Raw genomic sequence first — 57,671 nt, forward strand, 5'->3', positions numbered from 1 at the left:
AATGTCGCGCCAGGCCGGGAACATGCGATGGAAATTATCAAGCAAGTCCTGTTTGCCCGCGGCAAAGGCGGCCTCGGTCGCGGTAATGCCGCCACGTCCGCCAAACAGGAACCGGTTATCAGGCAGCTTGCGGAAATAATGCAGCAGAATGCGGCTGTCAAAAGCCATCAGATCACTTGTCCAGCCCTGTGCGGCGAGTTCCGCATCGCTTAGGGGCCGGGTGACAAGAATGCCCGAAAATACCGGCATCAGGCGCCCGCCAAGCCAGTCAGGAAGGTTTTCGGCACTGTATCCGTTTGTTGCAATGACAATCTTGCCTGCGGTGATCTGGCTGTCGCCGGCATAAAGACGATAGTTTTCACCATCTTCAACAAAGCGGTCGATGCGGGCCTGTTCAAATATCCGAACACCTGCCGCAACGCATTTTTCATGCAAACCCGCCAGATATTTCATGGGGTTAAGGCCAAAACCTTCTTTGACGTGCAAGCCGCCATAGGTATCCCCGGCATTCAGCCCGCGTTCGATCAGGGCATCCTTGTCAAGAAATTCGGTCTGAATGCTGGTGAAATGGGCGATCTCGTCAGCTTCGTGATGAAGGTCGCGCACGCGGTTGGGTTTGTGGGCCAGAACAACTTCGCCATCCGAATGACGATCGGCATCAATGTTCCAGTCGCGCAGGCGCTGATCAACCAGATTGATGGCATCGCGCTGAATGCGGGCAAAGTGACGCACGGCATCGTCGCCAAACCGTTTGGCAAGCTCACCAAATCCCTTGCCGCTGCCGCCCATGCAGCAGAAACCACCATTGCGTCCCGAAGCCCCCCAACCACTGCGACCGGCATCAAAAACCGCGACATCTGCCCCGTTTTTGGCAAGTTCAAGTGCCGCCGACAGGCCACAATATCCGCCCCCGATAATCGCAACATCGGCCTTGATCGCGGCATTACGCGGCAATTGTTGGCAATCGGGAAGGGGGGATGCGCTTTGTACCCAGAAGCTGTCAGGCAGGGTGTGCGTCTGATAGGCGGCTGGTTGATAGATGCGTTTGAGCATGGGGCGTCTCATGGTGGCGTAAGGTAAAAGTTGGGGCAAAAGTCAGGGCAAAAGTCAGGTCGAAAGAACGGGGCGGACAGTCACGTGATAGAGGTGGTCGAACGGCGGTCAAAAATTGGTCAAAAGTTGATCAGAGGCCGGGGTGGCATATCCGTCAGATGGTCGGGGCTTGGTGCGACGGCCGTAAAATGAAAATACCCGGCGATGATAATGCATGCCGGGTATTTCGTTAAGGTCCTGAAATCGATCAGAAATTACATTTTACCGATTTTCTTTGCCGTCTCGTCAAAGGCGGCGCGGGCGCGTTTGACCAGTTCGTCAATTTCTTCCTTGGTGATGCAAAGCGGCGGGGAAAGTACCATGCGATCACCACAGGCACGCATGATCACGCCATTTGCAACACAGGCATCACGGCAGATAGTGCCAACCGTGCCCGGCTTGTCGAACATCTTGCGGGTTTTCTTGTCGTCAACCAGCGGCATGCCGGCAATCAGGCCAACCGTTTCAACCGCACCGACCAGCGGATGGTCTTCAAGGGTTTTTAGGGCCTTGGCGAAATAGGGGCCGATGTCATCCTTGACGCGTTCAACCATCTTTTCGTCGCGCAGAATGCGAATGTTTTCAAGGGCCACTGCCGCACATGCCGGATGACCGGAATAGGTGAAGCCATGGGTGAATTCACCACATTCATTGATCAGCACATCCGCCACGCGATCACCGACCATAACGGCTGAAATCGGCAGATAACCCGATGACATGCCTTTTGCCATCGGCATCAGGTCCGGCTTGATGTCAAAGGTATCGGAACCGAACCATGCACCGGTCCGGCCAAAGCCGCAGATAACTTCATCAGCGATCAGAAGAATGTCGTATTTCTTGCAGATGCGCTGGATTTCCGGCCAATAGGTTGACGGCGGAATGATGACGCCGCCAGCACCCTGGATCGGTTCACCGATAAAGGCACCAACGCGATCCGCACCAAGTTCCTCGATCTTTTCTTCGAGTTTGCGCGCCGCAATCAGGCCGAATTCTTCCGGGGTGTGATCGCCGCCTTCGCCGTACCAGTATGGCTGATCAATATGAACCACATCCGGCAGAAGCGGGCCGCCCTGGGCGTGCATGCCGGCCATCCCGCCAAGCGAAGAACCGGCAACGGTCGACCCGTGATAGGCGTTCTTGCGGCTGATGATCACCGAACGTTCCGGGGTACCTTTGAGTTTCCAGTACTGGCGCACCATACGGACAACCGTGTCGTTCGCCTCCGAACCGGAATTGGCATAGAATACGTGGTTCAGGCCATCTGGCGTGATTTCGGCAAGAACTTTGGAAAGCTCGATCGCCGGGGTATTCGCGCACTGGAAGAAGTTGTTGTAATAGGGCAGTTCAAGCATCTGCTTGTAAGCGACTTCAGCCAGTTCCTTACGGCCATAGCCGACATTGACGCACCACAGACCGGCCATGCCATCAAGATAGCGTTTGCCGTTCGAGTCCTCGATAAACACGCCTTCGGCACGGGTGATCACCCGGGTGCCACGGTTATTCAGATCCGCTGTATCGGTGAACGGATGAATATGGTGTGCCTGGTCGATGTCCTGCCAATAGGCGGTTTTGTCGAAATTATTCATAACGTCTCCTGACAGCGCAGTTTGTCTGCTTTTGTGCGATATGTTGAACATCTGCAATCAGTGTTCGTTTTTTTGAACACCTTTGCAAGAGGATTTTTCGACAAAATTTTTTGGCTATCCAACTCGGTTTTTGTTATCCAGTGGTTGGTTCGGGACGGCCATTGTTAAAGAGTTGTTTCGACCGGGGAATTCTTTTGCACTGCATGATTTGCACGATATATCGAACGAAGGGGCTTGACCGGGGCATTCCGGCGCGGCACGATGGAACACAGGCACAATTCCTTTAATAAAAGGCCTTTTCTGGGAGTATAAGACGATGAACAAGTCGTTCGTCGAAGACAGTAGGGCGGAAGCCCAACGATTCTTTGAAGAAAACCCTGATGTCGAACTTGTTGAGTTGCTCATTCCCGACATTAACGGCGTGTTTCGCGGCAAGCGAATCAGCAAGCAGAAGTTTCTCAAAAGTTTTACCGAAGGTGTGACTTTGCCGGGCTCCATGTGCCTGGTCGATATTACCGGTGACACCCCGGAAGGAACGGGGCTTCTTTGGTCGAGCGGTGACCAGGACAATCTGGCAAAACCGATCCCGGGAACCCTGTGTCTTGTTCCGTATGGCGAATTGCCCTTGGCGCAGGTCATGATGAGCCTGCATAACCTGGATGGTACCAAGTTCTTTGCCGATCCGCGCAATGTGTTGCAGGGCGTTGTTGATCGCATGGCGGCAGATGGTCTGTATCCGACCGTCGCCCTTGAACTTGAATTCTATCTGGCAGATCAGAACGAAAAGACCGCGGAACCGCTTCCACCCCAGCCGCTTGGCGGCGGGATCGCATCGGACGGTGTGCAGGTTTACGGCCTTCAGCAGATCGAAGACTTTGAAAAGGTCCTTCATGACGCGGTTGCCGAACTGAACCGTCAGGGCATTCCGGCCGACACCATCGTTGCCGAAGCCGGGCCCGGTCAGTTTGAAATCAACCTTGGTCATGTGACTGACCCGATGCTGGCAGCAGACCATGCAATGCAGCTTAAACGCGTGGTCAAGGGCATTGCCTGGGATCATGGTGTGACCGCGACTTTCATGGCCAAACCCTATTCCGATCAGGCGGGCAACGGTTTGCATGTTCATGTGTCCTTGCGTGACAAGGATGACAATAACGTGCTGTCCCCGGTCGCGGGCGAGGAAGTTTCCGAGAACCTGCGCTTTGCGATTGGCGGTTTGCAGGAAGCGATGTTTGAAAGCATGGCGGTATTCGCGCCGAACCCGAATTCATATCGCCGGTTCCAGAACAAGGCCTATGCGCCGATGTCGCCGAACTGGGGTTTGAACAACCGCACGGTCGCGTTGCGTATTCCGGCTGGCAGCCCCAAGGCCGCCCGTGTCGAACATCGTGTGTCGGGTGCGGATGCCAACCCGTATCTGGTGCTGGCCTGTGTTCTGGCCGGGATGCATTACGGCATGAAAAACAAGCTCGATCCGGGCGAGCCGACCGTTGGTAACGGTTATGAACAGCATGGCGGGCGGATTGTCCCGCGCAGCATGATTTCTGCTCTTGATCGTTTCGTGGATGGCAAGATCGTCAAGGAATATCTTGGTGAACGCTTCGTCGAGGTCTTTGATATCTGCCGTCGGGCCGAATATGACGAATTCTTTGCCGAGGTCACCCAGCTTGAATATCGCTGGTACCTTGATGCGGTCTGACCGCAGGTAAAAATAAAAACATTCAATAGGGAATAACCGGGAATGTCACAAAAGGTCGGGGATCGTCTGAAAGCTGTGCGCAGCATGTACGGGCTGTCGCAGCGTGAACTGGCACGACGTGCCGGTGTCACGAACAGTACGATTTCAACGATTGAACAAAATCGTGTCAGCCCGTCTGTTGACAGTCTTGCCAAAGTGCTGGCAGGCATCCCGATGAGCCTGATTGATTTCTTCACCATTGATCTCGACAATGGTGAAGAAATTTTCTTTAAAAAAGAAGAGCTTGTCGAACTTTCCGACGGGACGATGTCAATGCGTCTTGTCGGGGCATCGCGCAAGGATCGCAAACTGCGCGTGCTGCATGAAACCTATCCGGCGGGTGGCGATACCGGTGACAATCTTATCGTTCAAAAGGGCGAGGAAGCCGGTGTCATTATCCGAGGGAAACTTGAAGTGACCGTGGGCGAGCGGGTCAAGGTTCTTGGCCCTGGTGATGCCTATTACTTCAATGCAGAAATTCCGCACCGTTTCCGCAATGTCGGGGACGGGGAATGCGAAGTCGTCAGTGCTGCCACACCGCCGTCATACTGATCGCGTAAAGTATCGGGCATATGACCCGACCTGAATTCCGATATTGAACAAGGCCCCAAAAGCGCCATCCGTCAGGAGACTTCCGATGACCAATCCGTTGAATTTTGAACAACTGACCGCACAGGCCGCCGCCCTTGATATTCGCAACAAGGCGTTCATCAACGGTGCCTATGTTGATGCCGCATCGGGCAAGACATTCGATTGCATCAGCCCGCGCGACGGGTCGGTTCTGACCAAGGTTGCCGAATGTGATGTCGAAGACGTCAACCGTGCGGTGGCATCGGCCCGCGCCGTCTTTGAAAAAGGCAGCTGGTCCGAAGCGGCACCTGCCAAGCGCAAGGCGATCCTGATTCATTTCGCGGACCTTCTTGAAAAGAATGCAGCCGAGCTGGCATTGCTTGAAAGTCTTGATATGGGCAAGCCGATCACGCTTGCTGCCCGCGATGACATTCCGCTGTCTTACAAATGCATCCGCTGGTATGCCGAGGCGATTGACAAGATTTATGATGAAATCTCGCCGTCGGGCACCAATGAAATCGGCATGATCACCCGTGAGCCGCTTGGCGTGGTTGCCGCTGTTGTGCCGTGGAACTTCCCGCTGATGATGGCGGTCTGGAAGCTTGGCCCGGCCTTGGCGATGGGCAATTCGATCATCCTGAAACCCGCAGAACAATCACCGCTGACCGCCCTTCGTGTGGCGGAAATCGCGGTTGAGGCCGGTATTCCCGAAGGTGTTCTGAACGTTGTGCCGGGCTTTGGTCCGACGGCGGGCAAGGCGCTTGGCCTGCATGAAGATGTCGATTGCGTGACCTTTACCGGCTCGGGCGAGGTCGGCAAGCTGTTCTTGCAATATTCGGGTCAGTCGAACATGAAGCGCGTCTGGCTTGAATGTGGTGGCAAAAGCCCGAACATTGTTCTGGCCGATTGCCCGGATATGGATGCCGCAGCCGCGGCCGCAGCCGGTGGTATTTTCTATAACCAGGGCGAGGTCTGTACGGCCGGTTCGCGTCTGATTGTCGAAGAAAGCATCAAGGATGAATTCATCGAAAAGGTCATCGCAGCGGGTGCCAAAATGCAGCCGGGTGATCCGCTTGATCCGAAAAGCCAGATGGGCGCGATTGTCGATGAAAACCAGATGAACCGCGTTCTGGGCTATATCGAAAAAGGTTCTGCCGAAGGTGGCGTTCTGCGCACCGGTGGCAAACGCGCACGCACCGAGTCCGGTGGCTATTATGTCGAACCGACCGTGTTTGATGGCATCAAAAACGATATGACAATCGCCAAGGAAGAAATCTTTGGCCCGGTTCTGTCGGTTATTTCGGTCAAGGACTGGAAAGAGGCTGTTCAGACGGCAAATGATACGCCATATGGTCTCGCAGCAGCGGTTTGGACGCGCGACATCAACAAGGCACACATGACCGCAAAGAAACTGCGTTCGGGTCTTGTCTGGGTCAATTGCTGGGACGGTGGATCAATCACCATGCCGTTTGGTGGTTACAAGCAGTCCGGCACCGGTCGCGATCGTTCGCTGCATGCGCTCGATAAATATTGTGAAATCAAGTCGACCTGGATTGCGCTGGGCGACGCCTGATTACAAGCAGGTTCTCATTCGGAGATAAGGGAAGAAAAATGAGCAGCACTGGCGTCATTGACACCAAGGGCGGTGATAACGCCTTTACGGCGAAATCTGTGCATCAGAATACCAGCGAGCCGATGTATTCCGGTGCGCTGTCATTCATGCGCCGCCGCTATTCGCGTGATCTTAACGGTATCGACATTGCCGTGACGGGCATTCCGTATGACCTTGCGACATCAAGCCGTCCGGGCACGCGCCTTGGCCCGCAGGGGGTGCGTCGTGCATCGACCAATCTTGCATGGGCACCGCATTTTCCGTCCGGGCGTGATATCTTTGCCGAACTGGCGGTGATTGATTACGGCGATATGGTGATCGATCCGGGCCATCCGGAAAAACTGCCCGACATGATCGAAGATCACGCACGCGATATCGTGCAGTCGGGTGCGAAGATGCTGACGATTGGTGGCGATCACTTCATCACCTATCCGATCCTGAAAGCCCATGCCGAGAAATACGGTGATGGTATTTCCCTGATCCAGTTTGATGCCCATTCCGATACCTGGGAAGATGATGGCGACCGTATCGATCACGGCACCATGTTCTGGCACGCGGCGAAAAAGGGCATCGTCAATCCGTCGAAATCCATTCAGGTCGGTATTCGGACCCACAATGAATCGACGCACGGCTATAACATCATCTACGGCCCGGAAGTTCAGTCGATGTCGATTGATGCCATTGTCGAACAGATCAAGGCAACGGTTGGCAACAACCCGGCCTATATCACTTTTGACATTGATGGTCTTGACCCGTGCTATGCGCCGGGAACCGGTACGCCGGTTCTGGGCGGTTTGACCAGCCATCAGGCAGTGTCGATCCTGCGCGGTCTTGCCGGTCATGTGAACCTGATTGGCAGTGACGTGGTTGAAGTTTCCCCGCCATTTGATGTTTCAGACATCACATCCCTTGCCGGGGCGACCATGGCGTGGGAAATGCTGAATATTCATGCGGTAAACCGCGCGAAATAACGGTTCTGGTCATAGGCCAGGGCGACGCAGTCTGGAAATATTCAAGGGCTGGTGCTTTTAACAGGCGCCGGCCCTTGTTTTTTCATTTTCTTGTGCTCTGATAGGGCCGAATAAGAAATGTAACATGACAGGAAATGAAAAATGAAACCGATCGCGATTACCCGTTTGACCATCTGTGGCATTGATGAATTGCCAACCCATCGTAATCACGGGGTTTCCCATATCCTGTCAGTTCTTGATCCTGATCGGGAAGATCCGTCCATCTTTGGCGATTTTGCCCCGCATGAACGCACCGTTTTGCGGTTTCATGACGTGATTGACGACAAGGAAGGCCGTCCGGCACCGACCCGTCAGGATGTCGAAGCCATTCTGGCCTTTGGCGAGGCCCTGAAGGCCAGCCACGCAGATCGCCGTGATGGTCACTTGCTGGTGCATTGTCATATGGGGGTGTCGCGCTCAACCGCAGCCATGATTACCCTGATGGCGCAAATCGAACCGGATCGTGACGAAGACAGCATTTTCACCACCATTCGCGAAATGCGCCCGATTGCCTGGCCGAATTCGGTCATGATTGCGTTTGCCGATGACATGCTGGGGCGCGAAGGGCGTTTGACCGCCGCCCTGCATCGTCACTATGCCATTCAGCTGGAACGTGATGACATGTTTGAACGCTGGATGACCGAACTTGAACGTGCGCGCGAGATCGAATTTGGCCGTGCACTGGCCCGCCAAAAGGCATCCACACAGTGATGTGTTATCATTCGTTCCGATTTTGGTTTGCACGTCAAATTGAATCGATTTAAAAAGCCCGTCGGTCCCACAGATCGCAACATGAATTTGATAACGGGTCCGCATTTGTTTGCGGACAATCCGAACGGAGAAACGTCATGACAGCCAAAGCTGTTTGTCTTGGGGAACTGCTGATTGATTTTGTTCCGACTGTGACCGGTACCGGCCTTGCCGATGCGCCTGCCTTTGCCAAGGCAGCGGGGGGCGCACCGGGAAATGCGGCTGTGGGATTGAAACGTCTGGGTATTGATACCGGCTTTATCGGCAAACTTGGCGATGATGCCTTTGGGCATTTCCTTGTGGATACGCTTAAGGCCGATAATGTTGATACATCGGGTATTGTTCTGACCAAGGAAGCGCTGACCGGATTGGCATTCGTGTCGCTTCGTGCCGATGGCGAACGCGAATTTTCATTCTATCGAAGCCCGTCGGCGGACATGTTGCTGTGCCCGGCCGATCTTGATCGGGATATGCTGACATCAACTGATCTGTTCCATTACGGAACCCTGTGCATGATCGATGATGATCCGCGCGCCGCCACCCTTGAGGCCATCCGTATCGCGCGTGAAAACGGGGCGATCATTTCATGTGACCCGAACCTGCGCCTGCCGCTTTGGCCGAGTGTGGAAAAGGCGCGTGAAATCCTGCGTCTTGCGATCAGTCAGGCCGATGTCGTCAAGATGTCGGATGAAGAAATCATCTTTGTATCGGGCAAGGAAGACCTGGAAGACGGCATCAAGGATCTTTGGTGTGACCAGTGGCGTGCACTTGTCGTGACCTATGGCCCCAAAGGATCGCGCTTTATCACGCCGGAATTTGACGGTTTCGTTCCGTCGTTTGACGTAACGGCGGTGGATGCCACAGGTGCCGGGGACGGATGCACGGCGGGCTTCCTGTCGCGTTTGCTGAAAGACCCCGAACTTCTAGGCTCCGAGGAAAAGCTGATTGCGGCATGTCGCTTTGCCAATGCGGTGGGGGCGATTACCGCCACCAAACGCGGGGCCATCAATGCGCTTCCGACCGAAAAGGAAGTCGAAGACTTTCTTTCAGCGCGCTAAGGCGCCAGCAACAGGAATGTCGTGGTATCCGCATAATCTTGCCACGACATTCTGCAAACTGTCCCACACATCGTTTGAACAAGATGCTAGTCTGCGGGATCGCGACTGCACTGTTTTGGTGTGTAATACGTTGAACAAGGCCGAGGGTGGTGATGTCCGCTGACAAACTGACTGCAAACTGGGAAGAACTGGATCAATTGGGCGCGGAGGTTTCCGGGAAACTGAACCTGCGCCAGGCATTTGCCGATGATCCGGCACGGTTCGAACGTTATAGCGCCGCGCTTAATGACCTGTTTGTCGATTATTCGAAAAACCTGATCACCGATGATGTGATGGCCGCCCTTGTGCGCCTGGCCAAGGCTGCGAATGTCGAAGAATGGCGCGACCGGATGTTTGCCGGTGACAGGATCAATATCACCGAAAACCGTGCTGTTTTGCACACGGCCCTTCGCAATCTGGATGGTGGCCCAGTCAAGGTTGACGGCGAAGACGTCATGCCCGCCGTCAAGGAAGTGCTGGCACGGCTTAAGGCATTTGCCGCACGTGTTCATTCCGGAGAATGGAAGGGCCATACAGGCAAGAAAATATCCGATGTGGTCAATATCGGTATTGGCGGGTCCGACCTTGGCCCGGTGATGGTCAACGAGGCGCTTCGCCCGTTCCATATTGATGGCATTCGCTGCCATTTCGTTTCAAATGTCGATGGCGCGCATATTGTCGATACGCTCAAGGATCTTGATGCGGAAACGACCCTTTTCATCATTGCGTCCAAGACCTTTACGACTGATGAGACGCTGACCAATGCCTATTCCGCCCGTGACTGGCTGGTAAAGGCGCTGGGGGATCAAAGCGCGGTCGCCAAGCATTTCGTGGCGGTTTCAACCGCCCTTGATAAGGTCGCGGCGTTCGGAATTGATACCGATAATGCATTCGGGTTCTGGGACTGGGTCGGCGGGCGTTACAGCCTGTGGTCGGCGATTGGTTTGCCGATCATTCTGGCAGTCGGCTATGACAAGTTCGAAGACCTTCTGCGCGGTGCGCAATCAATGGATAACCATTTCAAAACCGCACCGGTGGAAACCAACATTCCAATGATCCTGGCCCTGATCGGGGTGTGGTATCGCAATGTTCTGGGCGCATCGAGCCAGGCCATCCTGCCCTATGACCAGCATCTTTCGCGACTGCCGGCCTATTTGCAGCAGGCTGATATGGAAAGCAACGGCAAATCGGTCACCCGCGATGGCAAGGCGATTGCCTATGAAACCGGTCCGATCATCTGGGGCGAGCCCGGCACCAATGGGCAGCATGCGTTTTATCAGCTGATCCATCAGGGCACCGAACTGATCCCGGTTGATTTCATTGTTGCAGCCAATGCGCTCCATCCGCTTGGCGACCATCACGACAAGCTGGTGTCAAACTGTCTGGCGCAGGCCGAAGCATTGATGCGTGGCAAGACAGAGGATGAAGTGCGGGCCGAACTGGCGGGCAGTGACCTTCCCCCGGCCGAGATTGATGTTCTTGCCCCGCAAAAGGTATTTGCCGGGAATAAGCCCAGCACCATGATCCTGTATAAGCAGCTTGATCCATTCACCCTTGGCCGGTTGGTGGCGATGTATGAACATAAAATCTTTGTTCAGGGCATCATCTGGAACGTCAATTCCTATGACCAGTGGGGCGTCGAGCTTGGCAAGCAGCTTGCCAAGGAGTTGCTGCCGATGGTCGAAGGCAAGGAAGACGCAGGTGCGCGTGACGCATCAACAGCAGGTCTGATCAAGCGTCTGCATGCTTTGCGCGGGTGATTGCTAGTCCCCGTCATCGGGGACCAGACAAAGTCGATAGGCACCGGAAGGGCGGTTTTGGCCATGGCTGATACCGCCCTTTTGATATTCAAGCAGCCGTTCGGCGCAGAGCTGTTCGGCCACCTGATGAATGCGCGGCATCAGATCGGTCCAGCTTTTGCCAAATGATCGGGCGACCTCGGACGGGCAGAAGGATTTGTCCGCACCGCGCCGGGCGGCAAGTGACAGCATTCTTTGGCGCAAAACCGCATAGGTTGGCCGGGTTTCCTCGACATCATCAACCATCATGACCCTGCACCATCATGTGCAGGTGATCTTTTGTGAGAACGGCTGTTGCGGCATCGGTCGGAACAGTATTTGACGTCCTCCCAACAGGTTTTCCATTTGCGTCGCCACGAAAATGGCCGGCCGCAGGATAGGCATGTCTTTGACGGCAAATGCGCCTTGGCGCGGAATGATCCATTGGCATTGCGGGGCATGGCATTACCGGGTCGTATTTATCCGATCAGGGTTTCAATCATCGCATGGGCGGCAGACTGACCGCTGCGCCATGCGGCTTCGACCCGGGCACCAAGACACCAGTCCCCGGCGGCGATCACGCGCCCGTTCATACCGTTCAGATGGCTTGAACCCAGTGGCCGTTCGGTGCGCGCATAGCGCCAGCGATGGGCCTGCACCGAATGCAATTGCGGCAGTTTGACGCCACTCACATCGCGCAGGGCAGCCAGAAGGTTTTCAATCACCCGGTCCTTGTCATCTTCAAGATGGTCGCGCGACCATTGCGGACTGGCATGAAGAACCCATGGGTCGGGACAGCGCCGGTGGAACAGATCATCTGACTGTGTGCTGCGCGCTGCCCAACTGATTGCCGGGGATGGATGCAGCATGGCATCAAATGCTGTCGGAAGTGGCTGTTCAAAGGCCGCCATCACCGCCCAGCATGGTGCGGTAACCACGTCACCAATCGCGTCATAACGCGGTGAAAGTGGCCGCAACAATTCAGCCGTCTGCGGGGCAGGAGCCGTTACGATAACCCCGTCAAACGGGCCGAATTCGCCGTCGAGATCGTCATGAAGGACAAAGCTTTTGCGATCAAGCTGTTCAATCCTGGTGATGCGGTGCTGTTTGTGAATGGCAAAGGCATCGACAAGAGGGCTGATCAGTTTGTTCATTTGCGGCGCGCCCTGATACCAGTGATCAAGCGCAAGGTTCCCGGCACTTTGCATGGCGGGAATGTCGCCATGATGCAGGTTCGGTTTCCAGTTCTGGGCGGCGTTATGCGATGCGGCCTGTTCCAGATAGGCGGCAAAACCGGGATGACGAGCGGTAACATATTGCGCACCGTGATTGAAATGACCAAAATCGGTTCGCCGTGATGCCAGTCGCCCGCCCAGACCACGGCTTTTTTCAAAGACGGTGACGTCCATTCCGACCTTGTGCAAAGTGCTTGCAGCTTTCAGTCCGGTCATGCCTGCGCCGATGATGGCGATGCGGATTGATTTCATCTGACAGCCCCGATGATGTGGTGTTGCGACAATTCAGCGGTTTGATTCTGATACGCAAGACGGGGCGGGTTGGAGCAGTCACTGCCACAAGATATTTATGAAACTGTCACGCCCGGGTCATCAAACCGTTACAGCAAATCAGCAGGTTGTCTGATCTGTCGAACCATTTACCAAGGGGGAATTATGCGTTCTTCATTGATGGCAACTGCTGCTATTTCCGTACTTTTGACGGCCTGTGCCGGTACTACACCAGATCACGCGATGATGACCAACAGTGTTACCAACGCGGGCGCACACCCGATCACGATTGTGCCGATGGGCGAATATCGCACCGGCATGCTCGATGAGGGTGCCGCAGAAATCCCGGCATTTGACCCGTTGTCCAAACGCATCTTTGTCGTCAATGGCGCGGACAAGGCGATTGATATCCTTGATATGTCAAACCCCGACAAGCTTTCCAAGCTTGGCGCACTTGAACTTGCGACCTGGGGCAAGGGCGCAAACAGTGTTGCGGTGAAAAACGGGATCGTTGCCGTCGCGGTCGAGAATGAAGACAAGCAGGCCCCGGGCAAGGCGGTGTTTTTTGATACCGAAGGCAACTTTATCGCATCGGTAACAGTCGGTGCATTGCCCGACATGATCAAGTTTTCACCCGATGGCAAATATGTCCTTGTTGCCAATGAAGGCGAACCCAATGACGCATTCACCAACGACCCGGAAGGCAGCGTTTCAATCATTTCGATTGCCGGTGGTGTCGATGGTTTGAGCGATGCCGATGTGCGCACGGTTGGCTTCAAGTTCCTGAATGATGCGGAACTGCCATACGGCATGCGGACATCCAACCCGGGTACGTCAAGCGTCGCCCAGGATATCGAGCCGGAATACATTGCTGTTTCAGGCGACAGCAAGACCGCCTATGTGTCGCTTCAGGAAAACAATGCCGTCGCCATCATCGATATCGAAACCGCGACGGTCAAACATGTGGCCGGTCTTGGTTTCAAGGACCATTCGGTGCATGCCTTTGATGCCAGTGACAAGGACGGCAAGATCAATATCCGCACCTGGCCGGTGATGGGCATGTATATGCCCGATACCATTGATGCGATTGAAATTGGCGGCAAGGACTGGATCCTGATCGCCAACGAAGGCGATTCCCGTGACTATGACGGTTACAGCGAAGAAACCCGGGTTGGCAAACTGACCCTTGACCCGGTGGCCTTCCCGAATGCCGACACTCTTCAGAAAGACGAAAATCTTGGCCGGTTGAAAACGACCACCGCACAGGGTGACACCGATGGTGACGGGGATGTTGACGTTATTTACAGCTATGGCGCGCGGTCATTCTCGGTTCTGAATGCCAGCGGCGAGATGGTCTTTGATAGTGGCGATGCGTTCGAGCAGGTGCTGGCGGCGAAATACGCCAATGTCTTTAATTCCTCTGACACCGAAAATTACAGCCGTGACAATCGTTCCGACGACAAAGGCCCGGAACCTGAAGGCATTGCTGCGGGGTATGTCAACGGCGTTCCCTATGCCTTTATCGGACTGGAACGGCAGGGCGGATTTATGGTCTATGACCTGAGCAATCCGGCCAACCCGCAATTTGTCACCTATCACAGTGATCGCCGTTTCTCGGGCAATCCCGAAGCAGACACCGCAGGCGAACTGGCACCCGAAGGCATGCAGTTCGTTGATGCCAAGGACAGCCCGACCGGGAATGCCATGCTGGTGATTGCATCCGAAGTATCGGGCAGCACCAAGGTCTATGACCTGAAATAAAATCCGGTGTGACGCATCGGGCAGATACAGGGAAAGCCGGGTTCAGCCCGGCTTTTTCTTTTATGATCAGGTCATGGTAAAATGTTTCAATCCGAAGGCAATATGGACTAAACTCCGCGCACGGTCAGGAACATGACCGATTGATAAAGGGGAGTTCGGGACTCTGACTACGCGACGTGAACCTCATATTCTGGTTGTCGATGATGATCAGGAAATCCAGAAGCTTTTGAAAAAGTTCCTGCTGCAGCATGGTTTTCGCATCACGACCGTTTCGGACGGCAACGAGATGCACCGTGCCTTGCGCGACTGGAAGATTGATCTGGTCATTCTGGACATCATGCTGCCGGGCGAAGACGGGTTTGCGTTATGCCGGGATGTCCGGCGCACATCCAAGGTGCCGATCGTGATGCTGACAGCGGTGGGTGAGGATACCGACCGTATTCTGGGACTTGAACTTGGTGCGGATGACTATTTGACCAAACCGTTCAATCCCCGCGAACTTCTGGCCCGTATCCGGGCGGTGTTTCGCCGGTTTGAAACCGGTGCCGTCGGGCCGACCGACAATGAAGTCGCCCCGACCCAGCGTATTATTTTCGGTGAATGGACATTGGATATCGGATCGCGTGAATTGCGCGATGCCGACAATGTGGCGGTGCATCTGTCGACCGGTGAATTTTCATTGTTGCTGGCACTGGTGAAAAACAACAAGCGGGCGCTGTCGCGTGAACAGCTTGTTGATATTGTCCGCGGGCAAAGTTCACTGCCATTTGATCGCAGCATCGACATCCAGATCAGCCGTCTGCGGCGCAAGATCGAAAAAGATGCGAAAAATCCCAAACTGATCAAAACCGTTCGCGGGATCGGGTATCAGTTCTGCGCCGATACACAGACGCTTTAGGACTGTGTGATGGCGGACATGTTCGCACAGTTCAGTGATTATCTAAGACGCTACAAACCGCGTACCTTGGGTGGGCGGATCTTTATGCTGATGATGCTGGGCGGCGTGATCATTGCCGTGCTGAGTGCGCTGGCATCCTATTATGTCATTGAACGCAACGAGCGGATCAGCCGGGCCTATACGCTGGGCTTTACCATCCGTGAGCTGGCCCGCATTGCCGACAATCCCGAATTCGAAGCCAATATCGTCGATATTGCGGCGCGCGATGGCATGGCATTGCGCATCTTGCCAGCCGATGATCTTGGCACGTTGCTTTTGTTTTCAAGGCCGGCACAACATATCGCCATGCCGGTGCGACTGGCCAATACCGGTTGGCCGACATCGGTCAAGGTCCATTTCCTGCGCGGGCGCCTGAGTTCCGAACAACGTGCCACCATCGAGGCAACCGAAAATCCCAGCCTGTTTTTTGCAGAATTGTCGCGCGAAATGGCGCGTCTGGGACTGGAAGCCCAGCTTGAAATCATGATGCCGTCGGGCAAGCGGCTTTTGATCAGTCATGATGAATTATGGGCCAGCTATTCATCGCCATCGCTTGTGTTTCTGATGTTTCTGATGGGGGTGGTTGCGGTTCTGGCCGTCTTTGCCGCCCTTGCCGATTTGCTGGCCGGACCGTTCAAAAAGCTGACCGCAGCAATCATTGCCCATGGGGACGAGGTCGATGGCCCGCCGGTCGAAGAACGCGGCCCGACCGAAGCCCGGTCAATGGCCGCGGCCTATAACGATTTGCGCGAACGGATTTCACGCATGCTGGGCGATCGTACGCGCATGCTGGCAGCGATTTCGCATGATTTGCGCACACCGAGTACCCGCCTTCGTCTGCGGGCCGAATTCATTGAAAATGATGAATTGCGCGAAACCGTTCTGCGCGATCTGGATGAAATGGACGGTCTTTTGAATGATGCGCTCGATTTCCTGGGCGACTGGATTCAGAAAGAAGAAGAACGCACCGTTGATTTCGTTTCCGTGCTTGAAGCGATTTGCGATGACTATGCCGATCTTGGCCGTCCTGTCAGTTTCGACGGTCCGCAGCCATTACAATTTTCATCGGTTCATACGGTGTTTGGCGGTGGGGACGAGCCCCATTCATTTGATGGCAAACGCAGCATTCGATTGACCTGCCGACCGGGGACATTGAAACGCGCCTTTACCAACCTGATTGAAAATGCCCTGAAATACGGCCATCGCGCCAAGGTCAGTCTGGAAGCAACAGCGGACAATGTTCTGGTGACCATCCGTGACGAGGGGCCGGGCATTCCGGTCGAACATCAGGACAAGGTTTTCCTGCCATTCTATCGTGTCGAAGGATCGCGTGCGCGCAGTACCGGGGGCAGCGGGCTTGGACTGTCGATCGTCAAAACCGTGATTGACGCCCATGACGGACGGATCAGCCTGCGCAATATGCCGGGCAAGGGGCTTGAGGTCACCATATCGCTGCCGCGGCGGATCATCGTGCCCAACTGAACCGGATGGCAGAAACAAAAAAAGCGGTCCGCATATTCGGGCCGCTTTTTTCATGACCGGCGGGTTTGACACACCGGTAAAAGAAGAATGGCGGGTGGCCCCCAGAACCACCCGCCAATCAGATCAGATCCGCAACTCGGTTTCCGGGTCAAACAGACTGATCTGAGACATGTCGGCCGAGAAGGTCATGCTCTCGCCCGGTGTCGGTGCGCGGTCCGGACGGACACGTGCGACGATTTCTTTGCCGGCAATGTCGATCACCGTCATGGTGTCGGCACCGGTCGGTTCGATCACTTCGACCTTGCTGTCGAAGTTGACATACTGGCTCCCCGGTTCGTCTGAGCCGGTACGCTTGTGTGTCAGGCCTTCCGGACGGATGCCAAAGACGACTTTCTTGCCGACATAGGCCTTGTAGCTTTCCGGTGCTTCGAACAGCGGCAGGGTAATCGGACCGCCATCACGTTCGATGGAAACGGCAAGCTTGCCGCCATTGTCGATCAGGGTCGCATCAACAAAGTTCATGGATGGCGAACCGATGAAGCCGGCAACAAACATGTTGTTGGGGCGCTCATAGATGTTTTGCGGCGTATCGAACTGCTGAAGAATACCGCCTTTCATGACCGCGATGCGCGATGCCAGTGTCATGGCCTCGATCTGGTCATGGGTCACGTAAACGATGGTCGAACCAAGACGCTGATGCAGCTTCTTGATTTCGGTCCGCATATCAACGCGCAGCTTGGCATCAAGGTTGGAAAGCGGTTCGTCAAACAGGAAGATGTCCGGATCACGCACAAGCGCACGGCCCATGGCAACGCGCTGCCGCTGACCACCCGAAAGCTGGGACGGTTTGCGATCCAGAAGCGGCTCGATCTGAAGCAGCTTGGCGACATCGGCAACGGCCTTGTCACGTTCCTGTGCCGACACACCGCGGATTTCCAGACCAAAGGTGATGTTCTTGCGAACCGTCATGTTCGGGTACAGCGCATAAGACTGGAACACCATGGCGATGTTACGGTCTTTGGGGTGTACGTCGTTGATGACGCGGTCACCGATGCGGATTTCCCCGCCGGTCGAGCTTTCCAGACCGGCAATCAGGTTCAGAAGGGTCGATTTACCGCAACCCGACGGACCGACAAGGACGAGAAACTCGCCATCTTCGATTGCCAGATTGATTTCCTTGAGAACTTCGACAGGGCCAAAGGCCTTGCGAACTTTATCGAGGGTGAGTGATGCCATTTGCTTATCCCTTCACCGAACCGGCGGTCAGGCCGCGGACGAAGTATTTGCCTGCCAGGACATAAACCAGCAATGTCGGAAGACCGGTCAGCAGGGCTGCTGCCATATCGACATTGTACTGTTTCACGCCGGTAGTGGTGTTGACGATATTGTTGAGTGCGACTGTCATCGGAGCGTTTTCGCCAGAGGCAAAGGACGCGCCAAAGAGGAAGTCATTCCAGATCTGGGTGAACTGCCAGATGACCGAAACCACGATGATCGGGGTCGAAATCGGCAGAATGATGCGCCAGAAAATGGTGAAGAAACCCGCACCGTCAATGGTGGCTGCCTTTACCAGTTCATCCGGGATCGATACGTAATAGTTCCGGAAGAACAGGGTGGTGAAGCAAAGGCCGTAAACGACATGGACCATAACAAGGCCCGGGGTCGAGCTGGCAAGGCCAAGCTTGCCAAGAACCTGTGACATCGGCAGCAGAACGACCTGGAACGGAATGAAGCACCCAAACAGCAGGAGTGCAAACACGATGTTGGCACCCTTGAACCGCCATTTGGTCAGTGCATATCCGTTGATCGCACCAAGGAAGGTCGAAATCAGAACGGCGGGGATCGCCATTTTGACCGAGTTCCAGAAATAGACTTTGATCCCGGTGCATTCCACACCGACGCAGGCTTCGTTCCATGCATAATTCCATGCATCAAACGTCACCACCCGCGGCAGCGAAATCAGTGATCCTTCGCGGATTTCGTCAAGCGACTTCAACGATGTTGAAATCATGACAATCAGCGGGAACAGATAATAGGCTGCGAACAGGATCAAAACGAGATAGAGCAAGCCGCGCAGCACCGTGTTTTTCCAGCCTGCGTCGTGGCTATAGGTCTGAAGATCAGCCATTTTTCTTGCCTCCGCGCAGTTCGGAATACAGGTACGGCACAATGATTGCCATAACGGTTGCCAGCATCATCATTGCACTGGCCGCGCCAACACCAAGCTGGTTGCGCTGGAATGCCATGGTGTACATGAAGGTTGCCGGAAGATCCGATGCGTAACCCGGACCGCCACCCGTAAGGGCGATGACCAGGTCAAAGCTTTTGACGGCCAGATGGGCCAGAACGACGATCGCACTCAGGAAAACCGGGCGGATCGACGGAATGATAATGCCGAAATAGATACGGGGCAGGCTGGCACCGTCCATATAGGCTGCGCGAATGATGTCCTGATCGACGCCGCGCAATGCCGCAAGGAACATTGCCATGACAAAGCCAGATGCCTGCCAGACAGCCGCGATCACAACCGTGTAGATCGCCATGTCCGAATTGACCAGCCAGTCGAACTTGAAGCTCGTCCAGCCAAAATCATGCATCATGCTTTCAAGGCCAAGGCCCGGATTGAGAAGCCATTTCCAGACGGTACCGGTCACAATGAAGGACAGGGCCATCGGATACAGGAAGATCGTGCGAAGTGCGCCTTCGGCGCGAATACGCTGATCGAGAAGAACTGCCAAGAGGCACCCGATGATCAGGCAGGTCACGATAAACAGACCGCCAAAGACCAGAAGGTTTTCAATGGCAACATGCCAGCGTTCCATTTGCCACAGGCGTTCATACTGTCGCAGGCCTGCCCAATCCCATACAGGAAGCATGCGCGACTTGGAAAACGCCATATAGCCCGTCCACAGGATGAACCCGTAAACGAAAAACAGGGACGCAGCAAAGGACGGTGCAACAACGATCTTGGAAAGATGACGCTGGATGCGGGCCGTCAGGTTGCTTTCGGTGCTTTGAGAAGCCCCCATACCCTTTGCCTCAAAAGTTAAAGTAGCGGGAAGCAGGCCCCGGAAACCGGGGCCTGCATACGATTCAGTCGATAAGACTGTTCAGATCAGGTGAGATTAGTCTTTGGCCAGTTCAACAGCTTCGACCAGACGCGAGACGGCTTCGTCAGACGACATGTCGGAGTTGAAGTGGGCGGTGACAACGTCAACGATCGCACCGGACAGGTGGCCGCGAAGTGCCATGCCGTGTGCCATGGACGGCAGGAAGCCACCAGCTTCCTGGGCTGCCAGAAGGTCAGCTTCGGATTTCTTGGCGCAATCGTCGAACTTGTCGAGCGAAACACCAAGACGTGCCGGGATCGAACCTTTGAGAAGGTTGAAGGTTTCCTGGAACTTCTCGCCAACGATCAGTTCAGCAAGCAGTTTCTGGCCTTCGACCTTGTCGTCACCCGAAACGTTGAACATTGCAAAGCTGTCAACGTTGAACAGGTAGCCGTGCTCCGACGGGGTTGCCGAGCAGATGAAGTCTTTGCCCGGTACTTTGCCAGCAGCAAGGAATTCGCCTTTTGCCCAGTCACCCATGATCTGCATGGCCGCTTCGCCATTCATGACCATTGCGGTTGCAAGGTTCCAGTCACGACCCGGGAAGTCGGCATCGACATAACCGCGGATTTTACGCATCTGGTCGAACACCGCTTTCATGGTGTCGGATTTCAGGGCGTCTTCGTCGAGATCAACCAGGGCTTTCTGGAAGAATTCCGGGCCGCCAAGGCCAAGAACGACGGTTTCAAAGACGGTTGCGTCCTGCCACGGCTGACCACCATGAGCAACCGGGGTAATACCGGCAGCTTTGAGTTTGTCAGCAAGGGCGTTGAACTCGTCCCAGGTTTTCGGGGCTTCGGTCGCGCCGACTTTTGCCAGAAGGGTCGGGTTTGCCCAGATCCAGTCAACACGGTGAATGTTTACCGGAACAGCAACATAGTCGCCTTCATACTTCATGACGTCCTGAATCGCCGGCGGGATAACCTTGTCCCAGCCTTCTGCTTCGGCAACGTCATTGAGATCAGCAAGCGCACCCTGTTCGGCCCAATCCTGGATCGCCGGACCTTTAAGCTGAACAGCAGCCGGTGCGTCACCAGACAGAACGCGCGAACGCAGAACGGTCATGGCCGCATCGCCGCCACCACCAGCAACCGGGCTATCGACCCATTTGCCGCCTTTGGCTTCGAAATCTTCTTTAAGTGCAGCAACAGCTTTCGCTTCGCCGCCCGAAGTCCACCAGTGCAGAACTTCAGCGGTCGGCTCTGCATGTGCAAAGCTTGCGGTTGCGAGTGCAGAAATCGCCACACCGGTGGCGAGGATGGTTTTGCGCAGATACATTTAGGTTTCCTCCCTGGCTTTGAACCATTTGCAGCGACAACATGCTGTGAGAGACCGTTCAATGCATCCACAAAACTGTAACAGGGCGTTTCCAGAATGCGAACTGAAACAATCTGTTACAAAAATAATTTGGTAGCCAATCACCATATTGCAGGGCAGCAAAAACAATTAGAGCGTTTGTCAGCATCAAAGATGTTCCGGACCGTCACAAGTGCCGGAAAATTCAAGCATATTGGTATGGTTTACGATGTGATCCGGCACAAATGAAACCTGTTTTACGCCATTTGCCGGTTTTGACTGATCTGTTGTAGGTCGACAAAACGGGTGATCCTGTTTGCCCGACGTCAAATCGGTCATCAATTTCGCGAAAACAGACGTCATTTCCGTCAAAATAAAGCTGATATTGCCGGTGATTGCCAATCTTTTGCCGCGTCGCGGTGCGTTTTGGCGGGGCGTCCGTTGGCTGAAAACACCTGTGAAATATGCATAACTTCGGGATTTCGTGGCCGATCAGCCGTAGTCGCGGGTTTATATGTGACAAAATGGAACAGATGATATGCAAACTTTGGCAATTGAGGATTGAGTGACCCTTGGGCATATTGCATTGCGAAACTACTGAGGTGAATGCGCCAGACAGTTGGAGGTGAGCTCCAAGGCAGCATTCGAATTTTGTAACCCAAGGAGGTTCAACATGTTCCTGTCCAGTATTCTTGTTGCTGTTCGCCGTTGGGCCTATGCACGCTCGGTTGCGAATGAACTTTACGGCCTCGATAAGCGCGATCTTGATGATGTCGGTATTTCTCACTGGCAGATCAAAGACGTTGCTCGTAAAGCAGCTCGTGACGCGATTGCATAACGCCAGCGCACTTTAGGCACCCGTTCATCGGGATTGCCAATGCGGAAGCCGGACATCAGTCCGGCTTTTTGTGTTTTGGGCGACAGTTTCGTCTTTTGGTAATTCTGTCTTTTGGCGTCCAGTCCAGGGCAGCCTTTCCTGCCATCAGCTTGCCGTTCTGGTTCGGACGGGGAAACCCGCCAGGATTTCGGGCGATTTCCGGGATTTAAAACAGTGTTGCCTGCTTTGGCTGATTTGAAAAATCACCTTTATCAAGACGGTTCAGGAACTGTTCGGCCTGTGTGATCAGGTCACGCTTTGTCTCGTCTTTCATCCGGGCCCAGTTACGATATGGCATGCCAAGGCGGGGATTGTTGCCAAGCGTATCGGCATTGCGATCCAGAAAATGCCAGTAAAGCGCATTAAACGGGCAGGCGTCCGGCCCGGTGTTTTTGCGCGGATTGAATTCGCATCCCTGACAATAGTCCGACATGCGATCGATGTATTTTCCGCTGGCCGCATAGGGTTTGGACGCCATGACTCCGCCATCGGCATAAAGTGCCATGCCCAGGGTGTTTGGCAATTCAACCCATTCAAAAGCATCAATATAAACAGCCAGATACCAATCGCACACATCCTTGACGGACAGACCGGCAAGCAGGGAAAAGTTACCAATCACCATCAGGCGCTGAATATGATGGGCATAGGCATTGTCCAGCGTTTCGCCGATTGCATGACGCAAACAGTTCAGCGAAACGTTCCCGTCCCAGAAAAAGGTCGGCAGTGCCCGGCTGGCATTGAAATGATTGCGCGTGGCGTAATCCGGGCCCATGAACCAGTAAAGACCGCGCACATATTCCCGCCAGCCCAGAATCTGCCGAATAAAGCCTTCGACCGCATTCAGGGGCGCTGTGCCGTCATGATAGGCACGCTCTGCCGCCCGGCAGACTTCGTCTGGCAACAGCAATCCGATATTGAGATAGGGACTGATCAGGGCGTGATAAACGGTCGCACTTTTGACCGTCATCGCATCCTGATAATCACCAAAGCGGGGCAGGCGGGTGGTGATGAAATGATCAAGTACAGCCAGCGCATCATCGCGTGTCACCGCCCATCCAAATGAACGGGCATCCCCAATGGCATCGGGGAAATCTGTGTCAACGCATTCCAGAAGATCGCGGGTTATCTGATCTGGTGCAAAGGACACTGGTTCAGGCGGTGCCACATCGTCGGGCAGGCGTTTGCGATTGTCGTGGTCAAAGTTCCATTTGCCACCGACCGGCTTGCCATCGGGTTCCATCAGAATGCCGCTTTCACGCCGCAGCCCGCGATAGAAATATTCCATCCGCAATTCTTTGCGATCGCGTGCAAAATCCTCGAAAGCGCCAAGTGTTGCAAAGAACCGGTCATCGGGGCGAATTTCAAGTTCCGCATCAAATTGCGTTTCCCAGCCCTCTATTTCCTTGCGAACCCGCCGTTCCCCGGGCTCGGTGATGATGATTTTCCGGCAATTATACTGATCAAGGGATGAACGTAGTGCTTTGCTGAAGCTGTCGCAGGGGCGGCTTTGATAGTCATGATAATCGACAATGAAGCCTTCTTGGCGCAGCTGATCTGCGAAATGGCGCATTGCCGACAGGATCAGGACGATCTTTTGTTTGTGATGGGGGACATAGGTGGCCTCCTGACGCGGTTCGGCCATGACAATGACATCGGTCTGCGGATCTGCATCGGCGAGACTTGAAACAGAGCGCGTCAATTGATCGCCCAATACGAAACGAATGGTCTGACAAGAAGGCATTTTGATCCCGGTACAGGCTGCGTGAATGCGGTTACGAGTCGTACGGATCAGGGGCGGTAAAAGATCGCATTCGGGTGGTTTTTTGCCGAAGCGATTTTCATTCGCAGGCCCAAATCTGCGAATGATTTTTAATCAAGCAGTGTAAATGAAGAATTTTAAGGAAATCGCCTAAATTATTGATAATGGTAATCAAAGGCGCGTTTTTCTCTTGAAACGGGTGGGGGCTGTTCCCAATATCTTGGTAGCCCAACCCATCAGGAGAGCCATGATGAAAGGTGATCCCAAGATCATCACATATCTTAATCGCATTCTGACCAATCAGCTGACTGCGATTAACCAGTATTTCCTGCATGCCCGGATGCTGCGCGACTGGGGCGTCGAAGAAATGGGCGAATATGAGTACAAGCTTTCCATCAAGGAAATGAAACGTGCCGATGACACGATCGAGCGCATTCTGTTCCTTGAAGGCCTGCCCAATCTTCAGAACCTCAATAAACTTATGATCGGCGAAAATGTCGAGGAAATCGTCAGTTGCGACATGAAGTTCGAACTGGCCTCCTTGCCGCTGCTGCGCGAAGCAATCACTGCATGCGAAAAAGCCGAAGATTTTGTCACCCGTGATCTGCTGGTCAAATTCCTTGAAGAACAGGAAGAACATGTCGACTGGCTTGAGACCGAGGAATGGCAACTCGAACATGTCGGTATCGCAAATTACATTCAAAGCCGTTCAGGCGACGGCGACTAACCAGATCAGGAGCTTAACGCCATGAAGGGTAGTAAAAAGGTTATTGCCGCATTGAACAAACAGCTGACTGCCGAGCTGTCTGCGGCCGACCAGTACAACACGCATGCCGAAATGTATGCCGACTGGGGCCTGCATTCGCTGTATGAGCGCATGCACCATGAAAAGGACGAGGAACTTGAACACGCCAAACGTTTGATCGAGCGTATCCTGTTCCTTGAAGGCGTGCCCGACACCGCATCGCGTGAACCGATCAAGATCGGCAAAACCGTGCCCGAGATGATGAAAAACGATCTCGAGCACGAATATCACGTGATCAACCTGCTTAAGGAAGCCATCAAGATCGCGGAAAAGGAAGACGACTTCCAGACCCGTCAGATGCTGGTTGGTTTGCTTGATGACAGCGAAGAAGATCACGCATACTGGATCGAACAGCAGATCCGCCTGATCGATATGATGGGCCTGCAAAACTACATCCAGTTCCGCGCGGCCGGGGAACCGAACCCGCACGGCTGATCGAATTTGCGATCAACGCTTCAAAAGCCCCGGAATTCGTCCGGGGCTTTTTTTTATTATAATTCAAAGCTTTCCAGCCTTTTTTCGCATCGGAACTTTTCGGCTTGACCTTCCAGTTGCTGGAAGGTCTATCTTCCACCATATCAAACAGGGATGTGCGCCAAACGGCATTGAAGCCATGCGCCCCCCCGTCAACCCGGATTGAGGTGACAAGATATGGATAGCCGGATCGAAACAACCGATCACACCGCCCAGGGAAGTGCTGCCCAAGAAGGCACTGCCCAGGAAAGCACAGGCAGTGGATCGCAGGCACCGTCTGCGCAACAGGACGAGGTCAGTTTACCGATTGAGGGCATGACCTGTGCCAATTGTGCCGGGCGCGTGGAAAAGGCGATTGCCGGTCTTGATGGCGTGACCGGGGTCGATGTCAATCTGGCACTGAATTCCGCCCATATCCGCTTTGACGGTAACAAGCTTGATACGGCAAAGATTGCAGATACCATCAAGGATGCCGGTTATAGCGTTCCGCAACAGCAGCTGTCTTTTGATGTTGATGGCATGACCTGTGCGAACTGTGCATTGCGCGTGGAAAAGGCTTTGGCCGCGATGCCCGGCGTCACATCGGCCAGCGTCAATTTCGCCCTTGAACGTGCTGATATCGACGCGTTGCCCGGCAAGGTCAATGATGCAGCAGTCATTCGCGCGATTGAGGATGCCGGGTATCATGCAACGTCGCGCAACACATCCGCGACGGGCGGTAATGATGCGACCGACGGGCAATCCGCCGCCGACAATGGGCAGGCGCGCCGGTTTGACAAGTCACTTGTGATGCTTGCGGTATCGGCACTTCTGACCGCGCCACTGGTGTTGCAGATGGTGTGGATGAACTTGGGTGTGAATTATCACCTGCCGGCCTGGCTTGAACTGGTTCTGGCAACACCGGTGCAGTTCATCATTGGTCAGCGGTTTTACAAAGGTGCCTGGGCGGCATTGCGCCATCGCAGTGCCAATATGGATGTTCTTGTCGCACTGGGAACGTCGGCGGCCTATTTCCTGAGTGTCTATAACATGGTGGTCGGCAAGCCCGGCGACATGCATCTGTATTTCGAGGCATCAGCAGCGATCATTACCCTGATCCTGGCTGGCAAGATCATGGAAGAACGCGCCAAACGCGGTGCGTCCGCGGCGATCCGTGAATTGATGGCATTGCGCCCGCGGCGTGCGCGCAAACTGGTTGATGGTGCCGGTGAACAGGATGTCGCCATCGAAAGTCTGATGGTGGGGGATATTGTCCGTGTGCTGCCGGGCGAACGCGTTCCGGTCGACGGCACTGTGAATGCCGGTGAAAGCGAACTGGACGAAAGCCTGATTACCGGTGAAACCCGGCCGGTGGCGCGCATGCCCGGCGATGCCGTTGTTGGTGGTGCGGTCAATGGCACCGGTCGACTGGATATCGAAGTACGTGCCGTTGGCGATGACACCACGCTTTCGCGGATCATTCGATTGGTTGAAAAGGCCCAGACAGGCAAGGCACCGGTGCAAAAACTGGTGGATCGTGTTTCATCGGTGTTTGTGCCGGTCGTGGTTGCGATCGCCCTTGTGACCCTTTCGGTCTGGTTGCTGATGGGTTACGGGGCAGAGGCATCCATCGTTGCCGCAGTTTCGGTGCTGGTGATCGCATGTCCCTGTGCGCTTGGTCTGGCAACCCCGACCGCCCTTGTTGCGGGGACGGGCAGTGCCGCGCGTAACGGGATCCTGATCCGCAATTTCGAAGCCCTTGAACAGGCACATAACGTTGATACCGTGATCTTCGATAAAACCGGAACCCTGACCGAAGGCACACCGACGGTCCGTGATGTTCGTGCGGTAAACGGGGTCGAACGCAATGACATGTTGCGTCTGGTTGCAGCGGTGCAGGCGGCAAGCGAACATCCGCTTGCGCGTGCGATTGTGTCATTGGCCCGTGACGAGGAAATGCAGATCCCCGAAATCACCGATTTCAAAGGCAAAACCGGGGCCGGTGTCCTTGCCAGTGTCGAAAACCATTCGGTTGCAATCGGGACAGAGGCCATGTTGCAGGATCAGGGTATCGCATCGCCCCAACAGGCGATTGCCGATGAAATCAAACAGCATGAAAGCGAAGGCCGCACTGTTGTGCTGGTGGCGATTGACGGTGCGTTTGCGGGCTATATCACCCTTGAAGACCGCATTCGTGAAAGTGCCAAACAGGCGATTGCCGATCTTAAGGCGCGCGGCATTTCATCCATCATGTTGTCTGGTGACAGTCAGGATGTCGCAACCCATGTTGCCCGTGAATTGGGATTGGAGCGCGGAGAAGGGCGTATTCGCCCGCAGGACAAGGCGCGCGAGGTCGAAAAACTGCGCAAGCAGGGCCGTCATGTCGCCATGGTTGGCGATGGCATCAATGATGCCCCGGCATTGGCGGCGGCCGATGTTGGTATTGCCATGGGTGGCGGTACCGATGTTGCCATGGAGACCGCGGGTATCACCCTGATGCGGTCGGATCCGGCACTGGTGTCGGCGGCTATTGATATCTCGATCGCCACGCGCCGCAAGATCGCACAGAACCTGTTTTGGGCCTTTGCCTATAACGTGGTGGGTGTGCCGCTTGCCGCTCTTGGCGTTCTGAGCCCGGCGATTGCCGGGGCGGCCATGGCGCTCAGTTCTGTTTCGGTGGTCGGCAACTCTTTGACGTTGCGCGGCTGGAAAGTCCGGCGGTAAGGCGGGGAGAAAGTTATGAATATTTCCGATGCAGCAACCCGGTGCGGGCTTCCGGCGAAAACCATCCGCTATTACGAGGATATCGGGCTGGTTACGCCAGGGCGGCTTGAAAACGGATATCGCGATTACAGTGACGATGACCTGCATAAATTGCGGTTTTTGCAACGTGCGCGCGGGCTTGGATTCTCGGTCGAGGATTGCCGGGTCCTATTGTCGCTTTACGAGGATCGCAACCGCGCATCGTCTGACGTAAAGGAAATCGCCAAGGCCCATCTGAGTGAAATCGAACGCAAGATTTCGGAACTGCAAAGCTTGCAGAAAACCCTGTCCGATCTTGTGCATGCCTGCCATGGCGATGATCGTCCGCATTGTCCGATCATCAACGATCTGGCGCGCTGAAGCGCGGCCCGTGAACCAAAAAAGAAAAGAGAGAGACCAAAGCGTGCAAAACAAAGGTGTTATGGTGCTGGGGGCCGCTGTCGGGGCCGCCATCATGTATGGAATTGTTTCCTTTTTCGTCCCGCAGGCCGGGCCGCAACAGAACGTGGAATTGCACCCCGATGATCTGAAGGTCGTGGCCCTTGGCAAGAAAATCTATGACGCCAATTGTGCGTCCTGCCACGGCGTAAAACTGGAAGGTGAGGCCAATTGGCGCGAACGGGGTGAAGACGGTTTGCTGCCAGCGCCGCCACATGATGAAACCGGTCACACCTGGCATCACCCCGATGCCCTGCTATTTGCCTTGACCAAATATGGTCCGGCCGCAATGGCAGGGGATGGTTACACCTCGGCCATGCCGGGGTTTGAGGATGTCCTGAGTGATGAAGAAATCATCGCCAGCCTGTCCTATATCAAAAGCCGCTGGCCCAAGGAGGTCAGACAACGCCACGACCAGATCAACCAGTCAGCAGCTCAACAGCAATAGTATGCAGAACTGACTGGTGCGGTCTGCACGGCTGCTTGAAACACCAAGCCCCGCACCGGACGACCGATGCGGGGCTTTTGTATTGATATTCGGGATAGGGGGTTATCCGCGCGGCAGCGTGATGCGCACGGTTGTTCCTTTGCCCGGCGCGCTTTCGATGCTGAGATTGCCGCCATGCAGTTCGACCAGAAGCTTTGCCAGCGGAAGACCAAGTCCGGTCCCGGCACTTTCCTTGACCCCGGATGGGTGCAGCTGTGAAAAGCGGGCAAGTGCGCGCGGAATGTCATTCGGGCTCATGCCAACGCCATTGTCGGCAATCGCAATAGTGACGTCATCATCGGTGGATGTCAGATTGATCGTGATCGTGCCGCCATCAGGGGTGAATTTCGCGGCGTTGCTCAGAATATTGATCAGGATTTGCTTGAGCTTCAGCTTGTCACAGCGAAGGGTAAATCCATCCTGCGGCAAGTCGATCCGAAGATGGTGCTTGCGACGGGTGATGTCGTCACGAACCAGTTTGGCGGCTTCATTGATGACGATGCCAAGATCGGCGTCTTCGGCTTGAAGGGTCATGGACCCGGCCGACAGCTTGGACACATCAAGCACATTATTCACAAGTTCAAGCAGGTGCTTGCCTGCTTCATACACATCGCGTCCGCAGTCGCGATAACCATCGGGAATATCCCCCAGAACGGCCTGGGCGATCAGTTCGGAATTGCCGATGATTGCATTAAGCGGTGTACGCAATTCATGGCCCATATTGGCGATGAAGTCGGATTTTGATGCATTTGCGTCGGCCTGATGGCGGGTTTGTTCCATCAGGGATCGTTCGGCTTGTTGCTGACGATCATTTTCCAGAAGCGTCATCAAAACCGCGGTACGTGTTTCATTGTTCTGGAAATATTCAAGCGGGGCGATCGAAAGATCGCAAACATGGCTTTCGCGTGATGCACCAACCAGAACAATATCACCGCGCCAGGTGCGGCCCGATGCGAACACGTCTTCGATATCGTTGATCAGGCCCTTGGAAAGAAAGCCGGCCTTGCGGCCCATCATGCGGTCGCGCGACACACCAATCAGGCGCGCGATGGCCTCGTTACACTGAAGAACAATACCGTTTCGGTCACAGATGACAGCCGCATAGGGAAGGGCGTTCAAGACAACCTGATCGGCCAATGGCACACTGGTTGTGCCAATCGGTGTATTGCTGGTCATATCAGCCCCTGGTCCCATGGTTTACAGTAACGCTCGTTTAAAACGTTCGATACCCAGCCCTGTAAGTGGGATGTCAGGTGTGCGATTGCTTATAACGTCGGCGATTGCCTTTGCCGATCCACAACTCATCGTCCAGCCCAGCGTCCCATGCCCCGTGTTAAGGAAGAGATTACCATATTTTGTGCCGCCAAGAATAGGGGCAGAATCAGGCGTCACCGGGCGCAATCCCGACCAAAAGGCGATGCTGGACCGGTCCCCGCAATTTGGAAACAATTCTAATGCCTTATCAACGATCAGCTGATTTCGGCGCGGCGACATGCGCAGGTTATACCCGTCAAGCTCGGCAGTGCCTGCAACCCGAAGTTGGTCTCCAAGCCTTGAATACACCATTTTAACGCTGTCATCGATCAGGGCGGTGTGCGGTGCCCCGTCATAGCCGGTCGTATCGATACTGATCGAATAGCCCTTGCACGGGTAAATCGGCAAATTGATGCCAAGCGGCCTGACCAGAAGCGGACTGTAACTGCCAAGACAGACCAAAAAGGCATCAGCTTTGATCTGCCCCTGATTGGTCTGGACTGCCGTGACCTTGCCATTGTCATGGATCAGCCGGTTAATCGTGGTGTTGAATTTGAAATCGGCACCACGGGCACGGCAATGGCCGGTCAGTTGTTCGGTGAATTTTCGGGCATCGCCACTTTCATCATCGGGGGTGTAGCTGCCACCGACAATAGGGGCCGTGCTTTGACGCAAGGCAGGTTCAATTTCGTAACATTCCTGCGTGCTGACCAGTTTTCGGCCAAGACCGAGTTCCTGCATCTGTTGGGTCGCACGCGCAACCGCAGCCATTTCGCCATCATCGCGGCAAATATGCAGGATACCCCGTTCACTGTGATCGTATTGCAGGTCAAGCTGACCGCGCAATGCACGCAGGCAATCACGGCTATAGGTCGCAACCCGCAGGGCCTTTTCAAGATTGACCTGCGCACGTTTATCCGTGCAATTGGCCAAAAACCGCAATCCCCAGGCAAACAGTTGCGGGTCAAAGCGCATTCTGATCAGAAGCGGCGCTTCTTCGCGACCAAGCCATTTCAGGATTTGCCCCGGCGTACCTTTGTTGGCCCACGGGGTTGCATGACATGCAGAAATCTGACCGCCATTGGCAAAGCTGGTTTCCTGCGCGCTGGCATGTTGGCGGTCAATTACCGTGACCTGATGACCATTTTGCAAAAGATACCAGGCCGCTGTCGTCCCGATGACGCCAGCACCCATAACGACAACATGCATGTGGGCAAAGCCTTGTTGCGGAAAGTGCGTGATCTTTGCAGACCAGAAAGATAACCCTATGTGCTAACTGTCTGATGTGCGAATTTTGGTGCAATATACTGTTACATCAGGAAAATGGCTACCGGTGACTTGCCATGCCTGGTGACCGGACGGGCAGGTGGGAATTCCGCCATGCTGGTTGATGCTGCCGCGCAAAGCTGACGGGGTGAAATGTTCGAAATTCTGACCACAGACCAGATGTATGAAGCAGATCGTCGCACCATCGATGGCGGGATTGCCGGTGATGTGCTGATGGAGAATGCCGGACGTGCAGTGTACGAAGAAATCGTGCGCCACTGGTCGCCGCGATCGGTATCGGTTCTGTGCGGGCCGGGCAATAATGGCGGGGACGGTTTTGTCATTGCGCGTTTGCTGCGTGAGGCGGGCTGGTCTGTAAGGCTTGGGCTGATGGGGGATGTCGCGGCCCTTAAAGGGGATGCTGCACATCATGCCGCGCGCTGGGAAGGCGCATCCGAACGCCTGTCGCCGGCGCTGGTTGTCGGGGCGGATCTTGTTGTCGATTGTATCTTTGGTGCCGGGCTTGTCCGTGACATCACGAACGATATTGCGGTGCTGGTCACCACGATCAATTCAAGTGCGGCTTCTGTGGTTTCGGTTGATGTGCCCTCAGGCGTTGATGGCAATACCGGCATGATCCGCGGATGTGCGATCAAGGCGGATCTGACGGTTACGTTTTGCCGGGCCAAGCCCGGGCATTATCTTTTGCCGGGGCGATTGATGTGCGGTGAACTGGCTATTCGCGATATCGGGATTTCTGATCAGATCATCTCGGAAATCCGGCCGAATTGCTGGCGCAATGATCCTGTCTTGTGGCGGGCGGGCATCCATTGGCCCGGTCTTGACGGGCATAAATATCATCGTGGTCATCTTCTGGCTTTTGGTGGGGCTGCCATGACCGGGGCGACCCGCCTTGTCGCGCGGGCCGCACGGCGGTCCGGTGTCGGATTGTTGACGGTGGTATCCGACCCCTCAGTCTTGCCGATATACGGGGCCGATAGCCCCGGCGTGATGACCGCACCGATCGGTCAGATCGAAACTCTTTTGAATGATTGCCGGCATAACGCCTTTGTCATCGGGCCCGGATACGGGGTTGGCGACGATACAAGAAGCCTTGTTCTCAAACTTTTGCATCAGTGCCGGTCAACGGTTCTGGATGCGGATGCGCTCACAAGTTTTGCCGATGATCCGTCTACATTATGTTTTGCGGTTCAGGGGCCGACGGTATTGACCCCGCATGAAGGGGAATTCGGTCGCCTGTTCCCCGACATCGAAGGTGACAAACTGACCCGGGCGCGGGCGGCCGCGAAACGAAGTGGTGCGACGGTTCTGATCAAAGGTGCCGATACGGTCATTGCCGCCCCGGACGGGCGCGCGGCCATCAGCGCCATTGAAGCCCCCTGGCTGGCAACGGCCGGTTCCGGCGACGTGTTGGCAGGGATTATTTGCGGGCTTATGGCGCAGGGCATGGAAATGTTTGATGCGGCCTGCATGGGTGTCTGGTTGCATGGCCGGTGCGGTGCGGATATGGGCCCGGGGCTGATCGCCGAAGATATTCCGGACCATCTTCCCGTCATTCTGCGCGAATTGTGGCTGGCCTCGCGGAAGAAAGCCTGAACATTTCGCCATTGATCCCGGTGATTGCGCAAAGCGCGTTTTGCACCAAATTTGTGACAAGTACCAACAGGTGCTGGATGTTTGGTGCCGACCTTCCGATATAAATGTCAGACAGGCCGCATAAAGCCGCATAAAAAGTGATGCCAACGACATCTCCTGCATGTCTTACGTGGTGCGAGAAACTGGTCAGTCGTGGTCTGCCCGGATCATGGCCGGGCTGTAAAACTGCTGGATGTGGGGGACAATCATGTCTCAGACCTTTCTTGACAGAACCATAGATAATCTTCGTCTGGCCTGGCGTGAATTGCGCGACAGTTCGGTTGTGCGCAGTCTTGGTCTTGATGAAGGCCAAAGCCGTCAGGATCGTTGGCGCCGTCAGATCGCAGATTGTTTGGCCCGGCGCGGTGGTGCGGTATCGGCGCGATCACGTGCGGCGGAACTTGGGCATGATTTTCTGCGCCTTGATGATGCTGGCAAACGTGCGTTTCTGCATTTGCTGGTCAATGAATTTGGCGTGGATCGCGATCATGTGTCAGCGATCATGGCAGACTGGAACATGGCTGATGATCTGGCTGAACAGGCGCTTCTGGAGGCGGAGCTCAGAACCGCACTTGTGCCACCATTTCGCATGATCCTTAAGGAATTCAATTCCTTGCCTCAGGGGGTGAAGTTTCTGGTTGATCTGCGGGCTGATCTTTTGCGCTGGCGCAAGGAGGCACCGGGACTTGCGATTCTTGAACGCGATCTCAAGGAATTGCTGGCAAGCTGGTTTGATATCGGTTTTCTGGAATTACAGCGCATTACGTGGAATTCATCGGCAGCCCTTCTGGAAAAGCTGATCGCCTATGAGGCCGTTCACGCGATCCAGAGTTGGGATGATCTTAAGCGCCGGTTGGCCCCGGACCGCAGATGTTTTGCCTTTTTCCATCCGGGAATGCCCGATGAACCGCTGATCTTTGTCGAGGTCGCACTGGTTAACGGCATTGCCGGAAATGTCGATGCCCTGATCAAGGGTGATCAGGACGCACATGAACATCAGGACGATCAAGCGGACGCAGTGGCCGATACCGCGATTTTCTATTCGATCTCGAACGCACAGGCCGGACTGGCAGGGATCAGTTTTGGCGATTTCCTGATCAAGCGGGTGGTGGGTGAGTTACAGCGCGATTTGCCCGATCTTAAACAGTTCAGCACCCTGTCACCGATCCCGGCACTGAGGGGTTGGATGAACAAACAGCTTGATGCAATGGCGCAAAAACAGGAAACCGGCCTGCCCAAGGCGATCGAGGCGGCCTTGCGTGATTGTGATGACCTGATGGGGCCAAAGCCGCCTGCCAAACATCCCGACGAGGTCAGCGAACGTACGCGTACCAATATCGAATATCTTGCCGCATGGTATTTGTTGAATGCCAGACGCCCGGAAACCGGGTCGGCATTTGATCCGGTGGCGCATTTCCACCTGACCAACGGGGCCCGGGTCGAACGGCTTAACTGGAACGGCAATGGCAAGGAAAACGGCTGGCTGCAGTCATTCGGGGTGATGGTGAACTATCTTTACGACCTTTCGATGATCGAAAAAAATCACGAAAGCTATGTCGGGCAGGGCAAAATTGCCGCATCTGGCGCGGTCAAACGTCTTTTGCGCTAGTTTCTTTTTTCACGCAAACCGTTGAAAGTCGCGCGATAGCGCCGCCGTTTGCCAGTTAATTTCGACAAGAATGCATTTGTCGAAAAGGCGATGCTTGCATGAGGTGAGCGAAGTTTGTATTAAGGCGCACTCATTCCGGTCTTACCGGCATGATTTGCGTGCTTGTGTGCGGGCGTGGCGGAACTGGTAGACGCGCTGGATTTAGGTTCCAGTGGAGCAATCCGTGGGGGTTCGAGTCCCTTCGCCCGTACCACTTGCAGGCTTTAAAATTAGATCAGGTTTTATATTCGTTTAGTCATATTGACTTTCTGACGTCCGGACTGCGTCGCGTAACGGACATTATTCGAACCAAGCAAAAGAGTTATCTATGCAGGTTACTGAAACCAAAAACGAAGGCCTGGCGCGCGAGTTCAAAGTCGTCGTGCCCGCCGCACAAATCGAAGAAAAAGTCGTCGCCAAGCTTGACGAGATCAAAGACCAGGTTCGCCTGCCGGGCTTCCGTCCGGGCAAAATTCCGGCGAAACTCCTGCGTCAGCGTTATGGCCAGGCCGTCATGGGTGAAGTTCTTGAAGCTGCTGTGAACGAAAACACCGGCAAAGTTCTTTCCGACAATGACCTGCGTCCGGCTGTTCAGCCGAAAATCGAAGTCACCAAATTCGACGAAGGTGGTGATCTCGAGTTCGATATCGCTGTTGAAGTTATCCCGGCAATCGAAGCCATGGACTTCAAAAAGCTGAAGCTGACCCGTGAAGTTGTTGAACTTGACGAAGCCAAGGTTACCGAAACGCTTGAGCGTATTGCTGCTGCACAGGGCACCACCGAGCCGCTCGCACGCAAGCGCAAGTCGAAAAAAGGTGACGTTGTTGTCATCGACTTCCTCGGCAAAATCGACGGTGAAGCATTCGACGGCGGCAAAGCCGAAGATTACGAACTCGAACTGGGTTCGGGCTCGTTCATCGATGGTTTCGAAGATCAGCTGACCGGTGTGAACGCTGGTGACGAAGTTGTCGTCAAAGTGAAGTTCCCGGAAGCTTACGGTGCGGCTGAACTCGCAGGCAAAGACGCCGAGTTCGACGTAACCGTCAAGGAAATCAAAGAAAAGAAACCGGCTGAGCTGGATGACGAACTGGCCAAGAAGCTCGGTCAGGAATCGTTCGAAGCCCTCAAGGACGCGATCCGCAAGGATTACGGCCGCGAGTACGAATCGGTTTCCCGTCAGAAGCTGAAGCGTGAACTGCTTGACGCCCTTGCAGAAAACCACAGCTTCGAACTTCCGACCTCGCTCGTTGAAAACGAACTCGAAGGCATCATCGGTCAGATCAAACAGGCCCGTGAAGCTGGTCAGGAAGATGACGAAACCAAAGGCAAGTCCGAAGAAGAGCTGACCGAAGAGTTCCGCGAAATCGCAGAACGTCGCGTTCTTCTGGGTCTTCTGCTGGCAGAAGTTGGCCGCGCAAACGACATCCAGGTTACCCAGGAAGACGTGAACAAGGTCCTCGTTGCCGAAGCTCAGAAGTACCCGGGCCAGGAACAGCAGGTTATTGAATTCTATAAAAATAACCCGCAGGCCTTGCAGGCGCTTCAGGGCCCTGTATATGAAGACAAGGTCGTGGATTACATCGTCGAACTCGCCAAGGTTGAAGAAAAGACCGTTACGGTCGAAGAACTTCTGAAGCCGGAAGAGGAAGACGAAGCTCCGAAGAAGAAATCGGCTGCCAAGAAAGCACCGGCGAAAAAGGACGCAGAGAAAAAGGCTCCGGCCAAGAAAGCTGCTGCCAAGAAGCCGGCTGCGAAGAAAAAAGCAGCTGACAAATCCGACGAGAAGTAATCCGACCGGACACGGTTTAGGATAATGCAGGGAGTTGCAGTTGATGATTAGAGAACAGATGAATTCGCTTGTACCAATGGTGGTTGAACAGACCAGCCGGGGCGAGCGTGCGTACGACATCTTTTCGCGTTTGCTCAAGGAGCGTATCGTTTTCATCAACGGCCAGGTCCATGACGGCATGTCGTCGCTGATCTGTGCGCAGCTCCTGCATCTCGAATCGGAAAATCCGGACAAGGATATTTCGCTTTACATCAACTCTCCGGGCGGTGTTGTGACCTCGGGTCTCGCCATCTATGACACCATGCAATACATCCGTTGCGATGTTTCGACGGTGTGCATGGGGCAGGCGGCATCCATGGGATCGCTTCTTCTGATGGCCGGTGCAAAGGGCAAGCGTTATTGCCTGCCGAATGCACGCGTCATGATCCACCAGCCGTCCGGCGGTTTCCAGGGCCAGGCATCGGATATCGAAATCCATGCCCGTGAAATCCTGGCACTGCGTCAGCGTCTTAACGAGATTTATGTCGAACATACAGGCCGTGATCTCAAGACGATTGAAGATGCGATGGAGCGTGACAACTTCCTCACCCCGGATCAGGCCAAGGAATTCGGTCTGATCGACGAAGTGGTGACCTCGCGTCCGAAGCCGGAAGGCGATGAAAAGAAAGACTGATTGCCATATCGCAATCGGTGAAAACGCCCCGGTCAATGGCCGGGGCGTTTTTTTATGTCTTGCCTCATGGCAGTTTTAAGTCATAGACAGGTAATTAGCGCGTGCGACAGGCCGATGTCTGGAACTTGTGGGTCGCTCGAACGTTCGGGTGATTAATGCAAGGGGTTTCGCAACCACGATGGCGGACCCATATCAAACATGACGCCATAACGTCGAAAAGCGCAGATTAAACGTTGAGATCGGTATCGTTTACCGGCTAACATGGCGATAAAAGATAACGTCAAACGTAATTGGGGTTTGTATGAGCAAATCGAATAGCGGGGACTCCAAGAACACTCTGTACTGTTCTTTCTGTGGAAAGAGCCAGCACGAGGTTCGCAAGCTCATCGCCGGTCCAACCGTATTCATCTGTGATGAATGCGTAGAGCTTTGCATGGACATCATCCGCGAAGAGCATAAAACCCATCTCGTCAAATCGGCAGACGGGGTGCCTTCTCCGCAAGAGATTTGCAAGGTCCTTGATGACTATGTCATCGGTCAGGGCCATGCGAAAAAAGTTCTCTCGGTCGCGGTTCACAACCATTACAAACGCCTGCATCACGCCAGCAAGAATGAAGACATCGAACTGGCGAAGTCCAACATCATGCTGGTCGGTCCGACCGGTTGCGGTAAAACGCTTCTGGCCCAGACCCTGGCCCGTATTCTTGATGTGCCCTTCACCATGGCGGATGCCACCACCCTGACCGAAGCCGGTTATGTGGGTGAAGATGTCGAGAACATCATTCTCAAGCTGCTGCAGGCTGCGGATTACAATGTCGAGCGCGCCCAGCGCGGCATCGTCTATATCGACGAGGTCGACAAGATTTCGCGTAAATCCGACAACCCGTCGATCACGCGCGATGTCTCGGGCGAGGGTGTGCAGCAGGCATTGCTCAAGATCATGGAAGGCACTGTTGCATCGGTTCCGCCGCAGGGCGGCCGCAAGCATCCGCAACAGGAATTCCTGCAGGTCGACACCACCAACATCCTTTTCATCGTCGGTGGCGCGTTCGCCGGCCTGGACAAGGTGATTTCACAGCGTGGCAAGGGCAGCGCAATCGGCTTTGGTGCCGATGTTCGCAGCCCCGATGACCGCCGTACGGGTGAAGTTCTGCGTGAAGTCGAACCGGAAGATCTTCTGAAGTTCGGTCTGATCCCGGAATTCATCGGTCGTCTGCCGGTTCTGGCAACGCTTGAGGACCTCGACAATGATGCTCTGGTCAAAATCCTGACCGAGCCGAAAAACGCACTGATCAAGCAGTATCAGCGCCTGTTTGACATGGAAGATGTGAAACTTACCTTCCAGCCGGACGCGCTCAAGGCGATTGCCGACAAGGCAATCGAACGCAAGACCGGTGCACGTGGCCTGCGCTCGATCATGGAAGGCATCCTGCTTGATACCATGTTCGATCTGCCGACCATGGAAAGTGTCGAGGAAATCGTCATCAATAATGACGTTGTCGAAGGAAAGGCAAAACCGTTGCTGATCCATTCGGAGCGCCATGAAGGTGTCGAAAATACCGCCTGATCTTAAATCCCGCACCGGCATCCATTGCGGTGCGGGAATTTCAGCTTATCTAAGAAATGTTCGCGTTACTGGCGGGGCCTATGGCAGGACCCCAGCAACGTTTTTGGCTCAGAGTAGGGAATAGAACATAATGGTCGAATTGGCGCGTGGCGAAATTTACCCGGTGCTGCCGTTGCGCGACATTGTCGTGTTCCCGCACATGATTGTTCCGCTTTTTGTCGGACGCGAGAAATCGGTGCGTGCACTCGAAGATGTGATGCGCGAAGACAAGCAGATCCTGCTTGTTACCCAGAAGGACGCCGGTCTTGATGACCCGGCCGTCGAAGATCTCTATGAAGTTGGTACTGTCGCAACTGTCTTGCAGCTTCTCAAGCTGCCGGACGGCACCGTCAAGGTGCTGGTCGAAGGCGGCAAGCGTGCCGAGATTTCCGGTTATGTCGATAACCCGGACTTCTTCCAGGCTTATGGTGCCGTGCGCGAGGACGCTGACGAAGATGACAGCGAACTTGAGGCACTGGCACGTTCTGTGGTTACACAGTTCGAACAGTACATCAAACTCAACAAAAAAATTCCGCCAGAAGTCCTGGTTTCGGTCAATCAGATCGAAGAACCGGCAAAGCTTGCTGACACGGTGGCATCCCATCTGTCACTGAAGATTTCCGAAAAGCAGGAATTGCTGGAAACCAAGCTGGTTGGCGATCGTCTTGAGCGTATTTTCGGTTTCATGGAATCCGAAATCGGCGTGTTGCAGGTCGAAAAGAAAATCCGCAACCGCGTCAAACGCCAGATGGAGAAAACCCAGCGCGAGTACTATTTGAATGAGCAGCTTAAAGCCATTCAGAAAGAACTTGGCGAAGGCGAAGACGGCAAGGATGAAGCTTCTGAAATCGAAGAGAAGCTGAACAAGGCCAAAATGCCCAAAGAGGCAAAGGAAAAGGCCCAGGCAGAACTCAAGAAACTGCGCAATATGAGCCCGATGTCGGCAGAAGCCACCGTGGTGCGCAACTATCTTGACTGGATGGTGTCGATTCCGTGGAACAAGCGTTCGCGTGTTTCCCATGATCTGAAAAAGGCCAAGAAGGTCCTTGATAAGGAACATTACGGTCTTGAGAAGGTCAAGGAACGCATCCTTGAATATCTTGCGGTGCAGGCGCGTACCAAAAAAGTCAAAGGCCCGATCCTGTGCCTTGTTGGTCCTCCGGGCGTTGGTAAGACCTCGCTTGGTAAATCGATGGCCAATGCCACGGGACGCAGCTTTATCCGCATGTCGCTTGGCGGTGTGCGCGACGAATCCGAAATCCGCGGTCATCGCCGGACCTATATCGGTTCCATGCCGGGCAAGATTGTCCAGGGCATGAAAAAGGCGAAATATTCCAACCCGTTGTTCCTTCTCGACGAGATCGAAAAAATGGGTTCGGATTTCCGTGGTGACCCGGCATCGGCCCTGCTTGAGGTACTTGATCCGGAACAGAACTCGACCTTTAACGACCACTATCTTGAAGTCGATTACGATCTTTCGGATGTGATGTTCGTGACCACGGCCAACTCGCTTCGCATGCAGCAGCCGCTGCTCGACCGTATGGAGATCATCCGGATTTCCGGTTACACCGAAGACGAGAAAGTCGAAATCGCCAAACGTCACCTGATCCCGAAACAGATCAAGGATAATGGTCTGCGCAAAGGTGAATGGAGCATTTCTGACGAAGCGCTTCGTGATCTGATCCGCTTCTATACCCGCGAAGCCGGTGTGCGTAACCTTGAACGCGAACTGGCCCGTCTGGCACGTAAGGCGACCAAACGCATCATGCTTGAAAATATCAAGACCGTGCGTGTGACGCCGCGGACGCTTGGCAAATATGCCGGTATCCGCAAGTTTCGCTATGGCGAGACCGAGGGTGAAGACCAGGTCGGTGTTGTTACCGGTCTTGCCTATACGGAATTCGGTGGTGATCTGCTTCAGATTGAAGCCGTTACCGTCCCGGGCAAGGGCAACATGAAAACCACCGGCAAGCTCGGTGAAGTCATGACGGAATCGATCCAGGCGGCAACCTCGTTCGTGCGGTCGCGTGCAACGGAATTCGGCATCAAGCCGACCCTGTTCCAGAAACGCGACATTCACGTTCACGTGCCCGAAGGTGCGACCCCGAAAGACGGTCCGTCAGCCGGCGTGGGCATGGTGACTTCGGTTGTTTCGGTTCTGACCGGAAACCCGGTGCGCAAGGATGTCGCCATGACCGGCGAAGTTACGCTGCGTGGCCGTGTTCTGGCGATCGGTGGTCTGAAGGAAAAACTTCTCGCGGCACTGCGGGGCGGGGTGAAAACCGTTCTGATCCCGCAGGAGAACGAAAAGGATCTCGAAGAGATTCCGGACAACGTCAAACGTGGCATGGAAATCATTCCGGTGTCCCATGTTGACGAAGTTCTGAGCCATGCGTTGGTCAATCCGCTGGTCCCGATCGAGTGGGAAGAGCCCGATGATGATGTTGCCGTCAAATCAAAGGACGGTGAAGAATCGGAAATCGGTGGTGTGACGACTCATTAAGGTCCGTCACAACCGGCAGAAAACAAGGGGAGCGACCATGTCGCTCCCCTTTTTCTGTGGATAACTTTGCCCAAGAATCGGCGAAGGGCCATGTCGAGATTGGTGTAAAGCGCAAAAAAAGGAAAAAAACGTCAAAAACCGCAGAAAACTGCGTCTCTCGCATGGACGAGCTGTTTGCTACCTGCTTACACTGCCCATGCAACAGGTTTGGGGCAAACCAAATTTCCTCATAACTCCGAACGTCCAAACAAGGGGGCCAGGAAGTGAATAAAAACGATCTCGTTGGAAGTGTAGCTGCTAAAGCTGATCTGTCCAAAGCTGACGCTGCTAAAGCGGTTGACGCTGTTTTCGATTCCATCACCGATTCTCTGAAATCCGGCGACGAAGTTCGTCTGGTTGGTTTCGGTACCTTCGCTGTCGCTGCTCGCGCTGCTTCAAAAGGTCGCAACCCGCGCACCGGTGAAGAAATCGACATCCCGGCATCGAAACAGCCGAAGTTCAAGGCTGGCAAAGGCCTTAAGGATGCCGTCAACTAAGTTTGACGAAGTTCTTAGAAAAAATGCCGGTGACACACGTCACCGGCATTGCTTTTTGTAAAAACCGTGTTATGTTCCGCCCCGCTTCTGCAGGAAACAGCGCGGAAACAAATGGGTGATTAGCTCAGCTGGTTAGAGCATCTCGTTTACACCGAGAGGGTCGGGAGTTCGAATCTCTCATCACCCACCATGAAGAAGGCAGCCCTAAAGGCTGCCTTTTCTCGTATCTGGGCCGATTGCGAATCTGGGCGAATCATTTCCGAATCACTGCGAAATCTTGCACGGCATTGTTTTGGCGAAATTATCGGGCGCTCAGTGATGTTTACGGGGAATTTTGGCGGGTTCAGGTTGACCAGTTGCCGTGGATAAATACCCTTGAAATAGAAGTTACATTTTTCTGCAATCAGGGCATTGCTTTTTGAAAAAACCATGGTAAGTTCCGCCCGCTTCCGCAGAAAACAGCGCGGATACGCAACGGGTGATTAGCTCAGCTGGTTAGAGCATCTCGTTTACACCGAGAGGGTCGGGAGTTCGAATCTCTCATCACCCACCATGAAGAAGGCAGCCCTAAAGGCTGCCTTTTTTCTTTGCCGGTTTTCCCTGATAGACATGAAATCAAGCTCGTCATCTGCGCGTTTGCATGCGGGGTGATTTTGCGCTGCGTTACACGGTGCGAAAAGGCCCTGTGTGGCGCATATGCTGTGTCATGACAAAGTGGATTGCTGCGTGTGCAACGGGGCTCTGTTGCGGGTTTGTGCGCCTGTTGACGGCCGTTGTTTTCGGCATCCGGGTTTGTCTGCCGGGCAGGGTGGCTGACAGGTGTGATCCGTCCCATTGTGGTGGTGTGGTAAATATCTGTAAAAGTTGACGCTTGGGCATCTGCCGGGCAGTGTTAACAGCAAGGCACCAGCCACTGGATAAAAGAATCGGAACCTGCACTATGAATGTTTCCCCGGCTGAACGCGTTTCAAACCTTGTCAGACGAATTCGCCGTTTGATGCTTGTGCTGTTTCTGCCGCTGGTTCTGGCAAGTTGCTATCTGCCGGAATCCTTCAATATCGATATTTCGATGGAACGTAATGGTGACTATCGCCTGAGCTATCGCGGGCTACTGGTGCAGCCAAACATTACCCAGGGGCTGTTGGACAACAGTCTTGATGAAGCCGGTGAAAAGGAAAAGGTCGCCAAGGTTCTTGCCGATCTGAAACGCGATTCGGGTGTGCGTCAGCTGACTTATAGCGGCCGGGGCGTCTTCAACATGGTTTATGAGCGTCGCGGCAATATCATACGTGAAAAAAGCTTCGTGTTCGTGCGTCGGCAGTCCCGCATCCTTGAGATGTTCTTTCACAAGGATCGTAATACTGTCGAAATTCGCGGCGGCTTTGTGCCCGATCAGTATCAGGACCGTCTGAATGCGCTGGGTTATCAAATGACCGGCAAGATCGAGTTCCGGACCACAGCGGGCATCCGCAGTCATAACGCCGCCGAGTTCAAGGAAGTGGGCGGCCAGAACCGGCTACGCTGGGAAATCAGGTCAATCACCGATCCCGTCCCCAATGTGATTGTCGGTTAGGGCAGGGGGCACTGCGGCACATGAAAAAAGGGACAGCTTTTGCTGTCCCTTTTGAATTCGGATGGTCGTCATGCCGTGCTGGCGATTTAGTAGACCATTTCGTCTTCGCCACTGCCTTCGGAAATGACGATCTGGCCCTGTGCGGCAAGTTCCTTGGCCAGCTGGACAATCATCATTTGCGATTCTTCGACATCGGAAAGGCGGACCGGGCCAAGCGCATCCATGTCTTCTTTCATCATCTTGCCGGCACGTTCGGACATGTTCTTGAAGAACAGATCGCGCATCTGATCGGTGGAGCCTTTAAGGGCCAGGGCAAGTTTGTCTTTTTCGACCTGACGCAGAAGGGTCTGAACGCCGTTATTGTCGAGACGGGCAAGATCCTCGAAGGTGAACATAAGAGCCTTGATCTTCTCGGCCGAGTCACGGTTACGTTCTTCCAGTGCGGTCAGGAAGCGATCCTGGCTCTGACGGTCAAGGCTGTTGAAGATATCTGCCATCAGTTCGTGGTTGTCGCCGCGCGATCCGCGCGCAAGGTTCGACATGAACTCGGTACGAAGGGTTTTCTCAATATTATCAAGAACTTCTTTCTGGACGGCTTCCATGCGCAACATACGCATGATGACTTCCATCGAAAAGTTTTCAGGCAGCAACGACAACACGGAAGCCGAGTGACCCGGCTTGAGTTTTGACAGAACCACGCCGACGGTCTGCGGGTATTCGTTTTTAAGATAGTTGGCAAGGACCGCTTCGTTGACGTTATTCAGCTTGTCCCACATGGTGCGACCCGCCGGGCCGCGGATTTCTTCCATGATGCCGTTAACGCGGTCTTCGGGAAGAACTTTCGACAGCAGTCGCTCGGTCGTGTCAAACGAACCGACAAGAGAGCCGGTCGATGAAAGCTGGTCGGCAAACTCAACAAACAGACGTTCAACGATGTTGGCGCTGATGGTGCCAAGCCCGGACATGGTTTGGGAAATCTCTTTGATTTCCTCGTCATCCATCATGCTGAACATCTTGGTCGCGTGCTCTTCCCCAAGAGCAAGCATGAGAATCGCTGCCTTTTCCGGTCCGGCCAGTGATCTGTATTCTTCTTTAACGCGCCCCACGGGTGGTCTTCTCCGTCCTAATGACTCTGTCTTTCATTGAACCGACAATGCAAGAACGTGCCCCTATCGCACCGTAAGATAGGGGGAATTTGTCAACAATTCTATAAAAGCCGGCGCGTCTTTGCAAAGACCGACCGCACCTTGATGTGCAAAATGTACAGATTGGGTGAAATCGGTACAAATTCGGGCCGAAATTGCCTTTCAGCGGGTGATGTTGACTGGCGCAATTGTCGAAAGGGTTGAAAACACTGCTAGCTGCTTGACTTGGTTTGGGGGGTGGTCTAACAAAGGCCCGCCGATTGATGGTCATTTTGCGGGCGTAGCTCAGTTGGTTAGAGCGCCGGCCTGTCACGCCGGAGGCCGCGGGTTCAAGTCCCGTCGCTCGCGCCATGACCCATCATCTGTTGTCTTTTGTCGGGCGTTTCGTCTTTTCCGCGATCGCCTTTTCATGTGTTGCTTACACTGCATCGCAGGGCAGGGTCTTGATCATCTCGACATGCGCCCCGATATCGGACGGTAGTAAACGGTAAAAAGATTAGAAAGTTTCCGGTCTTAGAGCAGCTTAATCCTGCTTGAGGACTGGAACTTGTGCGGTGCATACGTTATGGTGCGCCGTAATGGGCCAGGTGGGGACCTGGTCGGGTCACAAGGCCTGTTCTTGAGAGGTCAGAGAGATGCAAGAGCTTCTTTCGGAATATCTTCCGATCCTGGTATTCATCGGGATCGCCGTCGGTCTTTCGGCGGTAATCGTCATCGCGTCGCTGGTTCTTGCCAAGCAGGCACCGGATGTTGAAAAACTGTCCGCATACGAGTGCGGGTTCGCGCCGTTTGAAGATGCGCGTATCAAGTTCGACGTCCGGTTCTATCTGGTCGCAATCTTGTTCATTATTTTCGACCTCGAAGTCGCCTTCCTGTTCCCGTGGGCTGTTACCCTCGGTGATATCGGGACTTTCGGCTTTGTATCGATGGTGATCTTCCTGGCTGTTCTGACGGTCGGATTTATCTATGAATGGAAGAAGGGAGCTTTGGAATGGGAGTGAGCACCAATACAGGCGCACCCCTGGCACCCGGTACGGATCAGGATGCACTGCTTAAGGGCGTGTTTGACGAGATGAATGACAAGGGCTTTGTCCTTGCCAATCTCGACAAGCTGGCAAGCTGGGCAAGCACCGGTTCCCTTTGGCCGATGACGTTCGGTCTTGCCTGCTGTGCTGTTGAAATGATGCATTCGGCTGCGTCGCGTTACGACCTTGACCGTTACGGTCTGGTGTTCCGCCCAAGCCCGCGTCAGTCAGACGTGATGATCGTTGCTGGTACGCTTACCAACAAGATGGCCCCGGCGCTGCGTAAGGTCTATGACCAGATGGCAGAACCGCGCTGGGTTATTTCGATGGGTTCGTGCGCAAATGGCGGCGGTTACTATCACTATTCCTATTCGGTGGTGCGCGGTTGTGATCGCGTTGTCCCGGTTGACGTATATGTACCGGGTTGCCCGCCGACAGCCGAAGCGCTGATCTACGGCATATTGCAGCTGCAAAAGAAAATCCGCCGTACTGGTGTCCTGACACGCTGATCCGTAATAGGGGGCTTGCATGAGCGAACTGCTCAGCGATAACAGCGCCGCATTGAATGATCTTAAAGATCTTGTGGTGTCCCAGCTGGCCAACGAAATCCTCGAAAGCGAGATTCGTTACGGCGAGCTGACCATCGTCGCAAAGCGCGATGATATTCTTAAAGTTCTGACCTTCCTTCGGGATGATACCGGCTGCTTGTTCAAGCAGCTTATCGACGTTTGTGGTGCAGATTACCCGGAACGCCCGGAGCGTTTCGATGTTGTGTATCACCTGCTGTCGCTCAAACATAACCTGCGTCTCCGCGTAAAGGTCCGCACCGACGAAGAAACCCCGGTACCAAGCTGTGTACCTGTTTTCAGCGCCGCCGACTGGTTCGAGCGCGAAGCATGGGACATGTACGGTATCTTCTTTGCCGACCATCCGGATCCCCGCCGTATTCTGACCGATTACGGTTTTGAAGGTCATCCGCTGCGCAAGGATTTCCCGCTGACCGGTTATGTTGAAGTTCGTTACGATGATGAGCAGAAGCGCGTTGTCTACGAGCCGGTAAAACTGGTTCAGGATTTCCGTAATTTCGATTTCGAAAGCCCGTGGGAAGGCATCCAGCATGTTCTTCCGGGTGATGAAAAGGCGGAGGGCAACGCCTGATGTCCGAACAAAAAATCAAAAATATGACCATGAACTTCGGCCCGCAGCACCCTGCGGCGCACGGCGTTCTGCGTTTGGTTCTGGAAATGGACGGCGAAGTCGTCGAACGTTCGGACCCGCATATTGGTCTTCTGCATCGTGGTACGGAAAAGCTGATCGAATATAAGAGCTATATTCAGGCGACCCCGTATTTCGACCGTCTCGACTATGTCGCGCCGATGAACCAGGAACATGCATATTGCCTGGCCATCGAGAAACTTATGGGGATCGAGGTTCCCAAACGTGGTCAGTATATCCGTGTTCTCTATGCGGAAATCGGTCGTATTCTGAACCACATTCTGAACCTGACCGCGTTCGCACTGGACGTTGGTGCGATGACCCCGCTTCTGTGGGGCTTTGAAGAACGTGAAAAGCTCATGGAATTCTATGAGCGCGCCTGTGGCGCCCGTCTTCACGCCAACTATTTCCGTCCGGGCGGTGTTGCGGCCGATCTGCCGGCAGGTCTTCTTGAAGACATTGATGCCTGGGCTGATCAGTATGACGTGTTCCTCAAGGACTTTGATCGCGTTCTGACCGGCAACCGTATCTTCAAACAGCGTACGGTTGATATCGGTACCGTCAGCGCGGAAGAGGCGCTTGACTGGGGCTTTACCGGCCCGAACATCCGTGCATCGGGTCTGGCATGGGATCTGCGTAAATCGCAGCCCTATGATTCTTACGAAGATTTCGACTTCGACATTCCGGTAGGCAAGAACGGCGATTGCTATGACCGCTTCCTTGTCCGCTTTGAAGAAATGTGGCAGTCGCTGAAAATCATCAAGCAGGCCATCAAGAATATGCCAGATGGTCCTGTTATTGTTGAAAATAACAAAGTGGCACCGCCGTCGCGCGCCGAAATGAAGCGTTCGATGGAAGCCCTGATCCATCACTTCAAACTCTTTACCGAAGGTTTCCACGTTCCGGCTGGCGAATGCTATGCCGCGGTCGAGGCACCGAAGGGCGAGTTTGGTGTGTATCTTGTTTCGGATGGCTCGAACCGTCCGTATCGCTGCAAAATTCGCGCACCCGGGTTCCCGCACCTCCAGGGTATCGACTTCATGTCCAAAGGTCACATGCTGGCCGACGTCGTTGCCAATATCGGGTCGCTAGATATCGTGTTCGGTGAGATTGACCGATGAGCCATTTGAGAAGACCAGCTCCGAAAGAGCTTCAACCTGTCAGCTTTGCTTTCACTCCGGAAAACCTGGAAAAGGCAAAGAAGATCATCGCCAAGTACCCGGAAGGCCGCCAGCAGAGCGCGGTCATGCCGCTGCTTGATCTGGCACAGCGTCAGACCGAAGGTAACTGGGTTCCGACCGTCGCAATGGATTACATTGCCGACATGCTCGAAATGCCGGCCATTCGCGTCTACGAGGTCGCAACCTTCTATACGATGTATAACCTTGCCCCGGTGGGCAAGAACTTCATCCAGGTTTGCACCACGACGCCGTGCTGGCTTCGCGGTTCTGCCGACGTTGTCGATACCTGCAAAAAGGAACTTGGCATCGGTGTTGGTGAAACGACCGAAGACGGTCAGTTCACCATGATCGAAGTCGAATGCCTTGGCGCGTGTGTCAACGCACCGATGATGCAGATCAACGACGATTACTACGAAGACCTGACCCCGGAAACGACCAAGGCGATCCTTGATGCCCTTAAAAAGGGCGAGAAGCCGAAAGCCGGTCCGCAGAGCGGCCGTAAAGGTTGCGAACCGATGGGCGGTCCGAAGGTTCTGAAGGCATTCTGTGGCTGCGGCGCAGCTCCGCAGGACGCTGATGCAAGCGAAGGGGACGCCTGATATGCTGCAGGATAAGGATCGTATCTTTACCAACCTGTACGGTTTCCAGGATTTCGGCCTTAAGGGCGCGCAATCCCGTGGTAACTGGGATGGTACCAAGGCGTTGATCGAAAAAGGCCGCGACTGGATCATCGACGAGATGAAAGCATCCGGTATGCGTGGTCGCGGGGGCGCAGGCTTCCCGACCGGCCTGAAATGGTCGTTCATGCCCAAGGAATCCGATGGTCGCCCGAGCTACCTCGTCGTCAATGCCGACGAAGGCGAACCGGGTACCTGTAAAGACCGCGAAATCATGCGCAATGATCCGCATACCCTGGTCGAAGGTTGCCTTCTTGCCAGCTTTGCGATGAATGCACATGCGGCTTACATCTATATTCGTGGTGAGTTCTATCACGAGGCCTCCAACCTTCAGCGTGCGATTGACGAGGCATATGATGCCGGTCTGATCGGTAAAAACGCGTGTGGTTCGGGTTGGGACTTTGACCTTTACCTGCATCTTGGTGCCGGTGCCTACATCTGTGGCGAAGAAACCGCCCTGATCGAAAGTATCGAAGGTAAAAAAGGTCAGCCGCGTCTCAAGCCGCCATTCCCGGCAAATGCCGGTCTTTATGGCTGCCCGACCACGGTAAACAACGTTGAAAGTATCGCAGCGGTTCCGACCATTCTGCGTCGTGGCGGTTCGTGGTTCTCAAGCTTTGGCCGTGAAAACAACCACGGTACCAAGCTGTTCGCGATTTCCGGTCACGTCGAAAAGCCGTGCACGGTCGAAGAAGCGATGAGCATTCCGCTGCGTGAACTGATTGAAAAGCATTGCGGCGGTGTCCGTGGTGGCTGGGACAACCTTCTGGCGGTTATTCCGGGTGGTTCGTCGGTTCCGTTGATGCCCAAAGACATTTGCGATGACGTCCTGATGGATTTCGACGGCCTGCGTGAAGTGGGTTCGGGTCTTGGGACGGCAGCTGTGATCGTCATGGACAAGTCGACCGACATTGTCTACGCGATCGCGCGTCTTTCGGAATTCTACAAGCATGAAAGCTGTGGCCAGTGCACGCCGTGCCGTGAAGGTACCGGCTGGATGATGCGTATGATGGCACGCATGGTCCGCGGCGAAGCCACGCTTGATGAAATTGATCTGTTGTGGGATGTGACCAAACAGGTCGAGGGCCACACCATTTGTGCGCTTGGCGATGCTGCTGCATGGCCGATTCAGGGCCTTATCCGTCATTTCCGTCCCGAAATGGAACGTCGGATCAAGGAATATCGCGCACGGATCGCGGCCTGAGAGGGGCCTGTTGAGAGGGATTGAGACATGCCGAAACTAACAGTTGACGGTATTGAAGTTGAAGTAGAAGCCGGGGCGACAGTCCTTCAGGCCTGTGAAGAGGCCGGTAAGGAAATCCCGCGTTTCTGCTATCACGAACGCCTGTCAATCGCCGGCAACTGCCGTATGTGCCTGGTTGAAATGGAACGCGCGCCAAAGCCGGTCGCATCCTGTGCCATGCCTGCGGCAGACGGAATGGTGATCAAAACCGATTCCGACCTGGTCAAAAAAGCACGCAATGGCGTGATGGAATTCCTGCTGATCAACCATCCGCTGGATTGCCCGATTTGTGACCAGGGTGGTGAATGTGACCTTCAGGACCAGGCCATGGCCTATGGTTTTGATGCATCGCGTTACGCCGAGAAAAAACGCGCAGTGAAAGACAAGGAACTGGGCCCGATCGTCAAGACGATCATGACCCGTTGCATTCACTGCACCCGTTGCGTTCGTTTCTCCGAGGAAGTCGCCGGTGTCGGCACCATGGGTGCTGTCTATCGTGGCGAGGACACCGAGGTCGGACCGTATATCGAAGCTTCGATCAACTCCGAACTTTCGGGCAACCTGATCGATCTTTGCCCGGTCGGTGCCCTGACGTCCAAGCCCTACGCGTTCACCGCGCGTCCGTGGGAGCTGAAGAAAACCGACAGCATCGATGTGATGGATGCGGTTGGTTCGAACATTCGTATTGATGCCCGTACTGCCGAAGTTCTTCGTGTTCTTCCGCGTACGAACGAAGACATCAACGAAGAATGGATTTCGGACAAAACCCGTTACGCCATTGATGGTCTGAAGCGTCAGCGTCTGGATCGTCCGTATGTTCGCGTGAATGGCAAACTGACCCCGGCAAGCTGGGACGAAGCGTTTGCTGCGATCAAGGCAAAGGTTTCAGGCCTCGATGGCAAGAAGATTGCCGCTCTTGCCGGTGACACGGTTGATTGTGAATCCATGACCGCGCTCAAGGATCTGATGGGCAAGCTTGGCTCACCGAACCTTGATTGCCGTCAGGACGGTTCGAAGATTGGCGGCCCGCGTGCTTCCTATATCTTCAACAGCACGATTGCCGGTATCGACGAGGCAGATGCCTGCCTGATCGTTGGTGCAAATGTTCGCGCCGAAGCGCCGATCATCAATGCCCGTCTTCGCAAACGCTGGCGTTCGACCGCCGGCGATTTCAAAGTCGGTATCATTGGCGAAAAATGGGATCCGACCTACAAGAACGAGTATCTTGGCGCAGGCCCGGACACCCTTTCGGAAATTCTCGAAGGCAAGAACGAGTTCGCCAAAATTCTCGAAGCCGCTGAAAAGCCGATGATCATCGTCGGTATGGGCGCGCTGAACCGTGAAGATGGCGACGCCGTTCTGGCGACTACCCGCGCAATTGCCGAGAAGTTCGGCATGGTTGCCGGTGAATGGAACGGTTTCAACGTTCTGCACACCGCAGCATCGCGCGTCGGCGGCCTTGATCTGGGCTTTGTCCCGGGTGAGGGCGGTCTTGCAACCAATGACATTCTTGATGCCGCTGCCAAAGGCGACGTCGAGGTTGTCTACCTTCTTGGTGCAGACGAAGTCGACATGAGCAAACTGGAAAAGGCATTTGTCATTTACCAGGGTGCCATGGGGGATGCCGGTGCACAGGCAGCAGATGTTATTCTGCCCGGTGCGGCCTATACCGAAAAGAACGGCACGTATGTCAATACCGAAGGCCGCGCCCAGCAGGGCTGGCGTGCGATCTTCCCGGTTGGTGACGCGCGTGAGGACTGGGCGATTGTTCGTGCTCTTTCGGGTGCGCTTGACCAGACCCTGCCGTACAACAACATCGATGCCGTTCGCTCGCGGATGGTCGAACTCAGCCCGACCTTCGCGTCGCTGAACGTTCCGACCAAGGCGGAATGGACCGATTTCGGTAAAGCGGGTGACATGAAACCGGAAGGTTTCGCATCACCGGTTCGCAATTTCTATATGACCGACCCGATCAGCCGTGCATCGGTGACGATGGCCAAATGTACCGAGGCCTTCGTCAAGGATGCGGCTGCCGAGAAGGTTGCCTGAGTAAGATAGGCGACGCACCCGTCGTCGCCTATCCCACAAGGGGGTGTCCCAATTCTGGGACGAAACGCAAAAGATACGGTTTGACCGATGGAACTTCTTTGGGACGGATATATTGAACCGCTGGTCTGGATCGTCGCCAAGATTTTGGCGATTGTCCTCCCGCTGTTGGGTGCTGTCGCCTATCTGACCTACGCCGAGCGTAAGGTTATTGGTGCGATCCAGCTCCGCAAGGGCCCGAACGTTGTGGGGCCGTTTGGCCTTTTGCAACCGCTTGCTGATGGTTTGAAACTGTTTCTGAAAGAAACAATCATTCCAAGCAGCGCGAACAAGGGCGTGTTTATCATTGCCCCGATGCTGACTTTCATTCTCGCGATCATTGCCTGGGCGGTTATTCCGTTCGACGAAGGCATGGTTCTGGCGGATCTGAATGTCGGTATTCTTTATATTTTCGCGATTTCTTCGCTGGGTGTTTACGGCATCGTAATGGCCGGTTGGGCATCGAACTCCAAATACGCATTCCTTGGTGCGCTGCGTTCCGGCGCGCAGATGGTTTCGTACGAGATTTCGATCGGCCTGATCATCATTTCGGTCCTGTTGACCACCGGCTCCTTGAACCTGAGCGACATCGTCCGCGGTCAGACCGGCGGTATCTGGGAGTGGAACTTCGTTTATCACTTCCCGATGTTCATCATCTTCATCGTGTCCATTCTGGCAGAAACCAACCGCGCACCGTTTGACCTTCCCGAAGCGGAAGCAGAACTGGTTTCGGGTTACAACGTCGATTATTCGGCCATGACCTTTGCGCTGTTCTTCCTGGGTGAATACGCCAACATGATCCTGATGAGTGGCCTGTGCGCCATTCTGTTCCTGGGTGGCTGGAGCGCGCCGTTGCCGTTCCTCGAATTCATCCCGGGCGCGATCTGGTTCATTCTGAAGATCTGCTTCGTTCTGTTCATCTTCCTGTGGGTCCGTGCAACCTTCCCGCGTTACCGTTATGACCAACTGATGCGTCTGGGCTGGAAAATCTTCCTGCCGCTGTCCTTCGCATGGGTCATGCTGGTTGCCACGTTCCTCGTTGTTTTTGACAAGGTCCCGGCCTGATCGCCGCGCATCGGAAAGAGAGAGGTAAACGATGTCATTTATTGATCGGACGGCCCGGAGCTTCCTGCTCGCGGAACTCGTATCGGGTATGGCGCTCACCTTGAAATATATGTTCAAGCCGAAAGTGACGCTGAACTACCCGTATGAAAAAGGCCCGCTGAGCCCGCGTTTCCGTGGCGAACATGCGCTGCGTCGCTACCCGAACGGGGAAGAGCGCTGCATTGCGTGTAAGCTGTGCGAAGCAATCTGCCCGGCACAGGCCATTACCATCGAGGTAGAGCCGCGTGACGACGGTTCGCGTCGTACAACCCGCTACGACATTGATATGACGAAATGCATCTATTGTGGTTTCTGCGAAGAAGCCTGCCCGGTGGATGCGATCGTCGAAGGTCCGAACTTCGAGTTCGCAACCGAAAACCGCGAGGAGCTGTTCTATGACAAGGACAAGCTGCTGGCAAACGGCGAGCGTTGGGAAGCCGAGCTTGCTGCACGATTGGAGGCAGACGCACCTTACCGGTAAGTGTCGCGTCTGATCGTTAGAAAGAGAGTTCATGGGCCGTTGTCAGCCAGAAGGGCGGCAACGGTTCGCCAAGGGGGTACCTTATGGTCGTACAGGCTTTGGCTTTTTACCTGTTTGCTACCGTCGCGGTCCTGTCCGCGACTGCGGTTGTGACCGTTCGCAACCCGGTGCATTCGGTACTGTTGCTGATCTTGACATTCTTTAACGCAGCCGGACTTTTCGTCCTGCTGGGTGCCGAGTTTCTCGCCATGCTGCTGGTCGTCGTCTATGTCGGCGCGGTTGCAGTCCTGTTCCTGTTCGTCGTGATGATGCTGGACATCAACTTTGTTGAAATGCGCCAGGGTTTCCTGAACTACCTGCCGATCGGGGTTCTGATCGCTGTGGTTCTGTTCGTCGAACTGGCACTGGTTGGCGCTGGTTGGACCCTTACCGACGGGGCGGTTGCGGTTCTCGCACAGCCAACACCGGAAGGGGTGACCAATGTCGAAGCACTCGGTCATCTGATCTATACCGATTACGCATACATCTTCCAGGCGGCTGGTCTGGTTCTGCTTGTTGCGATGATTGGCGCAATTGTCCTGACGCTGCGTCACCGTGAAGGTGTCCGCCGTCAGAAAATCTCCGAGCAGGTCAAGCGTTCCCGCGCTGATACGCTTGAAATCAAAAAAGTTCCGGTCGGAAGGGGGATCTGATGGAAATCGGTCTTGCACATTATCTGACCGTCGCGGCGATCCTTTTCACACTCGGGATCTTCGGCATCTTCATGAACCGCAAGAACGTCATCATCATCATGATGTCGATCGAGCTGATGCTGCTGGCGGTCAATATCAACCTGGTCGCGTTCTCGTCGTTCCTTGGCGACCTCGTTGGACAGGTCTTTACCATCTTCGTTCTGACGGTTGCTGCGGCTGAAGCGGCAATTGGTCTGGCGATCCTGGTCGTCTATTTCCGTAACCGCGGCACCATCGCGGTTGAAGACATCAACATGATGAAGGGGTAAGGCAGATATGTATCCGTTGATTGTATTCCTGCCCCTGATCGCGGCAGCCATTGCCGGGACCATCACGCTGGTTGGCGCCATGTCGACCGCCAAAGATGCCCCGCATGACGCGCATGGTCATCACCATCATGGTGTTTCTTCGGCTGATCGTGTGGCACAGCTTGTCACCGTTTGCGGTGTTGTTATTGCCTTTATCATTTCGATCTTTGCCTTTGTGGACGTCGCGCTTGGCGGCAACCCACAGACGATCGAACTGTTTACCTGGATTTCTTCGGGCAGCTTTGATGCATCCTGGGCCCTGCGTATTGATACGCTGACCTGTGTGATGCTGATCGTTGTGACCGGGGTTTCCTCGATGGTGCACATCTATTCGATCGGCTATATGTCGCATGACCCGGACAAGCCGCGCTTCATGGCGTATCTGAGCCTGTTCACCTTTGCGATGTTGATGCTGATTACCGCCGACAACCTGATCCAGCTGTTCTTCGGCTGGGAGGGCGTTGGTCTTGCATCCTATCTTCTGATCGGTTTCTGGTATTCCAAGCCGTCGGCATCTGCTGCTGCGATGAAGGCCTTTATCGTCAACCGCGTTGGTGACTTTGGCTTTGCCCTTGGTATCTTTGCCGTCTATGTGCTGTTTGACAGCGTTCAGTTCGACGTCATCTTTGGCAATGCCGAGGAAGTTGCTGGTGCGACGCTGATGTTCCTGGGCCATGAATTCTCGGCGCTGGAAATTACCTGCTTCCTGCTGTTTATCGGAGCGATGGGTAAATCGGCACAGCTTGGTCTGCACACCTGGCTTCCGGACGCAATGGAAGGCCCGACCCCGGTTTCCGCACTTATTCACGCGGCAACCATGGTGACGGCCGGCGTATTCATGGTCGCACGTCTGTCGCCGATCTTTGAATATGCTGAAACCACCCTGATGATCGTGACCATTGTTGGTGCGACCACGGCATTCTTTGCCGCAACGGTTGGCTGTGTTCAGAACGATATCAAACGCGTGATCGCATATTCGACCTGTTCGCAGCTCGGCTATATGTTCTTTGCGTGCGGGGTGTCGGCATATTCGGCTGGTGTCTTCCATCTGATGACGCACGGTTTCTTCAAGGCGCTTCTGTTCCTTGGTGCCGGTTCTGTCATCCACGCGATGTCTGATGAACAGGACATGCGCAAGATGGGCGGTATCTGGAAAATGGTTCCGCTGACCTTTGCTGTGATGATGGTTGGTACGCTTGCCATTACCGGCTTCCCGGGTCTTGCAGGCTTCTATTCCAAGGACCTTGTCATCGAAAGTGCCTATGCGGCACATACCGGTGTTGGTCTCTATGCCTTCTGGGCCGGCATTCTTGCTGCTCTGATGACCTCGTTCTATAGCTGGCGTCTGGTGTTCATGACCTTCTTTGGTGCGCCGCGCGCCGATGAACGGACCATGGCACATGTTCATGAAAGCCCGGCTGTCATGACTGGTCCGCTGCTGTTCCTGACCATTGGTGCGGTCTTTGCCGGCTGGTTCGCCAAGGACTGGTTCGGTGGTGGCGACTATGAAGAAATGCTGTCCTTCTGGAATGGCGCCATCTTCATGGCCGAAGGTCACCAGGCGCTTGAACATGCACACCATGTTCCGGGTTGGGTCAAACTGGCTCCGTTTGTTGCCATGGTTACCGGCTTTGTCATTGCGCTTGTGATGTACAAACTGGTGCCGTCGCTTCCGCGCGCCTTGGCGAACACCTTCAACGGTCTGTATCGCTTCGCGCTGAACAAATGGTACTTCGACGAACTCTATGACAAGATTTTCGTCAAGCCGGCCTTTGCACTTGGCTATGGCTTCTGGAAATCGGGTGATGGTGCCATCATTGATGGTTGCGGTCCGGATGGTGTTGCTGCTGCTTGCCGTAACATTGCACGTCGCGTCAGCGCCATTCAGAGTGGTTTCGTCTATCACTATGCATTTGCAATGCTGATCGGTATTGCAGCGCTGGTCTCCTACACAATTTGGAAGATGGGTTAACGGGCGATGAGTGATTGGCCAATTCTTTCGATCGTCACCTTCTTGCCGCTGGTCGGTGCAGCCCTGCTGCTGCTGATCAATGGTGAAGAGGCGACTGTTGCCCGCAATTCCCGTTGGGTTGCGCTTTGGACCTCGGGGTTCACCTTCCTCGTCTCCTTGATGCTGTGGGTGAACTTCGATGCAACGACCGCAGATTTCCAGTTCGTCGAGCAGGCGGACTGGATGCCGGGTCTGAACATTTCCTATCACATGGGCGTTGACGGAATTTCGGTTCTGTTTGTCCTGCTTGCGACCTTCCTGACGCCGATCTGTATTCTTTCGGCATGGGAAGCAATCCAGAAGCGCGTGAAGGAATACATGATCGCCTTCCTCGTTCTTGAAACGATGATGGTCGGTATGTTCAGCGCCCTTGACGGTCTGCTGTTCTATCTCTTCTTCGAAGGCGTCCTGATCCCGATGTTCATCATCATCGGTGTCTGGGGCGGTCAGCGTCGCGTCTATGCGGCATTCAAGCTGTTCCTTTATACGCTTCTTGGCTCGGTCCTGATGCTGGTTGCGCTGCTTGCGATGTATTTCGAAGCCGGCACCACCGACATCCCGACCCTGATGGAGCACGGGTTCAGCTATAATATGCAGCTGTGGCTGTGGCTGGCATTCTTCGCATCCTTCGCGGTCAAGGTTCCGATGTGGCCGGTTCATACCTGGCTTCCGGATGCCCACGTTGAAGCACCGACTGCCGGTTCGGTTATTCTGGCTGGCGTGTTGCTGAAAATGGGTGGTTACGGTTTCCTGCGTTTCTCGCTGCCGATGATGCCGCTGGCATCTGAAACCTTCGCGCCGCTTGTTTTCACGCTGTCGATTGTAGCAATCATCTATACGTCTCTGGTCGCACTGGCTCAGCAGGACATGAAAAAGCTGATTGCGTATTCGTCGGTCGCCCACATGGGTATTGTGACCATCGGTGCATTCACCTTTAACCAGCATGGTATCGAAGGTTCGATCTTCCAGATGCTGAGCCATGGTGTGGTTTCGGGCGCGCTCTTCCTTTGCGTTGGCGTTGTCTATGACCGCATCCATACCCGTGAAATTGACGC

General features: G+C 54.5%; 50 protein-coding genes and 4 tRNA genes (2 of these 54 only partly in view). 41 read left to right on the top strand and 13 right to left on the bottom strand.

The window, feature by feature from the left end; all coding sequences use genetic code 11:
* A protein-coding gene (locus SIB88_RS11650) for an NAD(P)/FAD-dependent oxidoreductase (protein WP_412558134.1) crosses the window boundary here: on the bottom strand, window positions 1-1,053 show its 5' portion. Its footprint begins 297 nt before the window's first position; 1,053 of the gene's 1,350 nt are visible here — the first part of the coding sequence; it begins with the start codon at window positions 1,051-1,053; the stop codon falls past the left edge of the window.
* A 254-nt stretch (window positions 1,054-1,307) separates the two neighbouring features.
* Complete coding sequence (locus tag SIB88_RS11655; protein ID WP_068517405.1) at window positions 1,308-2,678, bottom strand: aspartate aminotransferase family protein; 1,371 nt, start codon at window positions 2,676-2,678, stop codon at window positions 1,308-1,310.
* 316 nt (window positions 2,679-2,994) lie between these two features.
* On the opposite strand from SIB88_RS11655, the gene SIB88_RS11660 reads away from it, so the two are divergent.
* The 7 genes from SIB88_RS11660 (at window position 2,995) to pgi (ending at window position 11,215) form a co-directional block, all read left to right on the top strand.
* Window positions 2,995-4,377 (top strand): glutamine synthetase family protein, encoded by a 1,383-nt coding sequence (locus SIB88_RS11660; protein ID WP_068517406.1) that lies wholly within the window; start codon window positions 2,995-2,997, stop codon window positions 4,375-4,377.
* A gap of 42 nt (window positions 4,378-4,419) precedes the next feature.
* On the top strand, window positions 4,420-4,968 hold the full coding sequence (locus SIB88_RS11665; RefSeq protein WP_068517407.1) for a cupin domain-containing protein: 549 nt from the start codon (window positions 4,420-4,422) through the stop codon (window positions 4,966-4,968).
* 85 nt (window positions 4,969-5,053) lie between these two features.
* The gene (locus tag SIB88_RS11670) at window positions 5,054-6,559 is read left to right on the top strand and encodes an aldehyde dehydrogenase (protein WP_412558135.1); all 1,506 of its coding nucleotides are present in this window, start codon (window positions 5,054-5,056) and stop codon (window positions 6,557-6,559) included.
* A 38-nt stretch (window positions 6,560-6,597) separates the two neighbouring features.
* Entirely contained in the window at window positions 6,598-7,569 is a 972-nt protein-coding gene (speB, locus tag SIB88_RS11675) for an agmatinase (RefSeq protein ID WP_068517409.1), read from the top strand.
* Between the two features lie 141 nt (window positions 7,570-7,710).
* Window positions 7,711-8,319 (top strand): tyrosine phosphatase family protein, encoded by a 609-nt coding sequence (locus SIB88_RS11680; protein WP_412558136.1) that lies wholly within the window; start codon window positions 7,711-7,713, stop codon window positions 8,317-8,319.
* A 137-nt stretch (window positions 8,320-8,456) separates the two neighbouring features.
* A complete protein-coding gene (locus SIB88_RS11685) occupies window positions 8,457-9,416 on the top strand; it encodes a PfkB family carbohydrate kinase (protein ID WP_101246339.1) in 960 nt (319 codons plus the stop codon).
* 152 nt (window positions 9,417-9,568) lie between these two features.
* Window positions 9,569-11,215 carry a glucose-6-phosphate isomerase gene (gene pgi / locus SIB88_RS11690; protein WP_412558137.1) on the top strand — a complete coding sequence of 549 codons (1,647 nt, stop codon included), beginning with the start codon at window positions 9,569-9,571 and terminating at the stop codon, window positions 11,213-11,215.
* A 3-nt stretch (window positions 11,216-11,218) separates the two neighbouring features.
* Here the strand turns inward: pgi and SIB88_RS11695 are convergent, their stop codons facing one another.
* The 3 genes from SIB88_RS11695 to SIB88_RS11705 are packed head-to-tail and all read right to left on the bottom strand — an operon-like array spanning window position 11,219 to window position 12,720.
* The gene (locus tag SIB88_RS11695) at window positions 11,219-11,503 is read right to left on the bottom strand and encodes a DUF3253 domain-containing protein (RefSeq protein WP_228195604.1); all 285 of its coding nucleotides are present in this window, start codon (window positions 11,501-11,503) and stop codon (window positions 11,219-11,221) included.
* Window positions 11,500-11,694 carry a DUF2256 domain-containing protein gene (locus SIB88_RS11700; protein WP_412558138.1) on the bottom strand — a complete coding sequence of 65 codons (195 nt, stop codon included), beginning with the start codon at window positions 11,692-11,694 and terminating at the stop codon, window positions 11,500-11,502. The genes SIB88_RS11695 and SIB88_RS11700 overlap by 4 nt, the downstream gene beginning before the upstream one ends.
* Window positions 11,695-11,712: 18 nt before the next feature.
* The gene (locus SIB88_RS11705) at window positions 11,713-12,720 is read right to left on the bottom strand and encodes an NAD(P)/FAD-dependent oxidoreductase (protein ID WP_412558139.1); all 1,008 of its coding nucleotides are present in this window, start codon (window positions 12,718-12,720) and stop codon (window positions 11,713-11,715) included.
* 183 nt (window positions 12,721-12,903) lie between these two features.
* Between SIB88_RS11705 and SIB88_RS11710 the strand changes: the two genes are divergently transcribed.
* From SIB88_RS11710 to SIB88_RS11720, 3 genes are all read left to right on the top strand, one after another.
* A complete protein-coding gene (locus tag SIB88_RS11710; protein WP_412558140.1) occupies window positions 12,904-14,499 on the top strand; it encodes a choice-of-anchor I family protein in 1,596 nt (531 codons plus the stop codon).
* A 163-nt stretch (window positions 14,500-14,662) separates the two neighbouring features.
* Window positions 14,663-15,397: a response regulator gene (locus SIB88_RS11715; RefSeq protein WP_068517415.1), complete on the top strand. Its 735-nt coding sequence runs from the start codon at window positions 14,663-14,665 to the stop codon at window positions 15,395-15,397.
* Between the two features lie 9 nt (window positions 15,398-15,406).
* Window positions 15,407-16,918, top strand: a complete 1,512-nt coding sequence (locus SIB88_RS11720; protein WP_412558141.1) for a sensor histidine kinase — start codon at window positions 15,407-15,409, stop codon at window positions 16,916-16,918.
* Between the two features lie 123 nt (window positions 16,919-17,041).
* Here the strand turns inward: SIB88_RS11720 and SIB88_RS11725 are convergent, their stop codons facing one another.
* The 4 genes from SIB88_RS11725 to SIB88_RS11740 form a co-directional block, all read right to left on the bottom strand.
* Window positions 17,042-18,154: an ABC transporter ATP-binding protein gene (locus SIB88_RS11725; protein ID WP_068518891.1), complete on the bottom strand. Its 1,113-nt coding sequence runs from the start codon at window positions 18,152-18,154 to the stop codon at window positions 17,042-17,044.
* 4 nt (window positions 18,155-18,158) lie between these two features.
* The gene (locus SIB88_RS11730) at window positions 18,159-19,046 is read right to left on the bottom strand and encodes a carbohydrate ABC transporter permease (RefSeq protein ID WP_068518892.1); all 888 of its coding nucleotides are present in this window, start codon (window positions 19,044-19,046) and stop codon (window positions 18,159-18,161) included.
* Window positions 19,039-19,947, bottom strand: coding sequence for a carbohydrate ABC transporter permease (locus SIB88_RS11735; protein WP_068518893.1), 909 nt, complete (start codon window positions 19,945-19,947; stop codon window positions 19,039-19,041). The genes SIB88_RS11730 and SIB88_RS11735 overlap by 8 nt, the downstream gene beginning before the upstream one ends.
* Window positions 19,948-20,043: 96 nt before the next feature.
* Window positions 20,044-21,306: an ABC transporter substrate-binding protein gene (locus SIB88_RS11740; RefSeq protein ID WP_068518894.1), complete on the bottom strand. Its 1,263-nt coding sequence runs from the start codon at window positions 21,304-21,306 to the stop codon at window positions 20,044-20,046.
* A 691-nt stretch (window positions 21,307-21,997) separates the two neighbouring features.
* Between SIB88_RS11740 and SIB88_RS11745 the strand changes: the two genes are divergently transcribed.
* Window positions 21,998-22,162, top strand: coding sequence for a DUF1127 domain-containing protein (locus SIB88_RS11745; protein WP_114097336.1), 165 nt, complete (start codon window positions 21,998-22,000; stop codon window positions 22,160-22,162).
* A gap of 205 nt (window positions 22,163-22,367) precedes the next feature.
* On the opposite strand, the gene SIB88_RS11750 is transcribed toward SIB88_RS11745, so the two are convergent.
* A complete protein-coding gene (locus SIB88_RS11750; protein ID WP_412558142.1) occupies window positions 22,368-23,942 on the bottom strand; it encodes a cryptochrome/photolyase family protein in 1,575 nt (524 codons plus the stop codon).
* A gap of 268 nt (window positions 23,943-24,210) precedes the next feature.
* On the opposite strand from SIB88_RS11750, the gene bfr (SIB88_RS11755) reads away from it, so the two are divergent.
* From bfr (SIB88_RS11755) to SIB88_RS11775, 5 genes are all read left to right on the top strand, one after another.
* The gene (gene bfr, locus SIB88_RS11755) at window positions 24,211-24,687 is read left to right on the top strand and encodes a bacterioferritin (protein ID WP_068518897.1); all 477 of its coding nucleotides are present in this window, start codon (window positions 24,211-24,213) and stop codon (window positions 24,685-24,687) included.
* A gap of 21 nt (window positions 24,688-24,708) precedes the next feature.
* Window positions 24,709-25,200, top strand: a complete 492-nt coding sequence (bfr, locus tag SIB88_RS11760) for a bacterioferritin (protein ID WP_068518898.1) — start codon at window positions 24,709-24,711, stop codon at window positions 25,198-25,200.
* Window positions 25,201-25,416: 216 nt separating this feature from the next.
* A complete protein-coding gene (locus SIB88_RS11765) occupies window positions 25,417-27,942 on the top strand; it encodes a heavy metal translocating P-type ATPase (protein WP_412558143.1) in 2,526 nt (841 codons plus the stop codon).
* Window positions 27,943-27,957: 15 nt separating this feature from the next.
* Complete coding sequence (gene cueR / locus SIB88_RS11770) at window positions 27,958-28,341, top strand: Cu(I)-responsive transcriptional regulator (protein ID WP_068518899.1); 384 nt, start codon at window positions 27,958-27,960, stop codon at window positions 28,339-28,341.
* A gap of 43 nt (window positions 28,342-28,384) precedes the next feature.
* On the top strand, window positions 28,385-28,867 hold the full coding sequence (locus tag SIB88_RS11775; protein ID WP_228195587.1) for a c-type cytochrome: 483 nt from the start codon (window positions 28,385-28,387) through the stop codon (window positions 28,865-28,867).
* Window positions 28,868-28,969: 102 nt separating this feature from the next.
* Here SIB88_RS11775 and SIB88_RS11780 read toward each other — a convergent pair whose 3' ends face one another.
* Window positions 28,970-30,082, bottom strand: a complete 1,113-nt coding sequence (locus tag SIB88_RS11780) for a PAS domain-containing sensor histidine kinase (protein ID WP_287464930.1) — start codon at window positions 30,080-30,082, stop codon at window positions 28,970-28,972.
* Window positions 30,083-30,103: 21 nt separating this feature from the next.
* Complete coding sequence (locus SIB88_RS11785) at window positions 30,104-31,369, bottom strand: D-amino acid dehydrogenase (RefSeq protein WP_412558144.1); 1,266 nt, start codon at window positions 31,367-31,369, stop codon at window positions 30,104-30,106.
* A gap of 210 nt (window positions 31,370-31,579) precedes the next feature.
* Here SIB88_RS11785 and SIB88_RS11790 point away from each other — a divergent pair, with 210 nt between their 5' ends.
* The 11 genes from SIB88_RS11790 to SIB88_RS11840 all read left to right on the top strand — a co-directional run bounded on the left by SIB88_RS11790 (window position 31,580) and on the right by SIB88_RS11840 (window position 43,410).
* Window positions 31,580-33,043, top strand: coding sequence for an NAD(P)H-hydrate dehydratase (locus SIB88_RS11790; RefSeq protein WP_412558145.1), 1,464 nt, complete (start codon window positions 31,580-31,582; stop codon window positions 33,041-33,043).
* A 247-nt stretch (window positions 33,044-33,290) separates the two neighbouring features.
* Complete coding sequence (locus SIB88_RS11795; protein ID WP_412558146.1) at window positions 33,291-34,691, top strand: malonyl-CoA decarboxylase; 1,401 nt, start codon at window positions 33,291-33,293, stop codon at window positions 34,689-34,691.
* A gap of 168 nt (window positions 34,692-34,859) precedes the next feature.
* Window positions 34,860-34,944 (top strand) — tRNA-Leu (locus SIB88_RS11800).
* A gap of 114 nt (window positions 34,945-35,058) precedes the next feature.
* On the top strand, window positions 35,059-36,519 hold the full coding sequence (gene tig, locus SIB88_RS11805; protein ID WP_068518905.1) for a trigger factor: 1,461 nt from the start codon (window positions 35,059-35,061) through the stop codon (window positions 36,517-36,519).
* A 43-nt stretch (window positions 36,520-36,562) separates the two neighbouring features.
* Window positions 36,563-37,192, top strand: a complete 630-nt coding sequence (gene clpP / locus SIB88_RS11810) for an ATP-dependent Clp endopeptidase proteolytic subunit ClpP (protein ID WP_068518906.1) — start codon at window positions 36,563-36,565, stop codon at window positions 37,190-37,192.
* Window positions 37,193-37,493: 301 nt separating this feature from the next.
* Window positions 37,494-38,759, top strand: a complete 1,266-nt coding sequence (gene clpX, locus SIB88_RS11815) for an ATP-dependent Clp protease ATP-binding subunit ClpX (RefSeq protein WP_068518907.1) — start codon at window positions 37,494-37,496, stop codon at window positions 38,757-38,759.
* 130 nt (window positions 38,760-38,889) lie between these two features.
* Window positions 38,890-41,301 (top strand): endopeptidase La, encoded by a 2,412-nt coding sequence (gene lon / locus SIB88_RS11820; RefSeq protein ID WP_068518908.1) that lies wholly within the window; start codon window positions 38,890-38,892, stop codon window positions 41,299-41,301.
* A 263-nt stretch (window positions 41,302-41,564) separates the two neighbouring features.
* The gene (locus SIB88_RS11825; RefSeq protein WP_008891813.1) at window positions 41,565-41,837 is read left to right on the top strand and encodes an HU family DNA-binding protein; all 273 of its coding nucleotides are present in this window, start codon (window positions 41,565-41,567) and stop codon (window positions 41,835-41,837) included.
* Window positions 41,838-41,950: 113 nt separating this feature from the next.
* Window positions 41,951-42,027, top strand: a tRNA-Val gene (locus SIB88_RS11830).
* Between the two features lie 286 nt (window positions 42,028-42,313).
* A tRNA-Val gene (locus SIB88_RS11835) sits at window positions 42,314-42,390 on the top strand.
* Between the two features lie 387 nt (window positions 42,391-42,777).
* On the top strand, window positions 42,778-43,410 hold the full coding sequence (locus tag SIB88_RS11840) for a hypothetical protein (RefSeq protein WP_412558147.1): 633 nt from the start codon (window positions 42,778-42,780) through the stop codon (window positions 43,408-43,410).
* A gap of 86 nt (window positions 43,411-43,496) precedes the next feature.
* Here the strand turns inward: SIB88_RS11840 and fliG are convergent, their stop codons facing one another.
* A complete protein-coding gene (gene fliG / locus SIB88_RS11845) occupies window positions 43,497-44,516 on the bottom strand; it encodes a flagellar motor switch protein FliG (RefSeq protein WP_068518909.1) in 1,020 nt (339 codons plus the stop codon).
* 313 nt (window positions 44,517-44,829) lie between these two features.
* Here fliG and SIB88_RS11850 point away from each other — a divergent pair.
* From SIB88_RS11850 to SIB88_RS11915, 14 genes are all read left to right on the top strand, one after another.
* Window positions 44,830-44,906: transfer RNA gene (locus SIB88_RS11850), tRNA-Asp, on the top strand.
* Between the two features lie 284 nt (window positions 44,907-45,190).
* Complete coding sequence (locus SIB88_RS11855; RefSeq protein ID WP_008891231.1) at window positions 45,191-45,556, top strand: NADH-quinone oxidoreductase subunit A; 366 nt, start codon at window positions 45,191-45,193, stop codon at window positions 45,554-45,556.
* Window positions 45,547-46,089 (top strand): NuoB/complex I 20 kDa subunit family protein, encoded by a 543-nt coding sequence (locus tag SIB88_RS11860; RefSeq protein ID WP_068518911.1) that lies wholly within the window; start codon window positions 45,547-45,549, stop codon window positions 46,087-46,089. Before SIB88_RS11855 ends, SIB88_RS11860 begins: the two co-directional genes overlap by 10 nt.
* A gap of 19 nt (window positions 46,090-46,108) precedes the next feature.
* Window positions 46,109-46,738, top strand: coding sequence for an NADH-quinone oxidoreductase subunit C (locus SIB88_RS11865; RefSeq protein ID WP_412558148.1), 630 nt, complete (start codon window positions 46,109-46,111; stop codon window positions 46,736-46,738).
* Window positions 46,738-47,916, top strand: coding sequence for an NADH-quinone oxidoreductase subunit D (locus SIB88_RS11870; protein ID WP_068518913.1), 1,179 nt, complete (start codon window positions 46,738-46,740; stop codon window positions 47,914-47,916). Before SIB88_RS11865 ends, SIB88_RS11870 begins: the two co-directional genes overlap by 1 nt.
* Window positions 47,913-48,575: an NADH-quinone oxidoreductase subunit NuoE gene (nuoE, locus tag SIB88_RS11875; RefSeq protein WP_068518914.1), complete on the top strand. Its 663-nt coding sequence runs from the start codon at window positions 47,913-47,915 to the stop codon at window positions 48,573-48,575. Before SIB88_RS11870 ends, nuoE begins: the two co-directional genes overlap by 4 nt.
* Before the next feature lies 1 nt (window position 48,576).
* The gene (nuoF, locus tag SIB88_RS11880) at window positions 48,577-49,857 is read left to right on the top strand and encodes an NADH-quinone oxidoreductase subunit NuoF (protein WP_068518915.1); all 1,281 of its coding nucleotides are present in this window, start codon (window positions 48,577-48,579) and stop codon (window positions 49,855-49,857) included.
* 27 nt (window positions 49,858-49,884) lie between these two features.
* Window positions 49,885-51,945 carry an NADH-quinone oxidoreductase subunit NuoG gene (nuoG, locus tag SIB88_RS11885; RefSeq protein WP_068518916.1) on the top strand — a complete coding sequence of 687 codons (2,061 nt, stop codon included), beginning with the start codon at window positions 49,885-49,887 and terminating at the stop codon, window positions 51,943-51,945.
* An 87-nt stretch (window positions 51,946-52,032) separates the two neighbouring features.
* The gene (gene nuoH, locus SIB88_RS11890) at window positions 52,033-53,046 is read left to right on the top strand and encodes an NADH-quinone oxidoreductase subunit NuoH (protein WP_068518917.1); all 1,014 of its coding nucleotides are present in this window, start codon (window positions 52,033-52,035) and stop codon (window positions 53,044-53,046) included.
* Window positions 53,047-53,077: 31 nt separating this feature from the next.
* Complete coding sequence (gene nuoI / locus SIB88_RS11895; protein ID WP_068518918.1) at window positions 53,078-53,566, top strand: NADH-quinone oxidoreductase subunit NuoI; 489 nt, start codon at window positions 53,078-53,080, stop codon at window positions 53,564-53,566.
* An 83-nt stretch (window positions 53,567-53,649) separates the two neighbouring features.
* A complete protein-coding gene (locus tag SIB88_RS11900) occupies window positions 53,650-54,258 on the top strand; it encodes an NADH-quinone oxidoreductase subunit J (protein ID WP_068518919.1) in 609 nt (202 codons plus the stop codon).
* Window positions 54,258-54,566, top strand: coding sequence for an NADH-quinone oxidoreductase subunit NuoK (gene nuoK, locus SIB88_RS11905; protein ID WP_007089416.1), 309 nt, complete (start codon window positions 54,258-54,260; stop codon window positions 54,564-54,566). Before SIB88_RS11900 ends, nuoK begins: the two co-directional genes overlap by 1 nt.
* Before the next feature lie 7 nt (window positions 54,567-54,573).
* Window positions 54,574-56,577, top strand: a complete 2,004-nt coding sequence (gene nuoL / locus SIB88_RS11910; protein ID WP_412558149.1) for an NADH-quinone oxidoreductase subunit L — start codon at window positions 54,574-54,576, stop codon at window positions 56,575-56,577.
* Between the two features lie 6 nt (window positions 56,578-56,583).
* Window positions 56,584-57,671, top strand: the 5' portion of a protein-coding gene (locus SIB88_RS11915; protein WP_068518921.1) for an NADH-quinone oxidoreductase subunit M. It continues 430 nt past the right edge of the window; only the first 1,088 of its 1,518 coding nucleotides appear in the window; the start codon lies at window positions 56,584-56,586; the stop codon falls past the right edge of the window.

The organism is Thalassospira sp. MIT121401 (assembly GCF_047125595.1).
In the GTDB taxonomy this organism is placed as follows: Bacteria; Pseudomonadota; Alphaproteobacteria; order Rhodospirillales; family Thalassospiraceae; genus Thalassospira; species Thalassospira povalilytica.

Coding starts and splice junctions, on each gene's coding strand:
- SIB88_RS11685 (WP_101246339.1), top strand. CDS start 8,457: ATGACAGCCAAAGCTGTTTGTCTTGGGGAACTGCTGATTGATTTTGTT.
- bfr (WP_068518898.1), top strand. CDS start 24,709: ATGAAGGGTAGTAAAAAGGTTATTGCCGCATTGAACAAACAGCTGACT.
- bfr (WP_068518897.1), top strand. CDS start 24,211: ATGAAAGGTGATCCCAAGATCATCACATATCTTAATCGCATTCTGACC.
- SIB88_RS11680 (WP_412558136.1), top strand. CDS start 7,711: ATGAAACCGATCGCGATTACCCGTTTGACCATCTGTGGCATTGATGAA.
- SIB88_RS11740 (WP_068518894.1), bottom strand. CDS start 21,306: ATGTATCTGCGCAAAACCATCCTCGCCACCGGTGTGGCGATTTCTGCA.
- speB (WP_068517409.1), top strand. CDS start 6,598: ATGAGCAGCACTGGCGTCATTGACACCAAGGGCGGTGATAACGCCTTT.
- SIB88_RS11865 (WP_412558148.1), top strand. CDS start 46,109: ATGAGCGAACTGCTCAGCGATAACAGCGCCGCATTGAATGATCTTAAA.
- nuoE (WP_068518914.1), top strand. CDS start 47,913: ATGAGCCATTTGAGAAGACCAGCTCCGAAAGAGCTTCAACCTGTCAGC.
- SIB88_RS11780 (WP_287464930.1), bottom strand. CDS start 30,082: ATGACCAGCAATACACCGATTGGCACAACCAGTGTGCCATTGGCCGAT.
- SIB88_RS11695 (WP_228195604.1), bottom strand. CDS start 11,503: ATGATGGTTGATGATGTCGAGGAAACCCGGCCAACCTATGCGGTTTTG.
- SIB88_RS11705 (WP_412558139.1), bottom strand. CDS start 12,720: ATGAAATCAATCCGCATCGCCATCATCGGCGCAGGCATGACCGGACTG.
- clpX (WP_068518907.1), top strand. CDS start 37,494: ATGAGCAAATCGAATAGCGGGGACTCCAAGAACACTCTGTACTGTTCT.
- cueR (WP_068518899.1), top strand. CDS start 27,958: ATGAATATTTCCGATGCAGCAACCCGGTGCGGGCTTCCGGCGAAAACC.
- nuoI (WP_068518918.1), top strand. CDS start 53,078: ATGTCATTTATTGATCGGACGGCCCGGAGCTTCCTGCTCGCGGAACTC.
- SIB88_RS11840 (WP_412558147.1), top strand. CDS start 42,778: ATGAATGTTTCCCCGGCTGAACGCGTTTCAAACCTTGTCAGACGAATT.
- nuoL (WP_412558149.1), top strand. CDS start 54,574: ATGTATCCGTTGATTGTATTCCTGCCCCTGATCGCGGCAGCCATTGCC.
- nuoG (WP_068518916.1), top strand. CDS start 49,885: ATGCCGAAACTAACAGTTGACGGTATTGAAGTTGAAGTAGAAGCCGGG.
- lon (WP_068518908.1), top strand. CDS start 38,890: ATGGTCGAATTGGCGCGTGGCGAAATTTACCCGGTGCTGCCGTTGCGC.
- SIB88_RS11745 (WP_114097336.1), top strand. CDS start 21,998: ATGTTCCTGTCCAGTATTCTTGTTGCTGTTCGCCGTTGGGCCTATGCA.
- SIB88_RS11785 (WP_412558144.1), bottom strand. CDS start 31,369: ATGCATGTTGTCGTTATGGGTGCTGGCGTCATCGGGACGACAGCGGCC.
- tig (WP_068518905.1), top strand. CDS start 35,059: ATGCAGGTTACTGAAACCAAAAACGAAGGCCTGGCGCGCGAGTTCAAA.
- nuoF (WP_068518915.1), top strand. CDS start 48,577: ATGCTGCAGGATAAGGATCGTATCTTTACCAACCTGTACGGTTTCCAG.
- SIB88_RS11700 (WP_412558138.1), bottom strand. CDS start 11,694: ATGCCCCGCAATGCCAATGGATCATTCCGCGCCAAGGCGCATTTGCCG.
- clpP (WP_068518906.1), top strand. CDS start 36,563: ATGATTAGAGAACAGATGAATTCGCTTGTACCAATGGTGGTTGAACAG.
- SIB88_RS11720 (WP_412558141.1), top strand. CDS start 15,407: ATGGCGGACATGTTCGCACAGTTCAGTGATTATCTAAGACGCTACAAA.
- SIB88_RS11660 (WP_068517406.1), top strand. CDS start 2,995: ATGAACAAGTCGTTCGTCGAAGACAGTAGGGCGGAAGCCCAACGATTC.
- SIB88_RS11735 (WP_068518893.1), bottom strand. CDS start 19,947: ATGGGGGCTTCTCAAAGCACCGAAAGCAACCTGACGGCCCGCATCCAG.
- nuoH (WP_068518917.1), top strand. CDS start 52,033: ATGGAACTTCTTTGGGACGGATATATTGAACCGCTGGTCTGGATCGTC.
- pgi (WP_412558137.1), top strand. CDS start 9,569: ATGTCCGCTGACAAACTGACTGCAAACTGGGAAGAACTGGATCAATTG.
- SIB88_RS11900 (WP_068518919.1), top strand. CDS start 53,650: ATGGTCGTACAGGCTTTGGCTTTTTACCTGTTTGCTACCGTCGCGGTC.
- SIB88_RS11750 (WP_412558142.1), bottom strand. CDS start 23,942: ATGCCTTCTTGTCAGACCATTCGTTTCGTATTGGGCGATCAATTGACG.
- SIB88_RS11665 (WP_068517407.1), top strand. CDS start 4,420: ATGTCACAAAAGGTCGGGGATCGTCTGAAAGCTGTGCGCAGCATGTAC.
- SIB88_RS11860 (WP_068518911.1), top strand. CDS start 45,547: ATGGGAGTGAGCACCAATACAGGCGCACCCCTGGCACCCGGTACGGAT.
- SIB88_RS11765 (WP_412558143.1), top strand. CDS start 25,417: ATGGATAGCCGGATCGAAACAACCGATCACACCGCCCAGGGAAGTGCT.
- SIB88_RS11795 (WP_412558146.1), top strand. CDS start 33,291: ATGTCTCAGACCTTTCTTGACAGAACCATAGATAATCTTCGTCTGGCC.
- SIB88_RS11655 (WP_068517405.1), bottom strand. CDS start 2,678: ATGAATAATTTCGACAAAACCGCCTATTGGCAGGACATCGACCAGGCA.
- nuoK (WP_007089416.1), top strand. CDS start 54,258: ATGGAAATCGGTCTTGCACATTATCTGACCGTCGCGGCGATCCTTTTC.
- SIB88_RS11710 (WP_412558140.1), top strand. CDS start 12,904: ATGCGTTCTTCATTGATGGCAACTGCTGCTATTTCCGTACTTTTGACG.
- SIB88_RS11855 (WP_008891231.1), top strand. CDS start 45,191: ATGCAAGAGCTTCTTTCGGAATATCTTCCGATCCTGGTATTCATCGGG.
- SIB88_RS11670 (WP_412558135.1), top strand. CDS start 5,054: ATGACCAATCCGTTGAATTTTGAACAACTGACCGCACAGGCCGCCGCC.
- SIB88_RS11725 (WP_068518891.1), bottom strand. CDS start 18,154: ATGGCATCACTCACCCTCGATAAAGTTCGCAAGGCCTTTGGCCCTGTC.
- SIB88_RS11870 (WP_068518913.1), top strand. CDS start 46,738: ATGTCCGAACAAAAAATCAAAAATATGACCATGAACTTCGGCCCGCAG.
- SIB88_RS11790 (WP_412558145.1), top strand. CDS start 31,580: ATGTTCGAAATTCTGACCACAGACCAGATGTATGAAGCAGATCGTCGC.
- SIB88_RS11730 (WP_068518892.1), bottom strand. CDS start 19,046: ATGGCTGATCTTCAGACCTATAGCCACGACGCAGGCTGGAAAAACACG.